We start from the raw sequence: 56,079 nt of genomic DNA on the forward strand, positions 1-56,079 counted from the left end.
GTTCAGTCGGTTAGAATACCGGCCTGTCACGCCGGGGGTCGCGGGTTCGAGTCCCGTCCGCTCCGCCACTAATTTGAAAGGCCTTCCCTCACGGGAAGGCCTTTCTGCTATGCACTTTCAGCATCTGAGTCCAGGAAGCCCAATCTGTCAATTGGGCTTCTTTCGTTATGCTTTGTCACTGTGGCGCGGGGATTCCTCTAGTAGTAGACGCAGAGCCAGACGGTGATATCGGTCGGGTGGGTCCACTCCACCCTGTGCTGAAGGTGCGCGGGAATATTGATGTAATCTCCCGGTCCCAGATGTACGCGCTCTTGTACCCCGGTATCCGGGGTGATGAAGACCAGAATGGCTTCCCCCTGCACCAGCAATACCCATTCATGTTCATCCTGATCGAACCACTCTCCGGTGGGGGTCTGTTGCCCCTGGGAGAGGATGCGCTCGATGCGAAAGTGATTGGTGCTGACCAGGTCGGTGAACACCTCATTGGGCAGGGGGGAGGGGATCTGGCCAAGCAGGTTGCCTGTGTGCATGGGCTTCTCTCCGGCTGATGGGGCTAGTAAGAGTGTAGAAGCTGAAGGGGAGCTTCCCATCTGGAATCACAGGCCTCCAATGAAGCTTTAAATGGAAAAGTTCGGTAAGATGCGCCCTAACTCGCTGCAATTTCGCCAAATTCTTGCTATTTTGCGCGCCAGCAAGCAAACGATTTCCTTCACACATTCAGGATGAACTATGGCAACGCAAGAAATGACGGCCCGCGCCGGCAATGGCGGGTTTTTGGATTCCTATTTCTCCATCAGCCAGCGTGGCAGCACGGTGCGCCAGGAGTTGCTGGCCGGTCTGACCACCTTCCTGGCCATGGTCTACAGCATCATAGTGGTGCCGAACATGCTGGGTGCCGCCGGTTTTGAGCAGGGTCCCGTCTTCGTGGCGACCTGCTTGATCGCCGCCTTCGGCTCCCTGCTGATGGGCCTGTGGGCCAAGCTGCCGATGGCTATCGGTTGCGCCATCTCCCTCACCGCCTTTACCGCCTTCAGTCTGGTACTGGGTCAGGGGCTGAGCATTCCGGTCGCCCTGGGCGCCATCTTCCTGATGGGTGTGCTGTTTACCCTGATCAGCGTCACCGGCGTGCGCCAGTGGATCCTGGACAACCTCCCCTCCGGCATCGCCCACGGCACCGGCATCGGTATCGGTTTGTTCCTGCTGCTGATCGCCACCAACGGCGTCGGCATGGTGATCAAGAACGAAGGGGCCGGTCTGCCGGTTCAACTGGGTGAAGTGACCTCCTTCCCGGTCATCATGACGGTGCTGGGTCTGGCCGCCATCTTCGGTCTGGAGCGTCGCAAGGTGCCGGGCGGCATCCTGATGGTGATCATCGCCATCTCCATCCTCGGCCTCATCTTCGATCCGAAAGTGACCTGGCAGGGCTTCTTCGCCATGCCGAGCCTGACCGGTGAGAAGGGCTCCCTGGTAGGGAGCATGGATCTGCTGGGCGCCCTCAATCCGGTGGTGATCCCGACCGTGCTGGCGCTGGTGATGACCGCCGTGTTTGATGCCACCGGCACCATACGTGCCGTGGCCGGTCAGGCGGGCCTCATCAACGAACGCGGCCACATCATCAGCGGCGGCAAGGCCCTGACGGCCGACTCCGTCAGCAGCATGGTGGCAGGCGCCGTCGGTGGTGCTCCGGCTGCCGTCTACATCGAATCCGCCGCAGGTACCGCCGCCGGTGGCAAGACAGGTCTGACCGCTGCGCTGGTCGGCGTGCTCTTCCTGCTGATGATCTTCCTCTCCCCGCTGAGCTATCTGGTGCCGGCCTACGCCACCGCACCGGCCCTGATGTACGTCGGTCTGCTGATGCTGGGCAACGTCACCAAGCTGGACTTCAGCGATTCGGTCGATGCCCTCGCCGGCATGCTGTGCGCCGTCTTCATAGTGCTGACCTGCAACATCGTCACCGGCATCATGCTGGGCTTCGTGGCGCTGGTCATCGGTCGCCTGTTTGCCGCCGAGTGGAAGAAGCTGAACGTCGGCACCGTCATCATCGCCCTGGCGCTGGTCGTCTTCTACGCCGGTGGCTGGGCCATCTAACCCGGCAGGTTATTGCGGTTGTAACGAAGGGCCCTGCGGGGCCCTTTTCATGGCTGTGAGGCCGCTTACAGTTTCCCGCCCGTTTGCCCTGCAGTGTTTCATATTGAAACGCCGACCACCTTTCTGCTGTTTCAAATCCGAACCAAATCACCCGTCATTTTTCTCCCTGTTTATCCCGTTAGACTGACTCCATCAACCATTTGCCCACCCGTGCGGTGGCAAGCCAAGGAGTGAGCCATGAAGAAACTGATCAATGCCGTCGATGCCGTGGTCCGTGAACAACTGATGGGGATGGCAGCCGCCCACCCCGAGCTCAAGGTACGTATCGAACCCCACTACATCACTCGCGCCGACTCCCCCGTGATGGGCAAGGTGGCGCTGGTCTCCGGCGGTGGCAGCGGCCACGAGCCGATGCACGGCGGTCTGGTGGGCAAGGGGATGCTGGATGGCGCCTGCCCCGGCGAGATTTTTACCTCCCCGACCCCTGATCAGATGTACGAGTGCGGTCAGGCCGTTGATGGCGGCGCGGGCGTGTTGTTTCTGGTGAAGAACTACACAGGCGACGTACTCAACTTCGAGACCGCGGTCGAGCTGCTGCACGGTGACGGGGTCAAGGTCGGCTTCTCGCTGATCGATGACGACGTGGCGGTCAAAGACAGCCTCTACACCGCCGGCCGCCGTGGCGTCGCCACGACAGTGCTGTGCGAAAAACTGGTGGGGGCCGCAGCCGAAGCTGGCTATGACCTGACCCGCTGCGAGGCGCTGGCCCGTCGCATCAACAATCAGAGCCGCACCATAGGCGTCGCCATGCACGCCTGCACAGTACCTGCCGCTGGCAAGCCCTCCTTCACCCTGGCCGACAACGAGATGGAGTTCGGCGTGGGCATTCACGGCGAGCCGGGCATCGCGCGTCGCCCCTTCACCGACCTCAATACCCTGGTGGACGACATGTTCAGCGAGCTTGCTGACAACACCCCCTACGGCCGCACCCTGCGCCACTGGGACAGAGCCTCCGGCAGCTGGCAGGAGGAGCACACCTTTATCGAACCGCTGAATGCGGGCGATCGTGTCATCGCGCTGGTCAACAGCCTGGGTGGCACCCCCATTTCCGAGCTCTATGGCGTCTATGGCCGCCTCGCCACCCTGTGCGAAGAGGCAGGCATCCATCTGGTGCGCAACCTGATCGGCCCCTACTGCACCTCCCTCGACATGACCGGCATCTCCATCACCCTGCTCAAGGTGGACGACGAGCTGATGACCCTGTGGGATGCCCCCGTTCATACCCCCGCCCTGCGTCGCGGCTGCTAAGGAGCCTTTATTCTCATGTTAAGCAAACATCAAATCGTCAACTGGCTGCTCGACTGCGAACAGATCTTTACCGAGCAGCGCGACTACCTCACCGCGCTGGATACCGACATCGGCGACGGCGACCACGGCCTCAATATGCAACGCGGCTTCGCCAAGGTAGCCGAGAAACTGCCCGCAGTGGCGGACAAGGATATCGGTCAGGTACTGAAAACCACCGGCATGACCCTTCTCTCCTCGGTCGGCGGCGCCAGCGGACCCCTCTACGGCACCTTCTTTATCCGGGCCGCGGCCAGTACTGACGCCTGCCAGAGCCTCGGCCTCAGTCAGCTGTGCAAAATGCTGAGCGATGGCGTCGAGGGGATCGTCTCTCGCGGCCGCGCCGAGCCAGGCGACAAGACCATGTGCGATGCCTGGTGGCCGGCGCTGGCCGCCCTGCAACAGGCGCAGCAGCAAGAGTTGCCGCTCAACGAAGCGCTGGACAAGGCAGTGGCAGCCGCCGCCGCCGGTACCGAGGCCACCATCCAGATGCAGGCCCGCAAGGGGCGCGCCAGCTATCTTGGCGAGCGCAGCATCGGCCATCAGGATGCCGGGGCCACCTCGACCCTGTTGCTGCTGACCGCACTGCGTGACAGAGCGAGGTTGTGACATGATCGGAATCGTAGTTGTCTCTCACAGCGCCCAGCTTGCGGCCGGATTGAAAGCGCTGGCCGACCAGCTCGGCAGCCCGGCCAAGTTGCTACTGGCGGCCGGTGTGGATGACCCCGACCACCCCATAGGCACAGATGCCATCGCGGTGATGAGTGCGATTGAAGAGGCGGACGACGGCAGCGGCGTGCTGGTGTTGATGGATTTGGGCAGTGCCCTGCTCAGCGCCGAAACCGCCCTCGAACTGTTGCCCCCCGAGCTGAGCGCGAGGGTGCGTCTCTGCCCAGCCCCGCTGGTTGAGGGCACCCTGGCCGCCGTGGTAGCGGCAGGTTCAGGCCTGACGCTGGATGAGGTGGCGGCCGAGGCGCTCGGTGCGCTTGGCCCGAAACAGGCGATGCTGCCTGCCAGCGCGGCGCAGGCCGCCACTGAGACAGCCCCCGTTGCCGACGACGGCTGGCTGCGCTGCGAAGTGGTGGTGGATAACCCCCACGGCCTGCATGTGCGCCCCGCCGCCCGACTGGTGGCCGCCCTCAAGCCCTTTGCCGCTGAACTCAAGCTGCAAAAGGGGGATAAAGAGGCAAATCCCCGCAGCCTGACCCGGCTCGCCATGCTCAACGTGCGTCAGGGCGACACGCTCACCCTGCTGGCGCGCGGGGAGGATGCCACCGCCGCCTTGGCCTGCTTCCAGCAGCTGGCCGCCGAGCGTTTCGGCGACTGACGCCGCACGCCACTGTTTCAAGGGGCTGCTCTCGCTCGCTGAGCCTGTGCAGCGCCACTGTCGCGCAAGTCAAAGACGAAGGACTCCCCGGCACTGCCGCCCCTTCGCCCCTGTTAGTTTCAAAAGAAGTCTTATGAACTAGAGAGAGGGAAAGAATATGGACCGCATTATCATCAGCCCCAGCAAATACGTGCAAGGCAACGGGGCCCTCGCCAATATCGGCAACTACGTCAAGGCGCTCGGCAGCAAGCCGCTGATCCTGGCCGACGCCTTCGTCACCAAGCTGGTAGGCGATACCGTGGCCACCAGCTTCCACGGCGCGGGGATCAAGCCAGAGTTCGACTGTTTCAACGGCGAGTGCTCCCGCCCCGAGATCGACCGCCTGCTGGCTCGCTGCAAGCAGACCCCGTTTGACGTCATCATCGGCATCGGCGGCGGCAAGACGCTGGATACCGCCAAGTCGGTCGCCTTCTACCAGAAGGTGCCTGTGGTCATAGTGCCGACCATCGCCTCCACCGATGCCCCCACCAGCGCGCTGGCGGTCATCTACACCCCACAAGGGCAGTTCAGCGAATACCTGATGATCCCGACCAATCCCGACATGGTCATCATGGATACCGGTGTGGTCTCCCGCGCCCCGGTGCGGCTGCTGGTCTCCGGCATGGGGGATGCGCTCTCCACCTACTTCGAGGCGCGGGCCAACAAGGTCTCCGGTTGCCAGACCATGGCCGGTGGCGCCTCCACCCTGGCGGCCCAGGCCATCGCTGAGCTCTGCTACCAGACCCTGCTGGCCGATGGCTACAAGGCCAAGCTGGCGGTGGAGCAGGGGCTCTGCACCAAAGCGGTGGAGAACATCATCGAGGCCAACACCTATCTGAGCGGTATCGGCTTCGAGAGCAGCGGGCTGGCCGCCGCCCACGCCATCCACAACGGCCTGACCCAGCTCGCCGAGTGTCACCACCTCTATCACGGTGAGAAGGTGGCGTTCGGTACTCTGGTGCAGCTGGTGCTGGAGAACGCACCGATGGCGGAAATCGAAACCGTGCTGGGTTTCTGCCGCTCGGTAGGCCTGCCGACCAACCTGCATATGATGGGGGTCAAGGAGCTGGATATGGCGCGCCTGATGGAGGTCGCCAAAGCCTCTACCGCCGAGGGCGAGACCATCCACAATATGCCGTTCAAGGTCACCGCCGAGGATGTGCTGGCGGCCATGGTCACCGCCCACCAGCTGGGGCTGTAACCGCGCCACGGCTGACCCTGCCATATAATACGGCCCCGCATCTGCGGGGCCTTTTCGTTTTCTACGGGCCGGTTCGTGACGGCTCTGCGTCAGCCGTGATAATCGGCGGGATCGATCTCGAGCAATTTCAGCCGTCGCCACAGGGTGGTGCGGCTGATACCCAGATGTTGGGCCATCTGGCTCACCTGCCCTTTGCAGGCGTGGGCGCAGCGCAAGATGGCTTGCCGCTCCAGCTCCGCCAGGGTGAGCAGCGGTTGCCCCACCACCTCATCCGTCAGCAACTGATAACCGTGCCGAATGGCGGCGGGCAGCGCCTCCGGCGGGATCAACCCCTGACCGGCGTGAAGCAGGGCATGCTCGACGGCGCTGCGCAGCTCCCCCAGATTGCCGGGCCAGGGATAGGCGAGCAGACAATCGAGGGCCGCCGGACTGAACTGGCGCACCGGTTCGCGCCCCTGCGCCCCTAGCTGCTGGCTGATAAGGCCGGGCAGATCGGCCGCGCGCTCCCGCAGCCCCGGCAGCCACAGCTCGCACGCCTGCAAGGCATAGAGCAGCTGGCGGCCAAACAGCCCCTCCTGCACCAGCTGCTCCAGCGGGGCGCTGCTGGTGGCGATGATCCGCACCTTGAGCGGCAGGATGCGGGCCGAATCGAAGCGCTGGATGCGGCCGGTCTTGAGCAGTTGCAACAGCGCCGCCTGCATGGGGGCACAGAGGCACTCCACCTGCTCCAGCACCAGGGTGCCGCCGTGGGCCAGCTCGAACTTGCCCGCCCGTTCCTGCCCCGCTTCGTCGGAGCCCATCAGCTCCAGCGCCATCCGCTCGCTCGGCAGCGCCTTGCAGTTGAGGGTAATGAGCGGCCCGGCGGCCCGTTCGCTGCCAAAGTGGATCGCCTCCGCCAGCTGGGCCTTGCCCACCTCTTCTTCACCGCGCAGCAGGATGGGTCCCTGACTCTGGGCCGCCTGCCGGGCGTAGCGCAGCAGCTTGCGCATGGCGCTCGATTCCCCCACCAGCGCCGACAGCTCGGGCACCGTCTGACGCAGCTGGTGAATGGCCCACAGCCGATCGACCGGGTGCAGCAGGGCGATAAAGCTGACCCCCTCCGGCCCCGGCAGCGGCTTGAGGCTCACCAGCGCATTGATGAACTCCCCCTCCTGAGCGCCGAGCCGCTCCAGCGTCACCTCCACATGACTGAGCGGCGTCTGCCCCCTGATGGCCAGCTGCAAACGCTGGGGCAGCAGCAGGTGCTGCTCCAGGGGCTGGCCGAGACAGAGTGCCGGATCGAGCCGCAGACGGTGCGCCGCCAGGGCGTTGAGGTAACGCAGTCGACCCTGGGGATCCCAGGCCAGCACGCCGTCATCCATGCCGTCGAGCAGGGCGTAAAGTTCGCTCAGGTGGTGCTGGGACTCCTGCATCAGGGTTTCCATCTGCAGCAGATGGGCCAGCTCGCGCCCGGCGCTGACGGTGAGCGCCAGATCCCCGACCGTTGCCTCCTCCACCTTGCAGATCAGGGCCATGATGGCGACCTGACGGCCATTGCTGTTGTAGACCGGGCTGGCGCAACTGTGCCAGGGGTGCAGGGTCTGGTTGAAGTGCTGGGGGCCGCTGACGCAGAGCGGCACTCCCTCCAGCGCCGCCAGATTGATGGCATTGGTGCCGATGCGCCCCTCGCTGAAAAAGGCACCGGGGCCAAACCCCAGCACCGCCAGCTCGCGCAGGGTGTCTGGGTGGCCGGTCTGGGCCAGCAGGCAGCCGCTCTCGTCGGTGAGCAGCAGGGCGCAGGGGCGCCCCTCCATAAATTCGTAGAGATCCTCGAGGGCCATCTCGCCGGTGGTGAGCAGGTCGCGCTTGCGCTGGCGCAGGCTCTGCAAGGTCTGCCCCTTGGCGCAGTGGGGCGGATGCCAGAGGGTGGCGCTGGTCTGGTGGGCGCAGCGCAGCCAGGAGGCCCGCAAGTAGTCAGGCCAGGGCTGCAATGGCTGAAGGTCAGATGGCATGGTCACAGCAATATCCGGCAAGATGTGAGCCGACCATTTAACCACTCTTGCCGGCCCGATTCAGTGACCTGCCTCAGAGGGTGGCAAACCATCCTCGGCGGGAGCGGGGCTGGCAAACTGCAACTCAAGCCAGCGACAGAAGGCGCGGTACTACTCCTTCGCTCTCTTGATATATCGTCCCGCTCACACTAATGGTTCATTTGTTAAAAGAAGGCGAGATGGTGCTTTCCATTGCCGATCCTTAAGTGTATTTTTGCTCAAGAGTACAAATCAGAGCCAAAGGAAAATATTGAGTTGAATGTATTCAGCACCATAGGCAGATCGGTAATGCTGTGATTTGAAAACGTACTTTCTTGGCCGGCGAACAGGGCAAACCGAAGTTATATGAAAGTCTCTGTTAACGGATTAGAACCGCCTTCCATTTAATCACTGTTAGGCTTCTGGAAGAACATATAAAATGTTTAGTCAAAATTATAGATTGCTTACCCAAGAAGGACATTTGACAATGTCTAGCCTTTTGGGTGGCCTAAATTCATTAAGAAACGCCAATATTGATGAGAATCATCGAGGCTTGTTTTACTCAGGTTTGTTCGAGCTTGCTACAGGTTTTGAGCGTTTGATGAAAATAGTGCTTATCCTTGATCACCAACTAAAAAATAATCTAAAAAACCCAACAAACAAAGAATTGAGGGCTTTTGGTCACAATATAAAAGATCTTTTCGAAAACTGTTCAGTACTCCCCCAAGAGTATGGATTACGACAACAGCCGAGCCTTAATGATAAGCAAACAAAAATAGTTTCTACTCTTACAGAGTTTGCGAAAGGTTCGCGATACTACAATCTTGATGTGTTAACTAATCACAATGAAAATGATGATCCTATCGGACTTTGGTTATCTGTAATTGACGATCATATTTGGAGCCTACGTAGTGATGTGCATACAAAGTTACGAAATGACGCAGCAGAAGTAATTGAACGCTCAGGTATGGCGAGTAGTTGGCAACAAAATGTAGATGGTGAGTGGGTTACTGTACTCGACTTTTACTATTTGATGTCTGCTACAGAAAAGGCTAATCCTCATATAATATGGTCGATTATTGAAATGCTGCGCCCATTTTATGGCCTGTTGCGTCATCAATGTTACGAGTTACACGAATTATATGCGCAACAGGGTAAGGAAAATGAAATACCCTATATGTACGAGTTTTTCCCTTTTTTCCTAACACCGAAAAACTCCGCGTTGAGAAAGAAACAGTGGATTTGGGGGAAGTAAGCCCGTAGGTTCCGATTAGCCGTAAGGCGTAATCGAACCTGCGTGGGACGGTAATAAGCCAAAGAGCCGCCCTTATGGGCGGCTCTTTGTATCAGCGATGGATGGCTGAATCGTCTTGTTACCAAATCGTCACTCGGCCTTGGGCGCTTCAACCGCAGCAGTCGCCGGTTGGTCACCTTCCTTGATCCAGGCATCCAGCAGGGTGTAGCCCACCGCCAGCATCACGGGGCCGATAAAGAGCCCTATGATCCCCATGGCCAGCAGGCCGCCGATGACCCCCACCAGGATCAGGATCAGGGGCAGGTCGGCGCCGCGCTTGATGAGGAAGGGGCGCAGGAAGTTGTCCATGGTGCCCGCCAGCAGGGACCAGATCAGCAGGAAGGTGCCCCAGGTGGTGTCGCCGCTCCAGTAGAGGTAGCCCACGCTGGCCAGCAGCACCGGGAAGGGACCTATCTGGGCGACGATCAGCAGGAACATCAGCACCACCAGCACCATGACGTAGGGGATGCCGGCGATGAGCAGGCCGATGCCGGCCACCGAGGATTGCACCAGGGCGGTCACCACCACCCCCAGGGCGACGGCGCGGATCGCCTGGGAGGCGAGCACCACCGCATTGTCACCACGTTCGCCCGCCAGGCGGTGGGCGAAGCGGCGGATGCCGTCGGCGGCCTTCTCCCCCGAGTGATAGAGCAGGCCGCAGATCCCCACGGTCAGCAGGAAGTGGACGAACAACAGGCCCAGATTGCCCGCCTGGGAGGCGAGCCAGCGGGCGGTCTGGCCGAAGTAGGGGGCCAGCTTGGCAAACAGCACCTGGCCACCGCTCGCCAGTATCTGCTGCCAGAACTCGAACAGCTTGTCCCCCACCAGGGGCACCTCTTGCAGCCAGAGCAGCTTGGGGGGCGGCGAGTGGCTGAGGTTGGTGCCGAACTCGATCAGCATGGGGGCCTTCTCCGCCACGTTGGCCAGGGCCATGAACAGCGGGATGACGAACATCAGCAGCAGCACCAGGGTCATGAAGAGGGCGGCCAGGGCGCGCTTGCCCCACAGCAGGCGCTGCATCATCCGCATCAGGGGCCAGGTGGCGATGGTGATCATGGTGGCCCACACCAGGGCGGGCAGGAAGGGGCGCAGCACCATGAAGCAGGAGATGATGAGAATGCTGAGAAACAGCACCCCCAGGGTGATCTTGGCCAGATCCGGTTTCTTGATGGTCATGATGTTCCTTGCGGTGGGGTCATGCCCCGGTTGTGGTCATCGGTCAGGGAGAGGAGCCACCAGAAGCCATGGCTCAACCAGAGCCCCCAAAGCCCATAGAGTATGCCTTGCCCGCTCAGGATCAACTGAGAACTGGTGATGAGCTGTGGCAAACGGGCGCCAAGCAGGCCCAACAACAGGCCGCCTGACAGGGCGATTACGCCGGTCAACCAGGAACGGCGACGAGCGCGGTCGACCCGGCTCCGGCTCCCGATCAACAGGGCCAGGCTGGCGAGGGCGATGGCGAGCAGGGATGGAGATTGCAAGGCGGCGGCACCAACACCGGCGAGGCCGGCGAGCAGCAGCCAGGGGCGCGGTCGACTGGCCAGGGGCAGCAGCCAGGGGGACAGGGCGAACAGGGTCAGCCCCAGCAGCAGGCCGGCCACCACGTCCGAGATGAAATGCACCCCGAGCCAGACGCGGCCCAGGCCGGTGGCGATCCCCAGTGACAGGGCGAGCGCCAGCGCCACGCCTTGTCGTCCCGGCCAGGCCCACTTGAGCAGCAGGCCCCAACAGAGCATGGCCATGGCCGAGTGGCCGCTCGGCATGCCGAAACCGGGTACGGCATGGAGGGCAAGGTCCGGCATGAAGTTGAAGGGTCTAGGCCAGGCCACGCCCTCCTTGGCGAGCTCAACCAGCAAGGAGAGCCACAGCATGGCGAACAGCAACTGCCGTGCCCTGGGCCAGCCCAGCAGGGGCAGCAAGAAGGAGATGAGCAGCAGCAGGATGGAGGGGGAGCCCGCGAGATTGGCCAGTTGCAGCCAGGGCGCCTGGGGCCCGATGAGGCTCTGTACCTGACGGATCAGGGAGAGCTCCCGGTCGTGGAGGGCACTGGCCCTGGAGCGGAAATCCACCACCCAGGTGACCTCGCTGTCAGGGAGCCCGGCGAGACGGGGGGCCAGCCAGTCGAGCTGCGCCGAAAAGCGGTGCCGCTCCCGGGGCAGGGCGCCGGGGGCGATCAGCAGGGCGCTGAGCACCTCCCCATTGCGGTGGGGGGCCTGGAGCAGGGAGACGGCTCCCGTGCCCGACTGTGTGACCATGGGGTCCTGGGTCTGGCAGGCAAACAGCTCGGCGGACTGCCAGCGGCCCAGGGGGGCGACGACCCTTCCTCTGAGTCCGGTCTCTTCGAACAGCTCCCGCAGCGCCGCCTGGGGTGGTGTCTCGCCCTGGTCGATATAGCCGCCGGTCAGGCCGTAGCGTAACGAGGCCCTGTCTTGCACCAGCAGGACCCTCTCCTGGTGTTTGATGACGCACACGGCCGAAGTGGGCGTCGATTGGGCCAAGGTCGGTACGGCGGCGAACAGGGCGAGTAACAGGCAGCAAGCGTATCTGAGCATGAGGGGCGAGTCCGGGAGCAATCGCGCAAGGGTCACAGAAATCAGTCGTTTGGGCAATGTTTTCCCTGTGCATGACCCCGCTTGCCCAGGTCTGGATTGCCCTTGCCCGCCCCTGTGCCTACTATTGGCAGCTATCGTCACCCTTCATGCAGCAAACCGTGGGACTCCTCATGAAACAGTTAGGTTTTTATCTCGGCATCGGCCTCGGCGTCATCCTGATATTGTTTGGCAGTATCGTCATCTGCCAGGCCCTGCCTGCCGCACTGGACGTGCTGGAAATGCCGAGCCGCATCCCCTTCGTGCGCGAGGTCTACACCTGGCTGATGAGCAGTGCCAATGGCCTGACCGGCCAGCTGGAGCAGAACTTCCTGGAGGCGTTCCAGACCGTGCTCAAGCTGATCCTGCTCATTACCTTTATGTGGGTCTGCGTCAAGCTGGTCAACATGGGGGTGCTGATCATCCGGGCCGGGGTGGATCTCATCCGCACCGCCATCGAGCACAGTGAGCCGGCCGCCAGCAAGGACAATGAGCAGGACAACCTCTACAAATAGCAGCCTGCCCCCTCGCCGGATGAAGAAGAGGTCACCCCAGAGTGACCTCTTTGCTTGGCGCCTTTGCCTGGCACAGAGGCGCCCGGCCTCACTCCAAGGACAACGAGCAGGACAACCTCTACAAATAGCTGCCTGCCCCCTCGCCGGATGAAGAAGAGGTCACTCCAGGGTGACCTCTTTGCTTGGCGTCTTGGCCTGGCGCCTTTGTCTGGCGTAGAGGCACCCGGCCTTACTCTATCTCGGGCAGGAGGGCATTGTTGCCCGGTGCGAATTCGTCTCGATAGCGGGCCTGCAGGGCGCGAAACGCGGGGCCTTGGCGCACCTTGTCTAGGGCTTGCTGCAGCCTGGCCACCTCGGCCGGATCCACGGCGGCATTGAAGGCGAAGCAGTTGTCCTGCCGGGCCAGCACGGCCACGGTGACGAACTGTTCCTCCGGGTAACCGAGCTGGCGGATCTGGTGTCGCAATATCACCTCGTTGCCCGCCACCAGATCGGTGCGGGCCAGCAGCAACAGGCGTGCCACCCGATCCATGCTGGGCACCGTCATCAGCTGACTCGGGGGAACGCCGCGATTGAGCAGCAGCTGCTCACCCACATCGGCCTGCATGACCCCGATCCTCAGGGCGAGCAGATCGGCCCCGCGCTGGATTGTCGGCAACGCGTCGGCCCTGGCCATCAGCACGATCCGGGCGCTGCTGATGGGGCAGACCCATTGCAGCTGAGAGGCGCGAGATGGTGTGCGCGCCGTGCTGATCAGCACGGCGTCCGGTTGCTGAGTCAGCAGATACCAGCCCCGGGCCCAGGGCTGGAACTGGATGGGGGCCTCTTCCTGACCCAGTTCCTGCCACATCAGACGCAGCACCTCTATGCTGAACCCTGTGCCGCGCCCCTCCTGGTCCTGGCCGCTGAAGGGCAGATCCTGCTCCGCGTAGTAGGTCAGGGCCGCCAGCGGCGGACTGAGCAGGGTAGCCAGCAGGCCGATGAGGGCCAGGGGGCGAGCCATGATCGCCATCCTCATCCTCTTAGTCTCCGGGCAGGAAAGGGTTGGGGCCGAGTCACGGCGCTGCACGTCCTCACTTCAGCAGTGCCTCCAGCTCGGCCTCGGCGCTGGCGCGGGCGGCGGCCTGAGGATCCTGAACCGGTGAGGCCTGGCTGCCCGCCTCGTCGGCCGTTTGGGTCAAGGCCTGGGTTGCTGCTTGAGCTGCGGCTTGAGTGGTGACTTGAGTTGCCGCTGCGCTGGCACTCTGGGTGGCCTGCTTGCCGGCCTCGTCGGCCGTTTGGGTCACGGCCTGGGTTGCTGCTTGAGTTGCGGCTTGAGTGGTGACTTGAGCTGCCGCTGCGCTGACGCTTTGGGCAGCCTGGCTGCCAGCCTCGTTGGCCGCCTTGGCCACGGCCTGGGTTGCTGCTTGAGTCGTGGCTTGAGTGGCGGCTTGAGCTGCCGCTGCGCTGGCACTTTGGGCGGCCTGCTTGCCCGCCTCGTCAACCGCCTTGGTCACGGCCTGAGTCGTGGCTTGAGTGGCCGTTTGAGTTGCCGCTGCGCTGGCGCCCTCGGCTGCCTGGCTGGCCTGGTTGCTGACCGCCTTGGCGGCCTGCTGGCTCGCCCCGTTGAGCAGCTCGCTGGCCGACCCTGTCATGGCTCCCTTGGCGGCCTCGCTGGCCGGGGTCTGCCAGCCGCTCATCTCGCTCGGCCAGCTCGGGGTCACCTGACCCAACTGCTCGCCAAACACCTCGACGGCATCCCCCTTGAGCAGCTTGACCGCCATCTGGTTGGTATCCGAGTTCCACACCAGGCCCGCCTTCTGGGCGAGGTCGGGCACCGGGGTATAGCGGGAGACCACATAGAAGAGGGGCCCTTCCTGTTGCAGCTCACCGGCCGTCTTGAGCAGGGCGACCGTGGTGTCATAGTTGGGGCCGAGCAGGGCCGTCATCCTGTCCTTGATGAGGGGTTGTTCGAACAGATTGACCTCGTTGGGGTCGAAACCGACCAGCGGCTTGAGCAGGGCCCACATCAACTGGCTGGAGGGGCCCATCATCAGCAGGGGAGCGACGCAGGCGGACAACATCAGGCTCAGGCAGGTCGCCTTGAGCAAGGGCATGATACGCATTGGGGGAAAATCCAAATAACGATTTGATAATTAAGGTAATCTCGGTCTCGTTCAGACCAGGTTACTGGGGTTGTGGCGGCCAATTCCTGTACAGGCTGGCGCGGCGCTCGCAGGCTACCATATTGGTTCCGGAATGCCAGATGGTGTGTCACTTATTAATCAAGTTTTCCCTCGGTCTGGTCGCCTGAAAGAGGTAACCAAGGAGTCGCGATGAAATCAGTCGTTGTCATGCTGGCCCTGCTGGGGCTAACCCTGCCGGCCATGGCCGAGCCATCCCGTCATACCATCAGGGCCGGTACGGATCTGGTGCTGCCCCTGGGCGCCATGGCGGAGCGGATCTGCTGGTATGAGGGACAGCAATATTCTCTCGGCGCCCGGATCCCCCAGGGAGAGCACGGGCTGATCTGCGCCCCCATCAACCTGCAGGAGAGCAATGGCCCCCTGGCCTGGCGTCCATTGCAAGAGGAGAGGGAGGGAGCCGCCCCTCCGGCCGGGGTGGATCGCATCGAGACGCCCCGCTGAGCTTTTCTTGATCCAGCTAAAGACAGGAGCGGGAAGGCTATCGCATAATACGGCCTCGCTCACAATTGGCATGGGACCCAAGACTATGGCTCGTCGCTCTTCCATTACTCAACGTCGTCGCAATAGTTGGTGGTACAAACGCCTGCTGGTCAGGGAGCGGGCAGAGCGCGAAGCGCGGTCCGTCCGGGATTGATAGAGATTGATGAAAACGGGAGCCTCAGGGTTCCCGTTTTGCGTTTATCCCTGTCACCATGATGACAAGGGGGCCATCAGGCCCCCGTTTTGCTTTTGCAGATGTTGCCTGCTTGCGGATTAGCGTTGCAGGGCGGCCAGGGCCAGCTCCACCCGCTTGGCGTACTCGGGGTCGGCCTGCTCGAGATGGTGGAGCTGGGCCGCGACGATGGCGTCATCCTCCACGTTAATGAGGGAGCGTGCCATGTTGGCGGCGAGGCGGGCGCGCTGCCCCTCGTCCATCAGGCGGAACAGATCCCCCGGCTGGCTGTAGTAGTCATCGTCGTAGTCACGAAAATCATGGTGCAGGGCGGCCCCTTCCAGACTCAGGGCCGGTTCGTGCTGCTCGCTCGGCTGCTGGGTACCGAAGCGGTTCGGCTGGTAGTTGGGGCTGGTGCCGCCATTGCTGTCCGCTCGCATGGCGCCGTCGCGGTGGGCGCCGTGGTGGAACGGGCAGCGCGGGGCGTTGACCGGCAGCAGGCCGTGGTTGACGCCGAGACGATAGCGCTGGGTGTCACCGTAGGAGAAGAGCCGCCCCTGCAACATGCGATCCGGCGAGAAGCCGATGCCGGGCACCACGTTGGCCGGGGTGAACGCTGCCTGCTCCACGTGGGCGAAGTAGTTGTCCGGGTTCTGGTTGAGTTCCAGCACGCCGACTGGGATCAGCGGGTAGTCACTGTGCGGCCACACCTTGGTGAGGTCGAACGGGTGGATCTGGTAGCTCTGGGCCTCGGCCTCCGGCATCACCTGCACATAGACCTTCCAGCGCGGGAAGTCGCCCCGCTCGATGGCGTTGAACAGATCCGCCTGGCTGGTCTCTCTGTCCTGACCGACGGCGGTGGCGGCCTCTTCATCGGTGTAGAAGCTGTGGCCCTGCTCGGTCTTGAAGTGGAACTTGACCCAGAAGCGCTCGTTGGCCGAGTTGATGAAGCTGAAGGTGTGGCTGCCGTAGCCGTTCATCTGCCGCAGGCTTTTGGGGATGCCGCGATCGCTGAACAGTATGGTGACCTGGTGCAGGGATTCCGGGTGGCGGGACCAGAAGTCCCAGGCGGCGGTGGCGCTGCGCAGGTTGGTGCGCGGATCCCGCTTCTGGGTGTGGATGAAGTCGGGGAATTTCAGCGGATCGCGGATGAAGAACACCGGGGTATTGTTGCCCACCAGATCCCAGTTGCCCTGTTCGGTATAGAACTTGAGGGCGAAACCGCGTACGTCCCGTTCGGCGTCGGCGGCCCCCTTCTCGCCGGCCACTGTGGAGAAGCGCAGGAAGACCGGGGTCTGCTTGCCGACGGCATTGAACAGGTCGGCCTTGCTGAACGCGCTGATGTCATGGGTCACGGTGAAGGTGCCGTAGGCGCCCGAGCCCTTGGCGTGCACCACCCGCTCGGGAATGCGCTCGCGGTCGAAGTGGGCGAGTTTCTCCATCAACCAGACGTCTTGCATCAGCACGGGGCCGCGAGGGCCGGCGGTAAGGCTGTTGTTGTTGTCGACAACGGGGGCGCCGTTGGCGCTGCGCAGGGTCTTGTCAGTCATGAAATCTCTCCTTGTTGAGCTGGGGCCAGCCTAAGGATCCTGCTCCCTCAGGGCCAATGGCCCTTTCCTAGCTCTTTGATAGGTATCGCAAATGACTGTGGTGGGGGGATGACCCGCCCCCGGGGATGGGGCATGATGAGAGCTAGCCAGAGGAGACCCATATGCAGATCCACATCCGTCACGCCGAGCCCGGCGACGCCCCCGCCTTGCGGGATCTCTACGCCATGCCCCAGGCTCAGGCGGGCACACTGCAACTGCCTTATCCACCCCTGAGTGTTTGGCAGCAGCGGCTGGAGAACGGCGGCCTGGTGGCGCTAGTGGCTGAGGTGGAGGGGCAGCTGGTGGGTCAGATCTCGCTCCACGGAGAGGCCAATCCCAGGCGCAGGCATGTGGCCAGCATCGGTATGGGGGTGCGGGATGACTGGACTGGCAAGGGGGTAGGTTCCGCCCTGCTGGCGGCCGTGTTGGAGATGGCGGACAACTGGCTCAACCTGCGGCGGATCGAGCTGACCGTCTACGGCGACAATCAGGGGGCCCTGGCACTCTATCGCAAGTTCGGATTCGAGCAGGAGGGGCTGGCCCGTGGTTACGCCTTCCGTGGTGGTGAGTATGTGGACGCCCTCTATATGGCCAGGATCAAGCGGTGATCGACTATCGCGAGCGCCTGACTCCGGTGCTGCGGGCGCTGGAGCAGGATCCGGATCTCTCCATCGAGGCGCTGGCGAGCCGCGCCTGCCTCTCCCTCTACCACTTCCACCGGGTGTTTACCGCCGTGGTGGGGGAGTCCCCCGGCGAGATGTGTCGGCGGCTGCGGATGCAGCGGGCGGCCTGGCAGCTCTGCTACACCGATGCCAGCATCACCGCCATCGCCCTGGGGGCGGGTCTGGCCAGCTCCCAGGCCTTCGCCAAGGCGTTTCGTCGTCACTATGGCTGCACGCCAGGGGCGTTTCGCCGCGACAAGGGCAAGAACGGACACCTGGATCGCAAGGAAGGACACGCATGGCAAGGGGCGCTCCCTTATGCTGAAGACCTGTCATCAGCAAGGAGCAACAATATGAAAACTGTCGAGATGGACGCCCGCACCCTGGCCTATATCCGGGTCACCGGCCCCTATGGCGAAGGCTATGACGCCGTCTGCCATCGTCTTCACCAGTGGGCCGCGCCCCGTGGCCTGGAAGGGGGAGAGTGGATCTTCATCTACCACGACAACCCGCAAGTCACGCCGCCGGCCCAGTGCCGCACCGACATCGGCATCAGCGTGCCGGCGGGCACCCAGGGGACGGGGGAGGTGGAAACGCAACTCATCCCCGCCGGGCGCTACGCCCAGTCCCGCTACCTCATCACGGATCGCAGCCAGTACGGGCCGCGCTGGCAGGAGCATGTCGGCGATATCGTCTCCGCCGGGCTCGCCTTTGGCGACGGCCCCTGCTTCGAGCTCTACCACAGCGTGAGCAATGACCCCCTGCGCGACGACGTGAGCTTCTGCTCCAGCGTGCGTTAGACCTGGGGCCATAAGACGAGGCGCCTGTGGGCGCCTCGTTTTTATTGGGGGATGGAGACCGGCCACTTGCGTAGTCGGCCGCGACCGCATCAGGACTGGCTGGGCACCTTGTCCCGGCGGGATTTCCACCACCAGCGCAGGCGGATCTGGGAGATGAGCATCCCCGCCAGCATCAGGGCGCAGCCTACGATGGCCCGTTCGTCCAGATGTTCCCCCAGCAGCAGAACACCGCCGATGGCGGCGAATACCGTCTCCAGGCTGAGGATGATGGCGGCGTGGGCCGGGTGGGCGCCGCGCTGGCCCACCACCTGCAGGGTGTAACCGATGCCGACCGACACCAGCCCCGCATAGAGCAGCGCCTGCCAGCCCGCCACGGCGCCACCGAGGGTCGGGGTCTCGATGGCAAACGCCGTGACCAGGCTGAGCAGGCCGCACACCAGGAACTGCACCCCGGCCAGGCGAATGGGGGCGACCCGGCTCGAGTAGTGATCCAGCACCAGCAGGTGAATGGCCCAGAACAGGGCGCCGATCACCTGCAACAGGTCGCCGTAGCCCATGGTGAAATCCTCGGTCACGCTGAGGTAATAGAGCCCGGCCATGGCGATGAGGGCGCCGACCCAGGTGTTGACCCCCGTCTTGTGGCGCAGAGCCAGTCCCAGCACGGGCACCAGTATGATGTAGAGCCCCGTGATGAAGCCCGCCTTGGCGGCCGTGGTATAGAGCAGCCCCACCTGTTGCAGGGAGGCGGCGGAGAAGAGCACAGTGCCGGCGATGAGACCCCCGGTCAGCAGCAGGCGCGGGTTGTCCTCCTTGTCTGGCCGGGTCGGCTGGCGGGACTTGAGCCACCACAAGAGCGGCAGCAGGGAGGCGGCCCCGAGCAGGAAGCGCAGGCCGTTGAAGGTGTAAGGCCCCATGTGATCCATCCCCAGCCGCTGGGCGACGAAACCCAGCCCCCAGATGGCGGCCGCCATCAGCAACATCATGTTAGAACGCATACGGTTTCATCCCTGAAATCAAAAAGTTGAGGCACCCTCTCCACCATACCGCCTGGGATGGGCTTTGTCTTGGTCCGCCGAGCGCCGGGTCAGGGGAGGGAGGTGTGGGCGAGCAGGGGGATCAGCATCAGCAGCAGCAGGTCGATGCGCAGGATCCAGATCACCCACAGTTGCTGCTGGGTCGAGACCATGGGGGCTTGTCCCCGGCGCAGGGATCGGCGCCAGCGGTAGAAGAGGCGGCTCGGGTAGCCAAAGCTCAGGGCCATCAGCACGAAGAGCAGCAACTTGAGCCGGTAGCCAGACAGTTGCAGCAATTCGCCCGGCCCCTGGGGGCTGTCATAGAGCCGCATCATGCCGCTCAGAAACAGCAACAGCAGGGCCAGCGCCGCCAGACCGTCGGCCATGAGCAACTTGCGCACCTGCTCGATGGACATGCCGCGGCGAAACAGGAAGTACTCCGAGGTGAGGGCGCCGGTCAGCATGATGAGGGCGCAAAAGTGCACGGATATCCAGTAGTCGTGGGTCAGCATGGGCGGCCTGGCTGTGGAACATCGAACATTTTTCTTCCTTTTGGGCGCAGGAGATCGTCGCCGGTAATCTGCGTCGACAACCCAGCGATGCGAAGCCATCCTTGCGCGATGCCCTGGTTGCCAACAGTCTTGCTTCCAGGTCAGCCCAGGCGGTTGGGGTTGTTCATGCCGGTGCCGAGCCTGGGCTGCATCTACTGGCGGCCCATGTCTTGCAACCTGCAACAGGCGCTGGGACAAGGTCTTGGCGCCAGTCATGCCCCGCTGCGCGAGAGCCTGGTCGAACCCTCTCTGGCGCAACTGGGGCGACAGTTTACCCTGATCTACGGCCAAGTGAAGGCCGAGGATGTGAGAGGGGAGCCGTGACCCATCCCCCGGCTTATCTGCACGATGGGTGATGCGACCAGGATTGGGTGTCCGATCGGGTCGCCATTCGGCTGGGCACGGAGCGGCGGCGAAGGTTTGGTTATCCGCAGAGGGAGACGGCGGGTGCCGAGGCCTGTCGCGCCAAGCAGGCGGGCAAGAACCGCTGCGATCAGGCGGGGGAGGCGTTGCCGGCACCCTTGCTGCGTCAGGTGTGACGCCGTGCCTGAAACGACACAGAGGAGACCATGGCCCCCTCTGTGTCGTTTCATCGGATCGCTGTGGCGCTACTGCGCCTGCCCCTCGGCCCGTTGCCAGTCGAGGATGGGCCAGCCCAGCGCCTCGGCCTGCTGGCGCAGGGCGGGGGCCGGATTGACCCCGTGCGGGTGGCTCACCGCCCGCAGCATGGGAAGATCGTTGTGGGAGTCGCTGTAGCCAAAGCTCCCCTGCCAGAGGTTGTCCCTGCCGGTAAAGAGCTGGTTGATGCGGGCCACCTTGCCCTCCCTAAAACTGAGGGTGCCCCGGGTCTGACCGGTCAGCCTGCCGGCTTCCTCGTCGAGCAGGATGGCGACGCAGTGATCCATCCCCAGCATCCTGGCCATGGGGGTCACCAGGTGTTCGCCGGAGGCGGAGATGAGCACCAGCTCGTCCCCCCGCTGGCGGTGCCACTCGATGCGGGCCAATCCCTCGGGGTAGAGGCGCTCGCGCAGAATCTGCTCGGCGAAGTGATGGCACTGCTGCTCCAGCCACTGGCGCGACCTGCCCGCCAGGGGCTGCAGGGTGAAGGCCATGTACTGGTGCATGTCCATCTTGCCCTGGTGGTAGAGGGACATCATGGCCTGCTCCTCGGCCACCATGCCCGCCGGGGCCAGCTCCCCGGCCACCATGTACTCCAGCCAGAGGCTGGCACTATCCCCGGATATCAGGGTGTCGTCCAGATCAAACAGTGCCAGTGCCATGAGGGCTCCTTGCAGTCGCAACGAAAATGAAACGAGGCGTCATGCTACCTCACAGAGTTGATCCCGGGCCACCGCCAGGGTCACGGCACGGCCCACCGGCAGGAGGTCATCGGCCGAGCGGTTGAGGCAATCCACCGTCAACAGCCCCGCCTCGCACTCCACCTGGTAGCGAATGACGTTGCCGAGCAGCTGCTGGTGGACGATGACGCCGGGCAGGCTGGGGTCGTCGCACTGGGTACCTGGGGGCAGCAGGGTGATGGACTCGGGGCGCAGGGCCAGCTTGCTGCGATGGCGAGGACCGAACAGGGACTTGCCCTGCTCGGCGCCCAGCAGGTTGTAGTGGCCGATGAAGCTCGCCACAAACTCGCTGGCGGGGCGGGTGTAGATCTGCTCCGGGGTGCCGCTCTGGACGATGGATCCCTTGTTCATCAGGAAGACGCGATCCGACAGGGTGAGCGCCTCCTCCTGATCGTGGGTCACGAAGATGGTGGTGAGCTCGAGGCGCCGCTGGATCTCGCGGATCTGCTGGCGCAGGCTGCGGCGGATGCGGGCATCCAGCGCCGAGAGGGGCTCGTCCAGCAAGAGGATCCGCGGCTGCACCACCAGGGCCCGGGCCAGGGCCACCCGCTGGCGCTGGCCGCCGGAGAGTTCGGCCGGATAGCGGCGCTCGAAGCCGGTCAGCTCCACCAGCGCCAGCGCCTCTTTCACGCTGGCCGAGAGCTCGCGCCCCGGCTGGGGCTTCATCTTGAGGCCGAAGGCGACGTTGTCCCACACCGTCATGTTGGGAAACAGCGCATAGCTCTGGAATACCATGCCGATGCCCCGCTTCTGGGGCGCCTGCCAGGTGATGTCCTCACCGGCCACCCGCACCTGACCGCCATCCACCGGGGTGAGCCCGGCCAGGGCTCGCAGCAGGGTGGACTTGCCGCAGCCGGAGGGGCCGAGCAGGGTCACCAGCTCCCCCTTGCGGATGCCGAATTCGATCCCCTCGAACACCTTGGTGTCGCCGTAGGATTTATGCAACTGATTGACTTCTAAATGAAACATCTTGGATCACCGATGAAATCTGTTGGCCGCCCAGGTGAGCAGCAGGGTCAGCAGGAAGTAGCTCATCACCAGCGCACTGGTGAAGTGGCCCGAGGTGGACCTCATGTTGTAGAGGTAGACCTGCAGGGTCTCGTAACGGGTGCCCACCAGCATGTTGGCAAACACGAACTCACCGAGCAGGAAGGAGAGGGAGAGAAACAGCGCCGCCAAGAGCCCCTTGCGCAGGCAGGGGACAACCACCAGCAGGAAGGCGCGGCCGCTGCTGGCCCCCAGCAGGTGGGCGGCATCCATCAGATCTTTCAGCGGCACCCCTTGCAGGCTGTTGGCCAGCGCCCGGTACATGAAGGGGAGCACCACGGTGAACCAGGTGCCGATCAGGATCCAGGGCGTGCCGATGATGGGCAGGACGCCGTCGGCGTAGATCTGCAGCAGCCCCACCGACGAGACCACCGGTGGCACCGCGAAGGGGAGCAGGATCAGCAAGTTCATCCAGGGATCCAGCCTGGGGAAGTAATAAGCCACCACCAGCACGGTCGGCACCAGCACCAGGGTCCCCAGCAGCAGGGTGGCGAAGCAGACCAGGAGGCTGCGGCCAAAGGCCGCGAGAAAGCGCGGATCGCCCCAGAGCTTGAGATACCAGTCGAGGGTGAAGCCGTCCGGCAGCAGGGTCGCCCCCCAGCGGGTGGAGATGGAGTAGAGGAAGGTGGCCAGCAGCGGCAGCAGCAGGGTGGCCACCAGGGCCCCCAGCACCCAGCGCGGCCAGCGCGGCGTCAGGTCATGCATCTTGTCGTCTCCCGCCATGATGTGGGCCAACTGCACCCAGCTTGTTCGATCCAGAACACGGTGTCAGGTCATGCATGGGATTGCCCCTTGTTCACATAGCTCTTTTTCAGCAGCCACTGGTTGGCGGCCGTCACCACCCCCAGCAGCACCATCAGGATCACCGCCAGCGCCGCCGCCAGGTTGGGCTCGAGGAAGATGTCGCCCGAGACCAGGCTCGCCACCCGTATGGTCACCAGGTTGAAGTTGCCGGTGGTGAGGGCGTAGGCGGAGGCATAGGCCCCCACCGCATTGGCAAACAGGATGATCAGGGTGCCAAGCAGGGCGGGGGTGAGCACCGGCAGCGCCACGTGCCACACATACTGCCCCTTGCTGGCGCCGAGCAGGGCGGCCGCTTGCGGCCACTCATCCTGCAGCGCATCGAACGCCGGGTAGAGCAGCAGCAGGGCCAGCGGGATCTGGAAGTAGGTGTAAATCAGGATAAGACCGCTGCCGGAGTAGAGGTTGAAGCCGTCGATGAGGCCCCAGGATTTGAGCAGCAGGGTCACCGCGCCATTGATGCCGAGCACGATGATGAAGGCGAACGCCAGCGGCACCCCGCTGAAGTTGCCTGTCATGGTGACGAAGGCCAGCAGCAGCCGCTTGACCCGCTCGCCGCTGTGGCGCAGCGCCGCCGCCCCGAGGGTGCCGATGGCGAGCCCCGCCAGGCTACTGATGCCGGCGATGCGCAAGGAGTTGGTGAAGGATTGCAGATAGAAGGGGGAGCTCAAAATCTCCCGGTAATGGTCGAGACCCCAGCCATCGGTTGTCTGGACGCTGCCCACCAGCACCCACACCATGGGGGCGAGCTGGAACAGGATCATCAAGAGGACAAAGGGCAGCAGCACCAGGGCCGGCAGCCAGTGACGGCGCACCTTGCGCCGGGTTGTTGCGGGTTGATCCGTGCAGATCTCGGTGGTGGCAGGCATCATGGGTGCACCTCGCGCATAAAGGCAGCCTTGAGCAGCGGCGGGCCGCTCGGCTTGTCGTGGGGAACCCCCAGCAGGTCGGCCATCAGGGCGCAGAGCTGGGTCTGGTGGATCAGGGCGCCATCCGGCCAGCGCGCGACGAAGGCATCGCCAAACAGCCAGAGCGGCACGGTGCGCTCCTCGGCCAGGGTGCCGCCGTGGCTGAGATCCTTGTTCATGCCGTGATCCGAGGTGATCACCACCTGGTACCCCTGTGCCAGCCACAGTGGCAGCAGGTCGGCCAGCAGGCTGTCCATGCGGCGCGCCTGGTTGCGGTACTGGCGGGAATCGAGGCCGAACCTGTGGCCTGCATCGTCCACCCCCATGGGGTGGATCAGCAGAAAATCGGGGTCGTACTGGCTGCGCAGCCACTCCCCATCCATCAGCAGATGGCTGTCGGGGTAGGCGTCATCCCAGTAGAAGCAGCCGTGCTGGATGGGCAGTTGCTCATCGTGAGTAAAGCGATCCCGGGCCGCCAGCCAGGGACTCTGGTTGTAAAGCTCGCTCACCCAGTAATAGGCCGCCGCTGCGGTGCGCTTGCCCGCGGCGCGGGCCAGATGGAAGATGGAGTCGTGTTGGCTGAGGCGCGTCACCCCGTTGTGGGTGATGCCGCTCGCCACCGGCGGCACGCCGGTCAGGATGCACTCGTAGAGGGGCCGGGAGAGAGACGGCAGGGCGCAGCTCAGGGTCGTATGCAGGCCGCGCCCCGCCTCCACCATGCCGAAAAGGTAGCCCATGGTGTGGGCTACCTCGGCTGCCAGGCCATCCACAAGTACCACTATCACCTTGTGTCGCACTGGATCCCCTTACTGCATGTTAATCATGACGGTTTCTTGCCACTGGCGCGGCAGGGCCTTGGAGCTCTGCTCCCAGGCGGCGTGATCCTGCACCGGCTTGGCATTGGCATACTGCTCGGCTGGCAGCAGCTTGGCCTTGACGTCATCGGGCAGGGTCACGTTGCTGCGGATGGGGCGGGCGTAGCCACGGGCCAGGTTGACTTGACCGGCATCGGAGAGGATGTATTCCCGCGCCAGCTTGGCGGCGTTGGGGTGCTTGGCCCATTTGTTGATGATGGTGGTGTAACCGGCGATGACGGAGCCGTCGCTCGGGATCACCACCTCAAACTTCTTGGGGTCTATCTGGTCGCGGTAGTTGAGGGCGTTGAAGTCCCACAGCACACCCACTTCCACTTCGCCCTTCTCGATGTTGGCGATGGTGGGGTCGTTCAGCGACAGGCGACCCTGCTTGGCCAGCTGGCCGAACAGATCCAGCGCGGGCTTGAGGTTCTTCTCGCTGCCGCCGGTGGCATAGGCCGCCGCCAGCACGCCGTTGTTGGCCTGGGAGGCCACGCCCACGTCACCCAGGGTCACCTTGTAGTCGCCACCCAGCAGGGATTGCCAGCTGGTGGGGGCGGCCTTGACCAGATCCTTGTTGATCAGGAAGGCGATGGTGCCGGTATAGGCCAGCATCCAGTGGCCGTCCGCATCCTTGGCCCAGTTGGGAATGTCGGCCCAGGTGGAGGGTTTGTAGGGCTGGGTGACCCCCTGCTTGACCGCGACCGGGCCGAAGGCGCCGCCCACGTCGCCGATATCGGCGGTGGCATTGGCCTTCTCGGCGGCGAACTTGGCGATCTCCTGGGCCGAGCTCATGTCGGTATCCTGATGCCTGATGCCGTAGATGCTGCCCAGCTGCTGCCAGGTATCCTTCCAGTTGGCCCAGCTGTCGGGCATGCCGATGCTGTGGAGCTGGCCTTCGCCGCGGGCGGCTTTTTCGAGATCCGCGATATTTTCGGCGGCGTAGCTATTCGTTGCAAAAAACGGTTGGCTGATGGCTGCCAGGGCCAGTGCACTTGCGATCACGCTTTTCATCATCCCATCCCTCTGGACTAGGTCAGTTAAGGTTCGAGCATGATGCTAGAGGGGGAATATGACGGTGGCGGGGCGGTTTTATGGCGATTGGATGACATCTTCTTGCCCGAATCGCTGTCATGGCAGTTTCATCTGGGCGGGATATAAGCATGGCATTCGAATCATTGGACTATGCCAGGACAGGCGCGTGAGCAGACCCCTTTCCAAGAGTGAACAGATACGTCAGACACTGCACAGCTATATCGACAGCGGCCAGCTGGCGGCGGGGCAGCAGCTGCCCGCCGAGCGGGCCCTGAGCGAGCGTTTCGCCACCACCCGCATCACGGTCAAGGAGGCGCTCTCGGCCCTGGAGGCGGAAGGGCTCATCTACCGGGCCGAGCGGCGCGGCTGGTTCGTGGCGCCCCCCAGGCTCATCTATGATCCCGCCCGCCACACCCACTTCCACCAGTGGATCGCCGAGCAGCAACGCAGCGCCGAGACCCGGCTGCTGGGCCAGGGCGGCGAGCTGGCCAGCAGCGAGCTGTGCCGCTGGATGGACATAGATCCCTTCACCCCCCTCTACCAGATCCGGCGCCAGCGGCTGATCGACGGCCGCCCCGTGCTGCACGTCTGCCACCATCTGCTGGCGAGCCGCTTCCCCCGCATCCAGGGTCAGCCACTGGCGGGGTCGCTCACCGAGCTCTATCTCAATGAATACGGCATAGGGCAGGGGGGCGCCCGGCTGGAGATGACGCCGGTGGCGGCCCGTGGCGAGGTGGCCAGCGTGCTCAACCTGGCCCAGGGTAGCCCGGTGCTGCGGCTGGTGCGGGTCAATTATGACGAGGGGGGCGGGCTCATCGACTGCGACATAGAGCACTGGCGCCATGACGCCATCCGCATCTGCCTGGACACCCGCCCCCAGGGGCTGGCGCCCCTTCAGCCATCTATGTTGGGGATGAGGTCGTCGAAGCTCTGGTAGCCGCAGTCCGCCAGTTGCAGGGACATGGTGTAGGTCTTGGTGTCCTCCCGCTGGCCGATGGCGGGGCGATTGAGCTTGAGCTCCTGGTGCCAGTACTCCTTCATCCGCTCGATCAGCGCCATGGCCTCTCCCTCGCCCAGATGGAGCTGGCACAGCGCCATGTAGTTGTTGGACTTGTGCATGTTCTCCACCAGATAGTCCCCCAGCACCGACATGGCCTGGCGCGCCTGCTGGCGGGCGAAGCGGCTGTGCTGCTCGAAGCTGATGCGCTCGCTGATGAGGAAGTGGAAGCTGTTGTCTATGCCGAGCTGGAGTATGCCTAGCCTCTCCAGCTTGCGCAGGTAGAGGTAGCAGGAGGCGTCGGTCAGGCCGTATTCCCGCTTGAGATCGATTAACGTCTTGTCGCGCCAGAAGATGTTGGCGAGGAAGGCGTAGAGGCCGGGCTCCTGGTGAAACGCCTCGTCCTGCTCCTGGGTGAAGACGGCGCGGCGGCTCTGGGCCTCCTGGGTCCTGTCCAGCAGCTCCTCGAACGAGAGCCCCACCAGATGGCAGATCTCCAGCAAGGTATCGAACGGCAGTGAGGGCTTGTTCATCATCCGCTTGATGGTGGCGATGGAGACCCCCATGGCCTCCGCCAGGGTCTGATAGCGGATCCCCTTGTCGGTCAGGGTCTTCTTCAGGGTGTCGAGAATATGGGTGGCCAGGGTCTGGCTGTAGGTCATGCGTCATTCCTTTATGTGCATAGTGCGAACCGCTAAAAAGAGTACTTTTTCCATGGTTCGGGCTCAGATTTTGACACTTTAAAAAAGCAGGAGGAAGCAAGGGGCCGAAATAGGCGGGATGATCGGACCAGTTTGGTGCAATGGTTGCAGAAATTGACACCGGATGGTGCACATCCTTCAACCCTGCAACTTAGTGCTGGCGAGGAACATTGGTTCACGCATAATCGAACACGTCGAATTCGAGACTTTCCTGGTTGCGAAATCGATTGTTTGCTTCCAATTTAAGGGTTTTTTTAAACCGAAAGGTTTTTATTCTTTCCTGGCAAATTGAGCGGATCCCGACAGGGCTCCGCTTTTTTCTTTTCCCTCAATTCTCGCCCCGCGTCAAGCCGCTCCCGGGTTTGTGCCCGCAAACAGCTTGGGGATCTCCCGTACCAGCCAGCTCTTGGCCTTGCCCATGGTGTCTCGCCGCCACGCCAGCACGACCTGCACCTGGTGGCGATACTCGGGGCTGATCACCTTGAGACGCCCCGCCTTGATGTCCTCTTCTATCCAGCTCAGGGGCATGGTGCCGACGCCAATGCCCGCCAGCAGGGCATCGCGCTTCTCCCCCATGGTGCTGACGGTCAGACGGGGCTGCTTGTCCAGCAGGCGATAGGTGAGGGCGGGTTTGCGCCGCGCCGTGTCGGCGATGGCGATGGCGCGGTAGCGACGCAATGTCTCGTCCGCCAAAGGCTCAGGCTCCAGATGCAAGGGGTGATCCGGGTGAGCGACATAGAGCATCTCCTCCTCCTGCAAGAGCTGATGCTTGATGCCCGTCATCATGATGTCGGGGTTGAGGGAGGAGATGAGCAGATCGGCGCGGCCATCCTCCAGACACTCCCAGCTGCCCGCCAGCACCTCGGCCCGCAGTCGCAGCCGGGTATCCGTCAGCTCGGCCAGCCGCTCCACCAGAGGGTAGAGGGCCTGCGGCGGCACCAGGGCATCGACGGCGATGGTGATATCGGTCTCCCAGCCCCGGGCCAGGGCCCGGGTCTCCCCCACCAGATGCTCGGCCGCTTCCAGCAGCAGCCGACCCTGCTCCAGCAGCATGCGCCCGGCCGGGGTGAACTTGGTTCTGTGGCCGCTGCGGTCAAACAGCATGGCGTCCAACTCGTCTTCCAGCTTCTGCACCGTGTAGCTCAGTGCCGAGGGCACCTTGCCCAGCTCGTCGGCGGCGGCGGCGAAGCTGCCCCGCCTCTCTATGGCATCCAGCACCCGGATCGCCTCCAGGGTCAACGCGCGTTCTTTGCTCATGGTTAGCCTTCAATTTTTTTGAATATGATCGCCAGATTAACTCGCTAACAACTTAGGGCAAGTCCCTTTAATATTCAATCAACGCTTAGGCAGGAAGGCAAAGCGGCCAAATAAACCGTTATTCCTGGCTGTGACATCGTAAATTACCCTGTCAGACGTCAGCGAAAGAACAACATAATATTTGAATGGTCTCTCGCAAGGATGCATTGGCCCAGGCCGAATGGCCTATCAATGACATGACAACTCAAGAGAGAAACGAACATGAAAAACGTAATCAAGATGCTGGCCGTCGCAGGCCTGATGACCGCCGGGGTTGCCCAGGCTTCCGTTCCCGCCGACTTCAATGCCGCCCCAGGTGTGCTGTTCGTGAACTGGCAGGCCAGCGCCGCCATCGATGGCAAGGCCAACCCCATGCTGGAGGTGCGCGATGAGTTCGGCGATCTGCTGGCTTCCGTCCACGCCAACCTGGTGGGCACCCAGCATGTGCAACTGCCAAGCCGGACCCAGGGCACGCTGACCGTCAGCCTGGGCAGTGAATCCAGCGAGTACCGCATCCCCTTCGGTTTGGGTACGGGTCGCCAATAGTCCCCTCATTTTGTCGAGCAAGTTGTAGCGTAAGGAGCACACCATGATGCAATTGAGAGCCGCCGCGGATCGAGGTCATGCCAACTTTGGCTGGCTCGATACCCACCACAGTTTTTCCTTCGGTCACTACTACGACCCGAAGTGGATGGGGCACTCGGCCCTGCGGGTCATCAATGACGACCTGGTGGCGCCGGGTGGCGGATTTGCCACCCACCCTCACGCCAACATGGAGATCCTCACCTGCGTGCTGAACGGCACCATAGAGCACAGGGACAGCCTCGGCCATGCCGAGCAGATCCCGGCAGGGGATTTTCAGCTGATGAGCGCAGGGTCCGGCATTCGCCACAGCGAATACAACCCGTCCCAGGACGAGCCCCTGCGACTGTTGCAGATCTGGATCGAGCCGAACGAGTTCGGCACGCCCCCCGGTTATCAGCAAAAACAGATAGTGAACCAGCCTGGCATGACGCTGGTTGCATCCCCCACCGGGGAGGCGGGATCCTTCAGCATCCGTCAGCAGGCGCGGGTATGGCGACTGCAACTGGCCGCGGGTGAAAGCCTCGAATGGGCATTGCAGGGGCGCCATGGTTACCTGCACATGATTTCCGGGGAGCTGACCGCCAACGGTCTGGCCGCCCGACCCGGCGACGGGGTACTTAGTCGCGATGAACAGAGCTGGACAATGAGTGCCGCCATGGCGAGCGAAGCCCTGCTGTTCGATCTGCCCTGAAATTAAAATCTCTGTTGAAATGAAACAGTTAGTCATTTAGTCGTACACTGTTAACTTCCGTATATGGGTATTAAAAGGAACCTTGAGATGGACAAGATGAAAGATGTGGCACTGCTGGTTGGTCGTATTCTGCTGGCGCTGATGTTTGTGGCGGCGGGCTGGGGCAAGATCGGTGGTTACGCCGGTACCCAGGGTTATATGGAAGCCATGGGCGTGCCGGGTGCCCTGTTGCCCCTGGTGATCCTGCTGGAGCTGGGTGGCGGCCTCGCCATCGTGCTGGGCCTGTTTACCCGCAGCCTCTCGGTGCTGCTGGCCGGTTTCACCCTGATGGCCGCCTTCCTGTTCCACTATCAGCCTGCCGAACAGATGCAGATGCTGATGTTCATGAAGAACCTGTCTGTGGCCGGTGGTTTCCTGGCCCTGGCGGCGGCCGGACCTGGTGCCTTCAGCCTGGATGCCCGCCTCGGCAAGTGCTGGTAATCCCCTGATAGTTCAAGTTTTCCAAGCCTTTGGCCGGTGCAGCAGCACCGGCTTTTTTGTGCCCGCCAGGGGTCAATGCCGGTACTGTGACGAGACCCCCCTGGCGGCGGCAAGCGCCTTTTGCATCTTCCCCCCCGATCCCCGACAATCCCATTTCGTGTGAAGTGACGGAAATGGCTCGCCTTTTCCGGAGCGCACCCCTCTTCATGAAATTGGCGGGAGTCGTCCATGTTTACCCTCTACCACTCCAATCAGCTGGATCTGCTCAAGGAGCTGCTGGTGAGCCGCATCCGGCAGGCGCCCCTCTCTCACCCCTTCGAGCACGAGCAGATCCTGGTGCAGAGTCCGGGCATGGCCCAGTGGCTCAAGCTGGAGCTGGCCAAGGCCTTCGGCATCGCCGCCAATATCGACTTTCCCCTGCCCGCCAGCTTCATCTGGGAGATGTTCACCCAGGTGCTGGCGGACGTGCCCCGCATAAGCCCCTACAACAAGGGCGCCATGAGCTGGCAGCTGATGACCATTCTGCCCGCCCTGCTCGGCAGGCCCGCCTTCGCGCCGCTGGCCGCCTATCTGGGCGGGGGAGATGAAGAAGATCCAGCCCAGGATCCGGAGCAAGTCAGGCTGTGGCAGCTCTGCCAGAAGGTGGCGGACTTGTTCGACCAGTATCTGGTCTACCGGCCGGACTGGATCGCCCGCTGGGAACAGGGGGAGGGGCTGGTGGGCACAGGCTGTCAGGAGCTGGCCGGGGTGAGCGGTCAGGATTGGCAGCCCGAGCTGTGGCGCGAGCTGGTGGCCCGCACGTTGGCGCTCTCACCCAGCGGCTACCACAGAGCCAACCTCTACGAGGAGTTTATCCACGAGCTGGCGCGCACCCGGGATCTGCCGGGCAAGCTGCCGCAACGGGTGTTCGTGTTCGGCATCTCGGCGCTGCCGCCGCGCTATGTGGAGGCGCTGCTGGCGCTGGGCAGCCGACCCGAGGTGGAGGTACACCTGTTTGTCACCAACCCCTGCCGCTACTACTGGGGAGATCTGCTCGATCGCAAAACCCTGGCCCGGCTGGAGAGCAAGCTCAAGCCCGGCACCGACATCGAGACCCTGCAAGGGCCCGCCAACCCGCTGCTCGCCTCCATGGGCAAGCTGGGGCGCGACTACCTGCACCAGCTGATGGAGCTGGAGGTGCCGCAGATCGAGGCCTTCGTCGACATCGACGAGCGCGATGAGCAGGGCAATGTCAGCCTGCTGCGGGCCATCCAGAAGGATGTGCTGGAACTGGCCGAACGGGGCGCCGGTCAGTTCAGTCTCGATGCCAGCCACCACAAGAGCCCCATCAGCCCGGCGGACGGATCCCTGCAGATCCACGCCTGCCACAGCCCGATGCGGGAACTGGAGGTGCTGCACGATCGCCTGCTGGCGCTGTTCGAGGCGGATCCCTCCCTCACCCCGAAAGACGTGGTGGTGATGATGCCGGACGTGAACAGCTACGGCCCCTACATTCAGGCGGTCTTTGGTAAAGAGAAGAGTGGGGCCCGCGGCCAGATCCCCTTCGCGGTCTCGGATCGGGCGGCGAGCCAGGAGAGCCCGCTGCTGCAAAGCTTCCTCGCCCTGCTGAAATTGCCCAATGCCCGCCTCGGGGCCGGCGAGCTGCTGGCCATCCTGGAAGTGCCCGCCGTGCTGCGCCGCTTCGAGCTGGATGACGACGAGTTCAACCAGCTGCGGGTCTGGGTGCAGGAGACCGGCATCCGCTGGGGGCTGGACGACGGCTACCCCGTCCGTTTCGATCTGCCGCCCCTGTCCGGCAACAGCTGGCTGTTCGGCCTGCGCCGCATGCTGCTCGGCTTTGCCATGGGGGATGGGGAGCCGGTGGCTGGCATCCTGCCCTGTGCCGATAACATGGGGGGTCAGCAAGGCCCCTTGGCCAGCATCTTGCCCTACGCCGAGATCGAGGGTCAGCAGGGGCTGGCGCTTGGCAAGCTGGCCTGGTTTATCGATTCGCTCGCCGAATTTCTGCCCCGCTTGCAACAGGCGCAGCCGCTGCCCGAGTGGCACGCCTGCCTCAATGAACTGCTGGAGCGTTTCTATCTGGGAGACGAGGAGGAAGAGCGTCAGCTGCAGCTCATTCGCAGCCAGCTCACCGACTGGCAGACCCAGCTCGGCGAGGCTCGCTTCGATCAGCCCATCTCTGCCTCCCTGCTGCAGGATTACCTCGGCAGCGTGCTGGGGGAGTCCCGCTCCAGCCAGCGCTTCCTCGCCGGTCAGGTCAACTTCTGCACCCTGATGCCGATGCGCTCCATCCCCTTCAGGCAGGTCTGCCTGCTCGGCATGAACGACGGCGTCTACCCGCGCACTTTGGCCCCCATGGGCTTCGATCTGATGGCGGTGGCGGCGCGGCGCGGGGACAGATCCCGGCGCGATGATGACCGCTACCTCTTCCTCGAGGCGCTGCTCAGCGCCCAGCAGGGGCTCTACATCAGCTATCAGGGCTTCAGCGCCCAGGACAACAGCGACAAGGTGCCCTCGGTGCTGCTGGCGGAGCTCATCGACTATGTGCGCCAGGGCTTCGTGCTGGCGGGGGATGAGGCGCTCGACGACGAAACCTCGGGCGAGCGGCTGCTCAAGCATCTGGTGGTCGAGCACCCACTCACCCCCTACAGCCGCCACTACTTCTACCCGGAAGCAGAGTCCCGCCTCTTTACCTATGGCGCCGACTGGCTGCCCGCCCTCAATCCGGTGCGCGGTGCCGCCAACTTCCAGAGTGGCGAGCTGCCATTGCCGCCCGAATGGGGGAGAGAGCAGGGGTTGGAGCTGGCGGAGCTGCTGCGCTTCTATCGCCAGCCCGCCAAGTATTTCCTCAACCGCCGCCTCAAGGTGTGGTTTGAACTCAACGAAGCCAATATCGAGGACAGCGAGCCATTCGAGCTGGATGGCCTGCAACATTATCAGCTCAAGGCCCTGCTGCTCGATTCCCATCTGGCCGAGGGGGACAGTGAAATACGGCGCGAGCGGTTGCAGCTCAGCGGCCTGCTGCCCCAAGGGTGGTTCGGCAGCCTGCTGCTGGAGGATCTCGACGCCGAGATGGGCAAGCTGGCGGAGCGACTGAGACCCTGGGTCAGTGAAAGGCAGGCGGTGGAGATCGATATCTCCCTGGCACAGGGCCAGCTGCAAGGGTGGATAGACACCCAGAAGGGGCGCTTGCTGGTGGTCAAACCCGGCAGCTTCAACGGCAAGGATCTGCTGCTGGGCTGGGTTCAGCACCTCTGCCTCTGTCTGAGCAGCGCCCCCGGCGACACCCTGCTGTTCGATGCCAAACAGAGTCTGCGGTTAGCCAAGCTCGCTGCCGACGAGGCGCGGCCCAAGCTGGCGGCGCTGGTGGCGTGCTGGGCCCAGGGGATGAAGCGGCCGCTGCCGTTTTTCCCGAGCACAGCCTGGGAGTGGCTCAAGGCGATGGAGAAGGATCCCGACAAGCCGGAGGCGGCCGACAAGGCGGCCCTCACCCGCTTCAACGGTGGCTACATGGTGACGGGGGAGGGGCAAGACCCTTATGTTGCCCGCTGCTTCCCCGAACTGGATGACGCCGTGCTGGGCCAGTTGCAGGCCCTGGCCCGTGAACACCTGACGCCGCTATTCAACACCCTGGAGGAGCTGAAATAATGGCCAACCCGCTCAATACCCTGCGTTTTCCCCTCCACGGTGAACGATTGATCGAGGCCTCCGCCGGTACCGGCAAGACCTACACCATCGCTGGCCTCTACCTGCGTCTGCTGCTGGGCCATGGACCGCTGATTGAAGAAGGCGCCGATGTGGGTCAATCCAGCGCCCACGAACGGCCGCTGTCGGTGACCGAGATCCTGGTGGTGACCTTTACCGAGGCGGCCACCGCCGAGCTGCGGGGGCGGATCCGAGCCCGCATCCACGAGGCGCGGCTCGCCTTTATGCGGGGTGAGAGCAAGGATGACTTGCTGGCCCAGTTGCTGATCGAGGTGGAGGATCACGAGCTTGCGGCCCGCCGCCTGCTGGCCGCCGAGCGGCAGATGGACGAGGCGGCGGTCTTCACCATCCACGGCTTCTGCCAGCGGATGCTCAAGCAAAACGCCTTCGAGTCGGGTGCCCTGTTTGAAACCGAATTTTTGACCGACGACAGCCAGCTCAGGTTGCAGGCGGTGAGCGACTACTGGCGCGCCGAGTTCTATCCGGTGGACAAGCCCCTGGCCAGCGCCGTGCGCGCGCTCTGGCCCAGCCCCGCCGCCCTGCTGCGGGAGATGAACGGCTGGCTCGACAACAGCGAGCTGGAGATCCACCCCGCCCTGGGGGGCGAGACCCTCGCCGCCCGCCATCAGGCGGCCATGGCCCGCATCGGGGCGGTGAAAGATGCCTGGCTGGCGCAGATGGACGAGATCCGCCGCCAGACAGAGGGGCAAATCAAGCTCTATACCGGTAAAAATTATGAAGGCTGGCTCGCCAAGATAGGCGACTGGGCACAGGATCCGACCAGCGGTTACACCCTGCCCAAGGATCTCGAACGTTTCGGCCAGACAATGCTGGAGGCCAAGCTGAGCAAGGGCAAGGCGGTGCCCACCCTGCCGCTGTTTGGCCAGATAGACCAGCTGCTGGAAAGTCGTCCCGGTATTCGGGATCTCATCTTGCAACGGGCGGCCAAGGTGGTGCGCAGCCGGATGCAGGCGAGCAAGCGCCAGGCCCATCAGCTCTCCTTCGATGACCTGCTCAAGGATCTCGACGGGGCGCTCGGCTCCAGTCTGGGCGAGCGACTCTGCGAGCGCATTCGCGCCACCTACCGGGTGGCGATGATCGATGAATTTCAGGATACCGACCCCCAGCAGTACCGCATCTTCCACCGCCTCTATGGTTCACAAGAGAGTGGCGGCCACACAGACACGGCGCTGCTGATGATCGGCGACCCCAAGCAGGCCATCTACGGCTTTCGCGGCGCCGACATCTTTACCTACATCCAGGCGCGGCGAAATGTGAGCGCCCACTACACCCTGGGGCGCAACTGGCGCTCCAGCAGTGCCCTGGTGGGAGCGGTCAACGGCCTGTTCGAGCGGGCGAAAGATCCCTTTATCTACGAATCTGACATCCCCTTCCTGCCGGTGGAGGCCCAGGGCAAGAGCAAGGCGCTGCTGCTGGAGGGCACCACCGCCCCCGTGCTGCACTGCTGGCAGCTGAGCGGTCAGCCCACCTTCAATCGGGGGGATTACCAGAGCAAGATGGCGCGCGCCACCGCCGCCGAGATCCACCGCCTGCTGACCCTGGCCCGGGAGGGCAAGGCGCTGATCGGCAGTGAGCCGGTCAAGGCCGGGGGTATCGCCGTGCTGGTGCGCACCGGCGCCGAGGGCAAGCTGGTGCAGCAGGAGCTGGCGCGCCTCGCCATCGCCTCCGTCTATCTGTCGAATCGCGAGAGCGTGCTGGAGCAGGTGGAGGCGCGGGAGATACTGCTGATTTTGCACGCCTGCCAGAATCCGAGCGAGGAGCGAAGCCTGAGGGCGGCGCTCGCCACCGGCCTGTTCGATCTGGATGCCAGGGCGCTCGATGGGCTGGCCAGCGACGAGCGGGCGTGGGAGAGCGCGGTGCAGGAGTTTATGGAGTACCGCCAGATCTGGCATCGCCGCGGTGTGCTGGCCATGCTGCGGGCCCTGCTGCATAGGCGCAATCTCGCCGCCTCCCTGCTGGCGAGCCCCTACGGCGAGCGGCGGCTGACCAACTTCCTGCACCTCGGCGAGCTGCTGCAACAGGCGAGCGGCGAGCTGGACGGGGAATATGCCCTGCTGCGCTGGCTGGGGGAGGCGGTGAGCCGCCCGGGCGGCCAGGATGCCGAGCAGGTACTGCGGCTCGAATCCGAGCGCAAATTGGTGCAGATCGTCACCATCCACAAATCCAAGGGGCTGGAGTACCCCCTGGTGTTCCTGCCCTTTATCTGCAGCCACAGAGCCGCCGAGACCCCCCTCTATCACGAGGCGGATGAGGCGGGCAATCGCACCATTCTCGATCTGACCGGCGCCGAGGGATCCTTGGCCGAGGCCGACCGCGAGCGCCTCGCCGAAGACCTGCGACTGCTCTACGTGGCGCTGACCCGAGGCGTCTACGCCACCTGGCTCGGGCTGGCCCCGGTGCGCTCGGGCAATGGCAAGTCGGAGAAGACCGACCTGCACCACACCGCCATCGGCTACCTGCTGCAAAAGGGGGAAGAGGGGGACGCCACTACCTTGGCGAGCGCCCTCAGTTCGCTTGCCCAGGCCCTGCCCGGGGTGGTGGTCGGTGAGCCCTCGCTCACCCGTCCGGCCCCGCTGCCGCCAGAGGAGGAGCAGCTGGGGGAGCCGCAGGTGCGCCACTTTACCGGTCGGCTGGAGCGGGACTGGTGGATCAGCTCCTACTCCGGTCTGGCGGCCCAGGGCCACGGTCACGGCAAGGGGGTCTTGGCGAACCCCGGCTTCGATGACGAAGTGGTGACCGAATCCGCCAGCGTCGAGGTGGAGGAGGTGCCAGTCCCCTCCATCTTCACCTTCCCGAAAGGGGCCCGCCCCGGCACCCTGCTGCACAGCCTGTTCGAGACCATCGATTTTCAGAGCGCCGCGGGCGAGCCGCTGGCGCAGCATATCGCCGCCCTGCTGGCCCAGGATGGCTTCGACGAGAGCTGGGCCCCGGTGCTGCAACAGCAGGTGGAGGCGGTGCTCGATACCGAATTGCCAGTCGAAGATGGCGAGCCGGTGCGGCTGCGGGACTTGAGCGCGGATCGCAAACAGGTAGAGCTGGAGTTCTTCCTGCCCATGGGGCGGGTGACGGCACCGGCGTTCACCGCCCTCTGCCAGCGGCACGACCCCCTGTCGCGGGGCAACAAGCCCCTGGGCTTTGCTACCGTGCAGGGGATGCTCAAGGGCTTTATCGATCTGGTGTTCGAGTGGCAGGGGCGCTGGTATCTGCTCGATTACAAATCCAACCACCTCGGCATGAGTCCGGCTAATTACAATCAGGCAGCGTTAGAGTCTGCAATGAGGGAGCACAGATACGATCTGCAATACCAGCTCTATTCCCTGGCGCTGCACCGTCTGCTCAGCCTGCGCCTGCCGGGCTACGACTTCGAGCAGCACTTTGGCGGCGTGTTTTATCTCTTCCTGCGCGGCATGCCTCAAGGGGGTGTGTTTCATACCCGGCCGAGCCGCGAGCTGGTGCTGGGGCTGGATCGGCTGTTTAGCGAGGGGGCAAGCGCCACCGCAGAGGTTTCGGAAAACGGGGTAGAAGCATGAAGAGCGCAATGATGATCGAACGGCTCAAAGCCCTGGCCCTGGCTGGCCGCATCCGCCAGCTGGATCTGCAATTTGCCAAACTGGTGGCCGATCTGGGCGGCGGCCCCGAGCTGGTGCTGGGGGCGGCGCTGGCCTGCTATGAGCTTGGGCGCGGCCATGTCTGCCTGCCGCTGGCGATGCTGGCCCATGGCGGTCACGACAAGGGATCCCTGCGCCCCTTCGGGCTGGATGCGGATCAGAGCCGGGATCTGCTGGCCGATCTGGCGGATCCGGCGAGCTGGCCCGCCCTCTTTGCGAAGAGCCCCCTGGTGGGTACCGAGCAGGATGACGGGCTCGCCCCCCGCTGGCCGCTGCGGCTGTGGCGCGATCGCCTCTACCTCACCCGCTACCACGACTTCGAACTGGGGGTGGCCCGCCATCTGCGTGCGTTAAGTGAACGCGCCGAATGGCCGGAGATCGCCCCGGCCCTGTCGCGCCTCTTTGCCCGCGACTACGGCCTGGTGTTCGGAGCCCTGCTGAAAGCCCGTCTCGCACCGGACTTCTCCGCCCGCCACTTCGTCGAGAAGTATCTGGACCTGGTGTTCCCGCACGACGTGGACTGGCCCGCCATAGAGGCGCTGCTGGCCAGCGCCCAGGCGGCGAGCGATCTTGGCAAGCTCGATACCCTGGTGCCCGAGGCGCTCTGCTGCAACGGCCAGAAGCTGGCGGCGGCCACGGCGGCGGCGCGCCCCTTCGCGGTGATCTCCGGCGGCCCCGGCACCGGCAAGACCACCACTGTCGCCAAACTGCTCGCCATCCTGGTGGAGACTGGTCTGCAATCGGGCAAGGCCCCGGCGATCCGGCTGGTGGCCCCCACCGGCAAGGCGGCGGCGCGCCTGACCGAGAGTATCGGCTCTGCCCTCCAGGCCCTGGACTTGCCCCCTGAGTGGGTCCAGGCCATCCCCACCGAGGCGGGCACATTGCACCGGCTGCTCGGGGTGATCCCGGGGCGCAGCCAGTTCCGCCACCACAGAGGCAACCCGCTGCACCTGGACGTGCTGGTGGTGGACGAGGCCTCCATGGTGGACCTGCCCATGATGGCGCGCCTGCTGGACGCCCTGCCCGCCCACGCCCGCCTGATCCTGCTCGGCGACAAGGATCAGCTCGCCTCGGTGGAGGCGGGGGCCGTGCTCGGGGATATCTGCAGCTTTACCTCGCAGGGGATCAGCCCCGCGCAGGCGGACTGGCTCTCCCGCCAGACCGGCTACCGCCTGCAGGGTTCGCCCGCCGGTGCACCGGTGCGCGACAGCCTCTGTTTGCTTTCCAAGAGCTGGCGCTTCGATCAGCATTCCGGCATAGGCCAGCTGGCGCGGGCCTGCAACGACGGCGATACCGCTGCGGTGGAAGCTGTCTGGGGCGCGGGATTTGGCGACATCAGCCTGCACCCCTGGGCGGGGGAGGCCTATGACGCCCTGATTGCAGAGGGGGTGGCCGGTTACGGCAGCTACCTGAAGGCGGCCCGGGCCGGGGAAGATCCCGCCGCCGTGTTCAAGGCATTCAACGGCTTCCAGATCCTCTGCGCCCTGCGCGGCGGCCCCTTCGGGGTCGAGGGGCTTAACGAGCGGCTCGAATTGGCCCTGTCTCGGGCCGGGCTGATCGCCCGGGATGGCGACTGGTATGCCGGTCGCCCCGTGATGGTGGTGCGCAACGACCACGGCATCGGCCTCTATAACGGCGACATGGGGCTCTGCCTGCCCGATGAAACTGGCCGCCTCAAGGTCTGGTTCGAGCAGCCGGACGGCAGCCTGCGGGCCCTGCTGCCAAGCCGATTGCCACCCCACGAGACTGTCTACGCCATGACCATCCACAAATCCCAGGGCTCGGAGTTTACCCATACCGTGCTGGTGCTGCCGGACAGCCCCAGCCCGCTGCTGACCCGCGAGCTGGTCTATACCGGCATCACCCGCGCCAAGGCGCGGCTCGATCTCTACGGCGATCGCGCCCTGCTGGCCCAGGCGGTACGGAAAAAGACCGAGCGTTATTCCGGATTGGCGGATAGGTTGGGGGAATGATTAAAAACCCTTACTAATTAAAATCATATCAATATTAAAGAGGGATTTATGGAAGAAATTAAGAAGATGCTTATATCTCATTTTGATAGTGCAGGGTCAGCACCATTTTTATTCATAGGTTCTGGTTTTTCTCGACGCTATCTTAACTTAGAAGACTGGGATAGTCTTTTGAGGAGGTTCACAGACGGAATAAAACCATATGAGTACTATTTTACTACAGCAGATGGTGACCTATCTAAGGTTGCATCACTAATAGCTGAAGACTTTCATAATAAGTGGTGGGCAGACAAAAAATATGATGTCAGTAGAGAAAAGAACAAAGGAAAACTTAAAGATAAAACTTCTGCCTTAAGAATTGAAATATGTAACTATCTTAATGAGATGGCAACTGCTGGGTTTGTGGAAACAGCATACCCAGAGGAGATTTCTGCGTTATCAAGACTTAATGTGGATGGAATAATAACAACCAACTGGGATCTGTTTTTAGAAAAATTGTTTCCAGATTATAGGGTCTATGTTGGACAGAGTGAACTATTATTTTCAAACCCACAGTCTATAGGTGAAATATATAAAATTCATGGTTCTTCTTCTCGTCCTGCATCCTTAGTTCTTACACGTGAAGACTATGACTTATTCGAAGATAGAAACCCATATTTAGCTGCAAAAATAATCACTTTATTTGTAGAGCATCCAATCGTTTTCATTGGATATTCACTTTCCGACAAGAATATAGCCAACATATTGAAGGCAATAGTTTCTTGTCTGGGGAGTGAAAATGTCAATAAGCTAAGAGATAATTTGATTTTCATTCAAAGGGCTAATGACCAGTCTCCAAGTTATAGCAAAACAGTAATTGCAATTGATTCAGTTCAATTGCCTATAACAATTGTTAAATCAGACGATTTCTTACCAATATATGAAGCGCTAGAAGCTACAAAACGTAAAATACCAGCCAGGATATTACGTTTTTGTAAAGAACAGCTATATACACTTGTTCAATCTGCATCACCAGAACATAAAATGTGTGTTGTTGATATTGATAATATAGAAAGTGCAAAAGATGTAGAATTCGTTGTTGGGGTTGGAATTGCTGGTACGGGTACTTCCGGAATCGGTTATCAAGGTTTGACTGCGATAGATCTTTTTAAAGACCTCATATTAGAGGGGGAAATAAAATTAGATTCAGAAAAATTGTTGTCCTCAACAATACCTTCAATATCAAAAAATTGTAAGTATCTCCCGGTTTACAAATATTTGAACGATTTGGGGATATTGGCTGATGACAAAGAGCGGTTGGCGGAATTTGACATTGCGAGGCATATAGAGAAAACACCTTCTGAATTCAGTAGTACTATCTATGCTAGGCCTTTTGTTCAAACGGAGAGGAATAAATCTGCACAAGAAATCATAGAAACGAACCCACCTGAAAAAGCAGCAATATTCTTATCCTTTATCTCAAGGGAAAAATTCGATGCTGATGTAATCAGGGAATTTTTAGCAGAAAATATAGATAAATTAGAAACAGCAAACTCTAATTACGCAACATATTTTAGAAAGTTAGCCTGTTTATATGATTTTTATGCTTACGGTTGGAAGTAGTTAAATAGTTTTAGTGTATTGCCTACTGGTTTGTAGGTTATGGCGGGGATCCTGTGAAACTCAATTTTACTGCGAAATCACTTTCCTCCCCCATCCCTTCTCCCGCAAGGGGAGAAGGGAGTAATAAAGTGACTTCTGTCCGATTACGTTTCACCAATCGAATCTGTGTGGCTGGCGATCATATTTTCGGGGCCGCTTTATCCCCTCTCTTGTTGGGAGAGGGCCAGGGTGAGGGGGATCACTCAGGCATTAGATGGTGAGCCCCAGCCGATTGCCTTCGGGATCCAGAAAGGTGCTCTCGTCATAGCCGCCGCCGGTCCAGCAGGGCTGGGCCGATTCCCTTCAAGCCCTCCCGTCTTTCTGCCGCCGCAATATGTCGCGTATGGCGCCACTTTTCCTCGGCTTCACCCAAGGAGGACGCTCCCGGGCTGGCGGGGGGCCCGGGTTCTGGTACAACTTCTGATACAACCAAGAAACGGCTGGTCACAAGACACCATCTGACGGGGAGTTTGTTATGGAACAGAGCGTGAAATCGTCCCTCGCCCTCGGCAGCCTGCTGCTGGTCGGGCTGCTGGGCATGGCCTGGATTGGCGGTAACAGCCTGCTCAAGGCCAAGGAGTATGAGCGGCGGGTGTCGGTGAAGGGGTTGTCTGAGAAGGAGGTGCAGGCCGATGTCGTGGTCTGGCCCATCCGTTTTTCCGGCGCCAGCAACGAGCTGCCCGCCCTCTATGGCGAGATGGGCAGGAGCGCGGCCGCCGTGCTGGCCTATCTCAAGCTCAACGGCGTGGCAGAGGAGGAGATCCTGATAGCGCCGCCCGCCGTCACCGACAAGCTGGCCCAGCCCTATGGCGGCGCCGAGACGGGCACCTTCCGCTACACGGCGGCCCAGACCATCACGGTGCGCTCCGGCCAGGTGGACAGGGTGCGCCAGCTGATGAACGGCATCGCCGAGCTGGGCCAGCAGGGGATCGCCTTCGCCGGTCAGGATTATCAGCAGACCGAGTTTATCTTCACCAAACTCAACGAGCTCAAGCCGCTGATGGTGGAGGAGGCGACCCGCTCGGCGCGGGAGGTGGCCGACAAGTTCGCCAAGGATTCCGCCAGTCGGCTCGGCAAGATCCGCACCGCGAACCAGGGCCAGTTCACGGTGGAGAATCGCGACTCCAGCACCCCCTATATCAAGAAGGTGCGGGTGGTCTCCACGGTGGAATACTATCTCTCCGACTGACCTCTGCCACGGGGCCTGACCGGGCCCCCGCCTCGCCCCCCGAGTGGCCCCCCGATCCTCTGGATCCCCCGCGAGACTTGAGATTCAAGCGCGTCACAACCTGATGCCGGCTGCGCAATATGCGAGCTGGCCCCCCTCTTTTTCTGGCGTCAGCCCCTACACTTGATACCAGCAAATAGCCCCATGAATGTAAGCAAGGATGGCATCATGAATGAGGAGAGCTATCGACAGAGGGAGCCGCTGCTGCCCGACCTCTGTGACGAGGTGGTGCAAACCATCATAGAGCTGGTCAGCGACGGTATCTGGGATTGGCACGTCGATTCGGGTTACGTCTATCGCAACGCCGGTTGGTATCGCATGTTGGGGTATGAGCCCCACAGTCTGGACAACGACGTGCTCACCTGGGAGTCCCTCATCCACCCGGAAGATCTGGGCCGGGTCATGACCCACTTCGACGATTACCTGGCCGGCCGCAGCCCCCATTACCGCATCGAGTATCGTTGCCGCACCAGCGGCGCCGACTATCTGTGGATCGAGGACAGCGGCCATATCGTGGCTCGCCATCGTGATGGCAGCGTGGCTCGCATGATAGGGGCCCATCGCAACATCCATGACAAGCGGCTCTATTTCGAAACCCTGGAGTCCACCAACAAGTCCCTCTCCCTGCTGGTGGAGGAGTGTACCCAGGAGCTGCGCCATGCCAACGAGGCGCTGCTGCATCAGGTGGAGGAGAATCGCCGCCTGGCGGAGACGGATGCCCTGACCCAGGTCGCCAATCGCTATCGGTTGGAGCAGACCCTGCGCCACGAGTGCGAGCGGGCAAAGCGCTTCAACCAGCCCCTGAGCATAGTGACCCTCGACATAGATGAGTTCAAACAGATCAACGATTTGTATGGTCATGGCGCCGGGGATCTGACCCTGATCGCCCTGGCGAACCAGGTCAAGGGGCAGCTGAGGGAGATAGACACCCTGGCCCGCTGGGGTGGCGACGAGTTCATCCTGATCCTGCCCGGCACCAACCTGGCGGAGGCGCGCCGGGTGGCGGAGAAGATCCGGGGCCACATCGCCGAGGTGGGGCTCGGCTCGCCCCTGCCCATCACCCTGAGCCTGGGGCTGGCGGAGTATCTGGCGGGGGAGGCTTCCCATCAGCTGCTCAACCGGGGCGATGGCGCCCTCTATCGCGCCAAGGGGCTCGGCAAGAACCTCATCTGCGAGTGAGCGCCAGGCCCCGCTGGCGCGCATCGCCTCTGCCGCCACGGCCGTCTTGGTCGTGGGGGGCGAATGGATCAGGCTCCTCTTCTTCGCCTTGAGCGGGTGCTGGGTCAGGACACCGTTCAGCGGCTGGCCGAGCAGCAGAAGCAGGAGCGGGCAGAACAGCCCGAGGGAAATCCATCACGGCGTCTGTCTTGATAGGGGGAAGCCTTCCGTTGGGAATCGATGTGACTCGATTGAGATTTAACCATCATAAAGATTAGCTGTATCAATTTGAACGCCCCTGATCGTGTTTTAGACACAATGCAATAACCTTTTGATAAACAGTAATTTTTGTTGAGGGTTAGTGCGAGATTCAATCGCTGACCTGTCAGAAATGACAATTGTCCAGCTTATCTGAACTCGGTAGAGTAGCCGTGCGGTTTGACTCACCGTGTGTTCAATACTCCTGTATCTGTATGTTTTGTCAGTAGCACAGAGTGTTAGTTTTGATATGAGTGTTTCGGTCCCCTCTGCGGGACCATTTTTCTTTGTGTCTTCCCCCCCATCCGGTCATCCCCAATCGCCTTGGTATTCCCACCGCGATTGATTATGCTCGCGCCCTTAATCTCAGCAGTGGGATCCTTGTCCATAGGCGGCCATGGGTCCGGCTGTTACCATGAGTCAACACGGACGTTGGTGCATACGGAAGGCCCATGAAACTCACCACACAACTCGTCTCCTTCATCACCTTGTGCGTGATCGCGGCCATGGCCATGGTGCTGCTGGGGGGGGTATTCAGTTTTCGCCAGCTCGGCTTCGAGTTGCAGCAGAACAAGGTCAGCTCCCTAGTGGAGGTGCTCGACAAGCAGCTGGAGGTGGCCGATGACCAGAGGGATCTCACCCGCTGGCTGCCGACCCTGCTGCGCTCGGCCCGGGTGGTCGAGCTGGAGGTGCATCAGGGCAAGCAGCGCATCTACTGGTTTCGCGACGTCCAGTATCAGGAGGACGAGAGCCTGCTGATCCCCTATCAGCGCCAGCTCTCCCGTCAGCCCGGCCTGGTGGCCGAGTTCAAGCTCGAACGCCCCTTCAAGGAGTTCGAGTATTCGATCCAGGCCATGTCCGGCATCTCCCTTGGCATCCTCATCGTGGTGTTCGGGCTCTGGTACTCCATTCGCTGGCTGCGGTTGCAGCTGCGGGGCGCCGAGCTGCTGGCCCTGCGCGGCCAGCTCATTCTGGATGGCAAGCTGGCCAAGCTCGCCCACGATCCGGCCGAGGAGTGGCCCGTCTCCGCCAGCAGCGCCCTCGACAAGCTGATTGCCGAACTGGCCGATGCCCGCAAGGAGCGCAGCCGCTTCGACAACTTCATCCGCAGCAATGCCTTTGTCGACAAGGACATAGGCATAGGCAACCGCCTCTTCTTCGACAACAGGCTGGAGAGCGCCATCATGGAGGCGAACGTGATGAGCGGCGGTGTGCTGCTCATCGAGCTGGCCTGCCTGGAGGAGTTCGACGCCGAGGAGGATGCCCGCCAGGTGCAGGAGCTGCTGCAGGAGGCGAGCGCTTCCATCGGCACCTTCGTGCGCAAGCACAACGGCGCCCTGCAGGCCCGCTACGGCGGTCAGGCCTTTGCCGTGCTGCTGCCCAACATGGTCGAGAGCGAGATGGTGGACGGGGCCGGTCAGCTGCTCAAGAGCCTGCAACGGCTGCACTGGCCCCAGGGGGTCAACCCGGAGACGGCCGTGTTCATCGGCGCCGTCTGCTATCAGGCCAACGACAGCCTGCTCAAGGTGCAGGAGGAGGCCGAACTGGCCCTCAAGAGCGCCCGTTTGCAGGGCCACAGCGGCTGGTTCCTCTACGAGAAACGCCTCAGCCTGGAGCCGAGCAGCAAGGGCACGGTGCGCTGGCGCAGCCTGCTCAGCCGCCGGCTGGAGGAGCGGGGCATCGACTTCTACCGCCAGGGGGTGCAGCAGGATCAGGGGGCGCCCGTCATCCAGCAGGACATAGTGACCCGGATCCTGGACGAGCAGGGGCGGCCCCTGCAGGCGGGGGTCTACATTCCCATGGCCGAGAAGACGGGGCTGCTGCTGCCCCTGGATCGGCTGGTGACGGAGCAGACCCTGCTGCTGCTGCGGGGGAGCGACGAGACGAGTCCCCCCATCACCCTCAACCTGTGCGCCCAGAGCCTGCTCAATCGCGAGTTCCAGCGCTGGCTCTTCTTCGCCCTGTTCCAGTTGCCGCGCAGGACCAACGAGCGCCTGGTGCTGCAGCTCTCCGAGGCCCAGGTCACCCGCCACTACGAGGCCCTCAAGCGGCCGCTGCGCTCGCTGCGCATGCTGGGCTGCCAGTTGGCCATCGACCATGCGGGTCAGGACGTGGTCAGCACCCAGTACATCAAGGAGTTCGAGATCAACTTCCTGCGGCTGCACCCCAGCCTGGTGCGGGAGATCCAGAGCCGCCAGGTCAACCAGATGGCGGTGCGCAGCCTGGTGGGGGGCTGCGCCAATACCCAGGCCAGGGTGATCGCCGTGGGGGTGGAGAGTCAGGAGGAGTGGAAGATGCTGCGCCACCTGGGGGTCTATGGCGGTCAGGGGCCCTGGTTCAGCGAGCCCGAGCCCATGGCCCGCCCTGAGGCGCTCAGATCCGCCCCTGCTCCCTGAGCCCGGCCAACCCTTGCAGGCCGCCGGTGTGGAGGAAGACGATGCGGCTGCCCCTGGGGATGCGCCCGGCAGCCAGTTCGCGAAACAGGCCCCACATCGCCTTGCCGCTGTAGATGGGTTCCAGCGGCAGGCCGGTTTCGGCGCTGAACTGTTGCACCCAGTGCCAGAGCGCCGGGCTGAACTTGGCGTAGCCGCCATCATGGTGGTCGAGGGCGATGCGCCAGTGAGGATCAAGGGCGGCGGCCGGATAGAGGCGGCACACCTCGTCACGGATGAAACCGGCTCCCTTGAGCACGGCGATGGCGAGGATCCGCTGGCCCTCCCGCCTGCCCGAGATGAGCCCCGCCAGGGTGCCGCCGCTGGCGCAGGGCAGCACCCAGAGGTCCGGTGAGAAGGGTATCTCGTCCACCAGTTCGGCGACCCCGGGCAGAGCCAGGGGGGCACTGCCCCCCTCGGGAATGATCAGGGTATCCGGTGCCTGGAACTGGGCCAGCCAGTTAGGATCCTGGCGGCGACGGTAGCTCTGTCGATCCACAAAAATGAGATCCATACCCCATTTTTGGGTATTTTTCAGTGTTGAATTACTGACGGCGGAGGGTTCACTGCGTATAATGCCCGCCGTACGCAGACCGGTTTGAAACCCGGCTGCTGCCAGGGCATGAATATGATTTGAATAGGCCCCTCCAAATGAGAGGAGGCGTGTCTTGCCCTGCTCCTTGGCATCCAGCAACTGGTATTTGAGCTTGCGCCACTTGTTGCCCGATATCTGCGGGTGGATCAAGTCGTCGCGTTTGCACCAGAGGCTGACCCCGAATTTTATTAGCAAAGGATGGCTGATGGCGTGCAGAGGTGAGGAGACCCTGCCTTGTGCGTTCGTCATTTATCTAGAGGCTAACCCGCTGTTCATGTTAAAACTAATTTCCTTTCTTGCGGTCAGGTATCGATGGCTATGACGTCCTTTTTTTCCGCAAAGCCCAAGGGGCGTCTGGTCGGTCTGTTGCTGTCTCAGGACAGCGTCATGCTGGCCGCGCTCATGGATCCCCCCATTTTCGCCAGTCGCCGCATCAATAGCCAGCAGGAGTGGCCGAGCGCCATTGCCGAGCTGTTCGCGCGCCATGGCCTCGCCAAGTCCCGGGTGCGGGTTGCCCTGGCCGCCAATCTCTGCCAGCAGGTACAGATAGACAAACCTGCCGTGCCCGAGGCCGAGATGGCCGGGGCCTTGCCCTGGGCGGTCAAAGATTACGTCAGCGAGCCGGTAATGCAACTGGCAATGGATTATGTGGACCTGCCGACCCCCCCTGCCGGTCAGGCGCGCATCAATGTGGTCTGCGTGCCCAAGAGCCGGATCAAGCTGGTGGCGGAGGCCATCAATGCCGTGGCGAGGCTGGAGGCGATCCAGAACGACGAGCTGGCGCTGATCCCCCTCCAGGAGGCTGACAGCCGGGTGCGCATGCTGCTGTGGCAAGCCAAGGGGCAGGATCTGCAACTGCTGGTGTTCCACCGGGGCGGACTCTGCTTCTCTCGCCAGCTGCGCGGTTTCGCTGCCCTGACCGGCGAGCATGAGCCAGATCCCCAGCAGCTCGACAGCCTGATGCTGGAGATCCAGCGCTCCCTCGATTACCTGAGCGGCCAGCTCAAGCTGCCGGAGATCGGGGCTCTGCAACTGGCCATCGCCTCCCCCTTCATCGGCACCCTGGTGCGTCACATGGAACAGACCTTCTCCCTGCCCGTTTCCGCCATGGCCAACAAGGCTGTGCTGGCCGGGGTCGAATATCTCCCTGCTTATGGCGCCGCCCTGGGAGGTCAGCAATGAGCCAGGCCGTGATGAAACGCACCCTCAACCTCTACGGCGCCGAATTCCACCCGCGCCGCCAGTGGGCCAGCCTGCCCCAGATGCTGCTGGTCTGGGGTCTGCTCGCCCTGTTGCTGGTCGGGCTGGGGGGCTGGACGCTCTGGCAACAGCAGGGGGTCAGCCGTGAGCTGGCCCAGGTGAGGCTGGCCCTGGATGTGCAGCGCGGCGAGGCCAAGCGCCTCGATGCCGCCCTGGCCCGTCATCAGGCCGACGAGGCGCTGCAACGCCAACTGGCGGAAAAGCGTGACGAATTGAACGCCAAGCGGGCACTGATGCGTCAGCTCGGCAGCCTCTCTTTGCAAAAATCCCAGGGTTATGCCGGGCTCATGTCGGATCTGGCTCGTCTGGCCAGCGACAGGCTCGCCCTGGAGCGTATCGAGATCAACGAGGGTCACATCAACCTGGCCGGGGTGGCGCGCAGCAGTCAGGACGTGCCGGCCTGGGTCAACCGGTTCAAGCAGATGCCGACCCTGGCGGGAAAAGAGTTTGGTGAGCTGACCCTGAGCCGTGATCCGGCGGGACGGCTGCAATTTCAATTGAGCGGTATTGCGCGGGAGACCCCTTGATGAGAGCCCATTGGCAACAATATGGCGATCGGGTCGCCGCCCTGAGTCCGCGCGAGCGGATACTGATCCTGCTGACCGGCCTCGCCCTGGTGTTCGCCGTCCTCTATTACGGCTGGCTGGAAGGGGCCCAGGCCCGCTTGCTGCAAGACAGACAGGCCCTGGTCACCGCCCAGCGGGATCTGGAGATCATGGGGCTCGAGAACCAGGGCAAGCAGGCCAGGCTCAACCGGGATCCCAACCTGGGGGTACGTAATCAGCTCGTCGACGTCGATCGGCAGCTGACCCGCCTCGATGGGGATCTCAAGGCCCAGATGGTGGATCTGATCCCGGCCGACGAGATGGCTGCCGTGCTGGAGACCCTGCTGGCGGGCTCTTCCCGTCTGCACATGGTGGCCCTGACCAGCATAGCGCCCACCCCCTTGATGGCGGGGGAGCAGAGTAATAACTTGTTCAAGCACGGCATCCGCCTTCAGCTGGAGGGGAGCTATTTCGATGTGTACCAGTATCTCAAGGCGCTGGAGGCCTTGCCGCGTCACTTCTACTGGCGGCTGTTCGATTACCGGGTGCAGACTCACCCCGGCGCACAGGTGGAGATGGAGATATACACCTTGAGTACGAGCAGGGAGTTTATCCGTGGTTAAGTTATTGATGTTTATCTTTTTATTATCGCCGCTCGCCCAGGCTGAGGTGTTGCGGGATCCGACCCTGCCCCTGGAAGGGGTGGCGGGCAGCGCCAAGGCTCCCCAGGAACGGGGCCTGCCCAAGTTGCAGAGCATCATGCTGGGCAATGGCCCGGCGCGGGCCGTGCTGAACGGACAGAGCTACCGGATAGGCGAGCGGGTCAACGGCTACCAGCTGGTCGGCATAGACGCCGATGCCGTGCTGCTCGACAAGGGCGGCAAGCGCCTGCGGTTACCACTGTTTGCCGGCGGCATAGTGCAGTGACGCGCGCCATCACCATGTCGGCGCCGTGCGCCACCTCGCATCGAATCATATTCCAGGGCACCATCATTTCATGAAAACACATCGACTCTGTTTACTCTCCCTCGCCTTGTTGGCCGCAGGTTGTACCAGCTATCGCCACCCTGAGCCCACCTCGGCCAAGGACGCGCTGCTCGATGCGCGCCTCGAACAACAGCGCAACGCTCAGGCCCAGGCGCTGGCGGTGCCAAGCTCGGTGCAAAACGAGCTGCTGGCGCTCAATCGCCCGCTCGCGCCCAGCGCCATGCCGGAGAAGCGGCTGCGCATCGCCGCCCATGACGTGGAGGCAGTCGACTTCTTCGGCTCCCTGTTCAAGGGATCCCGCTACAGCGTGGCGGTCCATCCCGGGGTGGCCGGCCTCATCTCGCTGGAGCTCAAGGATGTGACCCTGCCCGAGGTGCTGTCGGTGGCGGCCGAGATGTACGGCTTCGACGTGCAGCGCAAGGGGCCTGTCTATCACATCTACCCGGCCGGGCTGCGCACCGAGACCATTCCGGTCAATTACCTGATGATGGCGCGCCGTGGCCAGTCCCGTACCGCCATCAGCACCGGGGGGGTAACCGCCAATGACCCCAACAGCAACAACAATTTCAGCAACAACAGCCAGAACGGCTCGAGCAACAACGGCAGCTCATCCTCCATCAACAGCCAGAACGGCACCCAGATAGAGACGGACACCGACACCGACTACTGGACCGATCTCAAGGAGTCCCTGCAGACCCTGATCGGCAAGGGGGAAGGTCGCGCCGTGATCACCAGTCCCCAGGCGGGCCTGGTCACCCTGCGCGCCTATCCCAAGGAGCTCAAGGCGGTACGGGAATTCCTCAACCAATCCGAATCGCACCTCAAGCGCCAGGTGGTGCTGGAGGCCCGCATCCTGGAGGTCTCCCTGAATGAAGGCTACGAGCAGGGGGTGGACTGGAATGGTCTCTCCGCGACCTGGGATGGCGGCGGCAAGGGGGTCACCGGCATCGGCAGCCTGGTCAGCAACACGGTCGCCGCCAGCACCAACACCATCTTCAAGGCCCTGGGCGGCGGCGCCGGTTTCACCATGTCCGACGGCAACTTCGATGTGGCGGTCAATCTGCTCAAGACCCAGGGGGACGTGAATACCCTGTCGAGCCCCAGGGTGACGGCCACCAACAACCAGAAGGCGGTGATCAAGGTCGGCACGGACGAATACTTCGTCACCGATGCCTCCACCACCATCACCAGCAGCAGCAACCAGGATCAGGTCTACCCGAACGTGGAGCTGACCCCCTTCTTCTCGGGCATCGCCCTGGACGTGACGCCGCAGATCGACGAGCAGGACAGGGTCTTGCTGCACATACACCCCTCGGTCATCGATACAGAGGAGCAGCAGAAGACCATCAGCGTCGGCACCGCCAATCCGCTGGTGCTGCCCCTGGCCAAGAGCTCGATCCGCGAGTCCGATACTGTGGTGCAGGCCGATGACGGCGACATCATCGTCATCGGCGGCCTGATGGAAACCAAGCAGCAGGAGATAGTGAGCAAGGTGCCCCTGCTCGGCGACATCCCCTGGGTCGGCGAGGCCTTCACCAACCGCAGCGAAAGCAACCGCAAGGTGGAGCTGGTGATCCTGCTCAAGCCGACCGTGGTGAACAAGGATACCTGGCAAAAAGAGCTGCAACGCTCCTCCGAGTTGCTGGATAAATGGTACCCGTCCCAGGATCGGTGAGGCGTGATGCCGAGCGTTCAGCCGCCGTCACGACCCAGAGGGGAGGCACCATGTACCTGAACCATTTCGGTTTGCGGGAGCCTCCCTTCGCCCTCACCCCGAACACCGGCTTCTACTATGGCCTGCCGCCCCACGAGGAGGCGCTCCAGGTGCTGCATTGGGCGCTGGCCCAGGGGGAGGGCTTCATCAAGGTGACCGGCGAGGTGGGCACGGGCAAGACCCTGCTCTGCCGCAAGCTGCTCGCCGAGCTCGGCTCCGAACAGCAGCCGGTGCGACTCGCCTGGCTGCCCAACCCCCATCTCACTCCGGCGGAGCTGCGCATCGCCCTGGCCCTGGAGCTGGGGCTGGCGGTGGCGCAGGGCAGCGAGCTGGACATCACGGACCGGATCCATCGCCACCTCATCGGCCTGCACCAGCAGGGCTTTCGAGTGGTGGTGCTGATCGACGAGGCCCAGGCCCTGCCGGATGAGACCCTGGAGGCGATCCGGTTGTTTGGCAACCTGGAGACGGAGGCAAGCAAGCTGCTGCAGGTGGTGCTGTTCGGCCAGCCGGAACTGGATGTGCGCCTAGGAAAGTCTCATCTGCGGCAGCTGCGTCAGCGCATCGGTTTCTCCTATGCCCTGCGTCCCCTGCGGCTGGACGAGGCGCGGGCCTATCTGGAGCACAGGCTGCACGTCTCCGGCTATCGCGGTGCCCCCCTCTTGTCGAGGGCGGCCCAGCGCCTGCTGTGGCGCGCCTCCCGCGGCATTCCTCGCCTGCTCAACGTGCTGGCTCAGAAGAGCCTCATGGTGGGCTACGGCGAGGGGGGACGGCGGATCCTGCCCGCCCAGGTGTGGCTCGCCATCCGGGATACCGAGGATGCCAGCCGTCCCTGGCGAGGGCGCTGGTGGCCGCTGCTCCTGATGCTGGCCGCGGCCCTGCTCTATGGGCTCTGGCCATGAACAGGATGCGAGATACCCTCTTTTTCATGCAACGGGCAGGAGTCAGGTTGTGAGTGTGATCAACAAGATGCTGACCGATCTCGAACGTCGTCAGGGCAGTGGCGAGCCCGCCGCCGTCTATGTGCCCCCCCCCAGGGGACAGGGCTGGTGGATGCTGCTGCTCACCCTGATCTGCGGCCTGGCCCTCGGCATCCTGAGCTGGCGCAGCTGGCTCTATTGGCAACAGCAGCAGGAGAGGGCCCAGGTGACGACGGCCGCCCTGTCCCCTGCGCCATCGCCCGGTGGCGAACCCGTGCAGGCGCAGCCAGCCGCACTCCCGCCAGCAGAGGCGGCAGAGGCTGCGCCAGCGCCGGGCCCGTCGGCTGATGCCTCGGCCCAGGCTGCGGCGGTGCCCTCGGTGCGGGCGGCCAGTCCAGCCCCCCTGGCGCAGACACAGACAGACGAGGCGGCGGATCGCGAAGAGATGGATGAGCCGCAGTGGCAGGAGCGAGAGCCGAGCGATGCCGAACTGCAACCGGATCTCTATGCCGAGCTCGCCGCCGAGCAGGAGGCCACCGTGCCCGAGCCGGTCGCCGCGCCGCGCCGGCGGGCCTCCCTCAAGATCGAGACGGTAGAACTGAGTCCGGCCGAGCTCGCCGTCCTGAGCGAGCGCAAGGCCAACGCGGCCCTGGTCAAGGGCGAGCTGCACGAGGCCGAGGCCCAGTACACGGCCCTGCTTCGCCAGACGCCGGACAACGAGCAGGCCCGGCAGCAACTGGCAGGGCTGCTCTATGGTCAGGGGCGCCTCGCCGAGGCGAGTGCCCTGCTGGAGGAGGGTATTCGCCGCCAGCCGACCCAGGCGGATTTTCGCCTGCTGCGGGCCCGTCTGGCCCTGGCCGAGGAGGACAAGCAGGGGGCCCTCGCCTGGCTCGGTGGCGCCCAGCCCCCCCTGGCCAGCAACCTCGACTATTACGCGACCTGGGCCGGTTTGAGCCAGGAGCTGGGGCACAACGCCGAGGCGGCCGAGCTCTATGTCCGGCTGCTGCGGGTGCAGCCGGATCAGGGCCGCTGGTGGCTCGGCCTTGGCATCGCGGAAGATGGCCAGGGCCATGGCCAGCGCGCCAAGGATGCCTATCGCAACGCCCTGCTGCACGGCAACCTTGGCGACGCCTCCCAGGAGTGGCTCGGCCAGCGCATGGCGCAACTGGGTCCCTGAACCTGAGCAAGGCGCCGAGGCTGCACCGGGCATCTCTCGGCGATGCCTCCCAGGAGTGGCTCGGCCAGCGTATGGCGCAACTGGGTCCCTGAACCTGAGCCCTGTCCCTGAGCAAGGCGCCGAGGCTGCACCGGGCATCTCTTGGCGACGCCTCCCAGGAGTGGCTCGGCCAGCGTATGGCGCAACTGGGTCCCTGACCGCGGTCCTGTGGGGCCGCGACAACTGATTCGATCGGGACGACGCCACGGCGTCGACCCCATAACACGGAGTTTCCATGGCACAACCGAGATTGAAGATGCGCCTCGGCGATCTGCTGGTGCAAGAGCAGATCGTCTCGGACGATCAGCTGCAACTCGCCCTGCAACAGCAGCGCCAGACCGGCCACAAGCTGGGTACCACCCTCATCGATCTGGGCTTCATCAGCGAGGTGCAGCTGCTGCAATTCCTGGCGCGCCAGCTCGGGGTGCCCTTCTTCGATCTCAACAACCTCACCATAGACGGCAAGGCGGTGGCCCTTCTGCCCGAGGTGCAGGCCCGTCGCTATCGCGCCCTGGCGGTCAACCAGAACGAGCACGAGGTGACGGTGGCCATGTCGGATCCCGCCGATCTCAGCGCCCTGGATGCCATCGCCAATCTGCTGCGCCCCCGGGAGATGCGCCTCGCCGTGGCCCGGGAGGGGCAGTTGCTCGACTATTTCGATCGCCTCTATCGCCGTACCCGCGAGATAGAGAGCTTCGCCGAGCAGCTGCACGAGGAGTATCAGGACGCTGGCTTCGAGCTGGGATCCAGCAACCTGGCGACCGAAAGCGAAGGGGAGGCGACCGTGGCCAAGCTGCTGCGCTCCCTGTTCGAGGACGCGGTGCAGGTGGGGGCCTCGGATATCCACATAGAGCCCGACGAGAAGGTGCTGCGCATCCGCCAGCGCATCGACGGCGTGCTGCACGAGAACATATTGAACGAGGTGCGCATCGCCCAGGCCCTGGTGCTGCGCCTGAAACTGGTGGCGGGGCTCGACATCTCCGAGAAGCGGCTGCCCCAGGATGGGCGCTTCGCCATGAAGGTGCGTGGCCGGGACGTGGACGTGCGACTGTCGACCATGCCGGTGCAGCACGGGGAGTCCGTGGTGATGCGTCTGCTGGATCAGAGCGGCGGCATCCTCACCCTCGAGGAGACGGGGATGCCCCCCGAGATCCTCGCGCGCTTTCGCCGTCAGCTCCATCGGCCCCACGGCATGATACTGGTGACGGGCCCGACCGGCAGCGGCAAGACCACCACCCTCTACGGGGCGCTGTCGGAGCTGAACGAGGCGAGCCAGAAGATCATCACGGTAGAAGACCCGGTAGAGTACCGACTGCCCCGCATCAACCAGGTGCAGGTCAACCCCAAGATAGGGCTCACCTTCTCCCAGGTGCTGAGAACCACCCTGCGTCAGGATCCGGATATCCTGCTGGTGGGGGAGATGCGTGACAACGAGACGGTGGAGATAGGCCTGCGCGGCGCCATCACGGGTCACCTGGTGCTGACCACGCTGCATACCAACGACGCCATCACCAGTGCCTTGCGCCTCATCGACATGGGGGCCCCCGGCTATCTGGTGGCCAGTGCCCTGCGCGCCGTGGTGGCCCAGCGTCTGGTGCGCCGGGTGTGCGAACACTGCAGCGAGCCCAAGGCCCCGGACGAGGGACAGACGAGCTGGCTTACCGCCCTCTCCGGCGAGGCGCCGGGTCAGCACGGCTATCACAAGGGGCGCGGTTGCCAGAGCTGCAACTTCACCGGCTACCGTGGCCGGCTCGGGGTCTACGAACTGCTGGAGCTGGATCAGCCCATGATGGATGCCCTGCGTCGCAACGATGCCGAAGGCTTCGCCAGGGCGGCGCGTCAGCATCCCCACTACCGACCCCTGGCCCTGGCTGCCCTCGACTATGCCCGCCGCGGCATCACCTCGGTGGATGAGGTGCTGCGTCTGGCCGAGGATCTGGGTTAAACCATGGCGAATTTTGCATACAAGGGCCGCGACAAGCTCGGCAAGGCGGTCAGCGGCGTGCTGGAGGCGGCGAGCGAGCTGGCCGCCGCCGACAGCCTGATGCGACGCGGCATCATGCCCACCGAATTGCGGGAGCGGCGTGCCGGCGGGGGGGAGATCAATCTCTCCCAGCTGTTCGAGCCCAAGGTACAGCTGGAGGAGCTGGTGGTGTTCAGCCGCCAGATGTATGCCCTGACCCGGGCCGGTGTGCCCATACTGCGCGCCA

50 protein-coding genes and 1 pseudogene (1 of these 51 only partly in view) are annotated in these 56,079 nt (G+C 63.1%); 32 read left to right on the forward strand and 19 right to left on the reverse strand.

Annotated features, from left to right (window positions below):
* Positions 1–197 precede the first annotated feature (197 nt).
* The gene (locus tag ACW5W4_RS13150; protein WP_456689673.1) at positions 198–530 is read right to left on the reverse strand and encodes a cupin domain-containing protein; all 333 of its coding nucleotides are present in this window, start codon (positions 528–530) and stop codon (positions 198–200) included.
* A 199-nt stretch (positions 531–729) separates the two neighbouring features.
* Between ACW5W4_RS13150 and ACW5W4_RS13155 the strand changes: the two genes are divergently transcribed.
* The 5 genes from ACW5W4_RS13155 to ACW5W4_RS13175 all read left to right on the forward strand — a co-directional run bounded on the left by ACW5W4_RS13155 (position 730) and on the right by ACW5W4_RS13175 (position 5,999).
* Positions 730–2,088, forward strand: coding sequence for an NCS2 family permease (locus ACW5W4_RS13155; RefSeq protein WP_456689674.1), 1,359 nt, complete (start codon positions 730–732; stop codon positions 2,086–2,088).
* A gap of 237 nt (positions 2,089–2,325) precedes the next feature.
* Positions 2,326–3,396 (forward strand): dihydroxyacetone kinase subunit DhaK, encoded by a 1,071-nt coding sequence (gene dhaK / locus ACW5W4_RS13160; protein ID WP_139746148.1) that lies wholly within the window; start codon positions 2,326–2,328, stop codon positions 3,394–3,396.
* Between the two features lie 15 nt (positions 3,397–3,411).
* Positions 3,412–4,041, forward strand: a complete 630-nt coding sequence (dhaL, locus tag ACW5W4_RS13165) for a dihydroxyacetone kinase subunit DhaL (protein WP_456689675.1) — start codon at positions 3,412–3,414, stop codon at positions 4,039–4,041.
* A gap of 1 nt (position 4,042) precedes the next feature.
* On the forward strand, positions 4,043–4,759 hold the full coding sequence (dhaM, locus tag ACW5W4_RS13170) for a dihydroxyacetone kinase phosphoryl donor subunit DhaM (protein ID WP_456689676.1): 717 nt from the start codon (positions 4,043–4,045) through the stop codon (positions 4,757–4,759).
* A 157-nt stretch (positions 4,760–4,916) separates the two neighbouring features.
* Positions 4,917–5,999 (forward strand): glycerol dehydrogenase, encoded by a 1,083-nt coding sequence (locus ACW5W4_RS13175; protein WP_456689677.1) that lies wholly within the window; start codon positions 4,917–4,919, stop codon positions 5,997–5,999.
* Positions 6,000–6,088: 89 nt separating this feature from the next.
* On the opposite strand, the gene dhaR is transcribed toward ACW5W4_RS13175, so the two are convergent.
* The gene (dhaR, locus tag ACW5W4_RS13180) at positions 6,089–7,990 is read right to left on the reverse strand and encodes a dihydroxyacetone kinase operon transcriptional regulator DhaR (protein ID WP_456689678.1); all 1,902 of its coding nucleotides are present in this window, start codon (positions 7,988–7,990) and stop codon (positions 6,089–6,091) included.
* A 505-nt stretch (positions 7,991–8,495) separates the two neighbouring features.
* On the opposite strand from dhaR, the gene ACW5W4_RS13185 reads away from it, so the two are divergent.
* Positions 8,496–9,263, forward strand: a complete 768-nt coding sequence (locus ACW5W4_RS13185) for a hypothetical protein (RefSeq protein ID WP_456689679.1) — start codon at positions 8,496–8,498, stop codon at positions 9,261–9,263.
* 129 nt (positions 9,264–9,392) lie between these two features.
* Here the strand turns inward: ACW5W4_RS13185 and ydiK are convergent, their stop codons facing one another.
* A complete protein-coding gene (gene ydiK / locus ACW5W4_RS13190; protein WP_456689680.1) occupies positions 9,393–10,478 on the reverse strand; it encodes an AI-2E family transporter YdiK in 1,086 nt (361 codons plus the stop codon).
* Positions 10,475–11,854 carry a bifunctional NUDIX hydrolase/phosphatase PAP2 family protein gene (locus tag ACW5W4_RS13195; protein ID WP_456689681.1) on the reverse strand — a complete coding sequence of 460 codons (1,380 nt, stop codon included), beginning with the start codon at positions 11,852–11,854 and terminating at the stop codon, positions 10,475–10,477. Before ACW5W4_RS13195 ends, ydiK begins: the two co-directional genes overlap by 4 nt.
* Positions 11,855–12,024: 170 nt before the next feature.
* On the opposite strand from ACW5W4_RS13195, the gene ACW5W4_RS13200 reads away from it, so the two are divergent.
* The gene (locus ACW5W4_RS13200; protein WP_408797144.1) at positions 12,025–12,405 is read left to right on the forward strand and encodes a hypothetical protein; all 381 of its coding nucleotides are present in this window, start codon (positions 12,025–12,027) and stop codon (positions 12,403–12,405) included.
* Positions 12,406–12,634: 229 nt separating this feature from the next.
* Here the strand turns inward: ACW5W4_RS13200 and ACW5W4_RS13205 are convergent, their stop codons facing one another.
* Both ACW5W4_RS13205 and ACW5W4_RS13210 read right to left on the reverse strand, forming a co-directional pair.
* Positions 12,635–13,408, reverse strand: a complete 774-nt coding sequence (locus tag ACW5W4_RS13205; RefSeq protein WP_427263262.1) for a substrate-binding periplasmic protein — start codon at positions 13,406–13,408, stop codon at positions 12,635–12,637.
* 70 nt (positions 13,409–13,478) lie between these two features.
* Entirely contained in the window at positions 13,479–14,510 is a 1,032-nt protein-coding gene (locus tag ACW5W4_RS13210) for a hypothetical protein (RefSeq protein ID WP_456689682.1), read from the reverse strand.
* A gap of 210 nt (positions 14,511–14,720) precedes the next feature.
* Between ACW5W4_RS13210 and ACW5W4_RS13215 the strand changes: the two genes are divergently transcribed.
* On the forward strand, positions 14,721–15,032 hold the full coding sequence (locus ACW5W4_RS13215; protein WP_456689683.1) for a DUF1496 domain-containing protein: 312 nt from the start codon (positions 14,721–14,723) through the stop codon (positions 15,030–15,032).
* A gap of 312 nt (positions 15,033–15,344) precedes the next feature.
* Here the strand turns inward: ACW5W4_RS13215 and ACW5W4_RS13220 are convergent, their stop codons facing one another.
* The gene (locus ACW5W4_RS13220; protein WP_456689684.1) at positions 15,345–16,793 is read right to left on the reverse strand and encodes a catalase; all 1,449 of its coding nucleotides are present in this window, start codon (positions 16,791–16,793) and stop codon (positions 15,345–15,347) included.
* 161 nt (positions 16,794–16,954) lie between these two features.
* On the opposite strand from ACW5W4_RS13220, the gene ACW5W4_RS13225 reads away from it, so the two are divergent.
* The gene (locus ACW5W4_RS13225; RefSeq protein ID WP_456689685.1) at positions 16,955–17,440 is read left to right on the forward strand and encodes a GNAT family N-acetyltransferase; all 486 of its coding nucleotides are present in this window, start codon (positions 16,955–16,957) and stop codon (positions 17,438–17,440) included.
* Positions 17,437–18,294 (forward strand): AraC family transcriptional regulator, encoded by an 858-nt coding sequence (locus tag ACW5W4_RS13230; RefSeq protein WP_456689686.1) that lies wholly within the window; start codon positions 17,437–17,439, stop codon positions 18,292–18,294. Before ACW5W4_RS13225 ends, ACW5W4_RS13230 begins: the two co-directional genes overlap by 4 nt.
* 89 nt (positions 18,295–18,383) lie before the next feature.
* Here the strand turns inward: ACW5W4_RS13230 and ACW5W4_RS13235 are convergent, their stop codons facing one another.
* The gene (locus tag ACW5W4_RS13235; protein ID WP_456689687.1) at positions 18,384–19,289 is read right to left on the reverse strand and encodes a DMT family transporter; all 906 of its coding nucleotides are present in this window, start codon (positions 19,287–19,289) and stop codon (positions 18,384–18,386) included.
* 89 nt (positions 19,290–19,378) lie between these two features.
* A complete protein-coding gene (locus tag ACW5W4_RS13240) occupies positions 19,379–19,819 on the reverse strand; it encodes a DUF2214 family protein (RefSeq protein WP_427263268.1) in 441 nt (146 codons plus the stop codon).
* 165 nt (positions 19,820–19,984) lie between these two features.
* Here ACW5W4_RS13240 and ACW5W4_RS13245 point away from each other — a divergent pair, with 165 nt between their 5' ends.
* Both ACW5W4_RS13245 and ACW5W4_RS13250 read left to right on the forward strand, forming a co-directional pair.
* On the forward strand, positions 19,985–20,182 hold the full coding sequence (locus tag ACW5W4_RS13245) for a hypothetical protein (RefSeq protein WP_456689688.1): 198 nt from the start codon (positions 19,985–19,987) through the stop codon (positions 20,180–20,182).
* 47 nt (positions 20,183–20,229) lie between these two features.
* On the forward strand, positions 20,230–20,397 hold the full coding sequence (locus tag ACW5W4_RS13250) for a hypothetical protein (RefSeq protein WP_456689689.1): 168 nt from the start codon (positions 20,230–20,232) through the stop codon (positions 20,395–20,397).
* Positions 20,398–20,466: 69 nt separating this feature from the next.
* Here the strand turns inward: ACW5W4_RS13250 and ACW5W4_RS13255 are convergent, their stop codons facing one another.
* From ACW5W4_RS13255 to ACW5W4_RS13280, 6 genes are all read right to left on the reverse strand, one after another.
* The gene (locus ACW5W4_RS13255; RefSeq protein WP_456689690.1) at positions 20,467–21,138 is read right to left on the reverse strand and encodes an HAD family hydrolase; all 672 of its coding nucleotides are present in this window, start codon (positions 21,136–21,138) and stop codon (positions 20,467–20,469) included.
* 39 nt (positions 21,139–21,177) lie between these two features.
* Positions 21,178–22,185: an ABC transporter ATP-binding protein gene (locus ACW5W4_RS13260; RefSeq protein WP_456689691.1), complete on the reverse strand. Its 1,008-nt coding sequence runs from the start codon at positions 22,183–22,185 to the stop codon at positions 21,178–21,180.
* 6 nt (positions 22,186–22,191) lie between these two features.
* Complete coding sequence (locus ACW5W4_RS13265; RefSeq protein WP_456689692.1) at positions 22,192–22,968, reverse strand: ABC transporter permease; 777 nt, start codon at positions 22,966–22,968, stop codon at positions 22,192–22,194.
* 68 nt (positions 22,969–23,036) lie between these two features.
* Positions 23,037–23,936, reverse strand: a complete 900-nt coding sequence (locus ACW5W4_RS13270) for an ABC transporter permease (RefSeq protein ID WP_456689693.1) — start codon at positions 23,934–23,936, stop codon at positions 23,037–23,039.
* Entirely contained in the window at positions 23,933–24,769 is an 837-nt protein-coding gene (locus tag ACW5W4_RS13275; RefSeq protein WP_456689694.1) for an alkaline phosphatase family protein, read from the reverse strand. The genes ACW5W4_RS13270 and ACW5W4_RS13275 overlap by 4 nt, the downstream gene beginning before the upstream one ends.
* 9 nt (positions 24,770–24,778) lie before the next feature.
* Positions 24,779–25,840, reverse strand: a complete 1,062-nt coding sequence (locus ACW5W4_RS13280; protein WP_456689695.1) for an ABC transporter substrate-binding protein — start codon at positions 25,838–25,840, stop codon at positions 24,779–24,781.
* A 187-nt stretch (positions 25,841–26,027) separates the two neighbouring features.
* Between ACW5W4_RS13280 and ACW5W4_RS13285 the strand changes: the two genes are divergently transcribed.
* Complete coding sequence (locus ACW5W4_RS13285; RefSeq protein WP_456689696.1) at positions 26,028–26,798, forward strand: UTRA domain-containing protein; 771 nt, start codon at positions 26,028–26,030, stop codon at positions 26,796–26,798.
* Here ACW5W4_RS13285 and ACW5W4_RS13290 read toward each other — a convergent pair.
* The gene (locus ACW5W4_RS13290; protein ID WP_427263277.1) at positions 26,756–27,520 is read right to left on the reverse strand and encodes a helix-turn-helix domain-containing protein; all 765 of its coding nucleotides are present in this window, start codon (positions 27,518–27,520) and stop codon (positions 26,756–26,758) included. The two genes, ACW5W4_RS13285 and ACW5W4_RS13290, sit on opposite strands and share 43 nt — an antisense overlap.
* Positions 27,521–27,904: 384 nt before the next feature.
* Positions 27,905–28,816: a LysR family transcriptional regulator gene (locus tag ACW5W4_RS13295; protein ID WP_456689697.1), complete on the reverse strand. Its 912-nt coding sequence runs from the start codon at positions 28,814–28,816 to the stop codon at positions 27,905–27,907.
* Positions 28,817–29,077: 261 nt separating this feature from the next.
* Here ACW5W4_RS13295 and ACW5W4_RS13300 point away from each other — a divergent pair, with 261 nt between their 5' ends.
* From ACW5W4_RS13300 to ACW5W4_RS13330, 7 genes are all read left to right on the forward strand, one after another.
* Positions 29,078–29,401: a hypothetical protein gene (locus tag ACW5W4_RS13300; RefSeq protein ID WP_456689698.1), complete on the forward strand. Its 324-nt coding sequence runs from the start codon at positions 29,078–29,080 to the stop codon at positions 29,399–29,401.
* 43 nt (positions 29,402–29,444) lie between these two features.
* Complete coding sequence (locus tag ACW5W4_RS13305) at positions 29,445–30,131, forward strand: pirin family protein (protein ID WP_427262421.1); 687 nt, start codon at positions 29,445–29,447, stop codon at positions 30,129–30,131.
* A 63-nt stretch (positions 30,132–30,194) separates the two neighbouring features.
* Positions 30,195–30,611 (forward strand): DoxX family protein, encoded by a 417-nt coding sequence (locus tag ACW5W4_RS13310; protein WP_427262422.1) that lies wholly within the window; start codon positions 30,195–30,197, stop codon positions 30,609–30,611.
* Positions 30,612–30,839: 228 nt separating this feature from the next.
* Positions 30,840–34,259 carry an exodeoxyribonuclease V subunit gamma gene (gene recC / locus ACW5W4_RS13315; RefSeq protein ID WP_456689699.1) on the forward strand — a complete coding sequence of 1,140 codons (3,420 nt, stop codon included), beginning with the start codon at positions 30,840–30,842 and terminating at the stop codon, positions 34,257–34,259.
* Positions 34,259–37,867 (forward strand): exodeoxyribonuclease V subunit beta, encoded by a 3,609-nt coding sequence (recB, locus tag ACW5W4_RS13320; RefSeq protein WP_456689700.1) that lies wholly within the window; start codon positions 34,259–34,261, stop codon positions 37,865–37,867. The genes recC and recB overlap by 1 nt, the downstream gene beginning before the upstream one ends.
* A complete protein-coding gene (recD, locus tag ACW5W4_RS13325; RefSeq protein ID WP_456689701.1) occupies positions 37,864–39,918 on the forward strand; it encodes an exodeoxyribonuclease V subunit alpha in 2,055 nt (684 codons plus the stop codon). The genes recB and recD overlap by 4 nt, the downstream gene beginning before the upstream one ends.
* Positions 39,919–39,966: 48 nt before the next feature.
* On the forward strand, positions 39,967–41,517 hold the full coding sequence (locus ACW5W4_RS13330; RefSeq protein ID WP_456689702.1) for an SIR2 family protein: 1,551 nt from the start codon (positions 39,967–39,969) through the stop codon (positions 41,515–41,517).
* 249 nt (positions 41,518–41,766) lie between these two features.
* On the opposite strand, the pseudogene ACW5W4_RS13335 reads toward ACW5W4_RS13330, so the two are convergent.
* Positions 41,767–41,844 (reverse strand): annotated as a pseudogene (locus ACW5W4_RS13335) (VOC family protein); the annotation flags it as partial.
* Positions 41,845–42,031: 187 nt separating this feature from the next.
* Between ACW5W4_RS13335 and ACW5W4_RS13340 the strand changes: the two are divergent.
* The 3 genes from ACW5W4_RS13340 to ACW5W4_RS13350 all read left to right on the forward strand — a co-directional run bounded on the left by ACW5W4_RS13340 (position 42,032) and on the right by ACW5W4_RS13350 (position 46,596).
* Positions 42,032–42,745: an SIMPL domain-containing protein gene (locus ACW5W4_RS13340; RefSeq protein ID WP_456689703.1), complete on the forward strand. Its 714-nt coding sequence runs from the start codon at positions 42,032–42,034 to the stop codon at positions 42,743–42,745.
* Positions 42,746–42,952: 207 nt separating this feature from the next.
* Positions 42,953–43,963 carry a sensor domain-containing diguanylate cyclase gene (locus tag ACW5W4_RS13345; protein WP_456689704.1) on the forward strand — a complete coding sequence of 337 codons (1,011 nt, stop codon included), beginning with the start codon at positions 42,953–42,955 and terminating at the stop codon, positions 43,961–43,963.
* Between the two features lie 689 nt (positions 43,964–44,652).
* Positions 44,653–46,596, forward strand: coding sequence for an EAL domain-containing protein (locus ACW5W4_RS13350; protein WP_456689705.1), 1,944 nt, complete (start codon positions 44,653–44,655; stop codon positions 46,594–46,596).
* Here ACW5W4_RS13350 and ACW5W4_RS13355 read toward each other — a convergent pair.
* Positions 46,574–47,476 carry a 1-aminocyclopropane-1-carboxylate deaminase/D-cysteine desulfhydrase gene (locus ACW5W4_RS13355; protein WP_456689706.1) on the reverse strand — a complete coding sequence of 301 codons (903 nt, stop codon included), beginning with the start codon at positions 47,474–47,476 and terminating at the stop codon, positions 46,574–46,576. The genes ACW5W4_RS13350 and ACW5W4_RS13355 overlap by 23 nt on opposite strands.
* Positions 47,477–47,545: 69 nt before the next feature.
* Here ACW5W4_RS13355 and ACW5W4_RS13360 point away from each other — a divergent pair, with 69 nt between their 5' ends.
* The 9 genes from ACW5W4_RS13360 to ACW5W4_RS13400 all read left to right on the forward strand — a co-directional run.
* A complete protein-coding gene (locus ACW5W4_RS13360; protein WP_427262430.1) occupies positions 47,546–48,409 on the forward strand; it encodes an MSHA biogenesis protein MshI in 864 nt (287 codons plus the stop codon).
* A gap of 11 nt (positions 48,410–48,420) precedes the next feature.
* On the forward strand, positions 48,421–49,014 hold the full coding sequence (locus ACW5W4_RS13365) for a PilN domain-containing protein (RefSeq protein WP_427262477.1): 594 nt from the start codon (positions 48,421–48,423) through the stop codon (positions 49,012–49,014).
* Entirely contained in the window at positions 49,014–49,655 is a 642-nt protein-coding gene (locus ACW5W4_RS13370; RefSeq protein WP_456689738.1) for an MSHA biogenesis protein MshJ, read from the forward strand. Before ACW5W4_RS13365 ends, ACW5W4_RS13370 begins: the two co-directional genes overlap by 1 nt.
* 7 nt (positions 49,656–49,662) lie before the next feature.
* Positions 49,663–49,959, forward strand: coding sequence for a SctD/MshK family protein (locus ACW5W4_RS13375; RefSeq protein WP_427262479.1), 297 nt, complete (start codon positions 49,663–49,665; stop codon positions 49,957–49,959).
* 70 nt (positions 49,960–50,029) lie between these two features.
* Entirely contained in the window at positions 50,030–51,694 is a 1,665-nt protein-coding gene (gene mshL, locus ACW5W4_RS13380) for a pilus (MSHA type) biogenesis protein MshL (protein ID WP_456689707.1), read from the forward strand.
* Positions 51,695–51,744: 50 nt separating this feature from the next.
* Positions 51,745–52,635: an ExeA family protein gene (locus ACW5W4_RS13385; RefSeq protein ID WP_456689708.1), complete on the forward strand. Its 891-nt coding sequence runs from the start codon at positions 51,745–51,747 to the stop codon at positions 52,633–52,635.
* Positions 52,636–52,684: 49 nt separating this feature from the next.
* Positions 52,685–53,830, forward strand: coding sequence for a tetratricopeptide repeat protein (locus ACW5W4_RS13390; protein ID WP_456689709.1), 1,146 nt, complete (start codon positions 52,685–52,687; stop codon positions 53,828–53,830).
* A 274-nt stretch (positions 53,831–54,104) separates the two neighbouring features.
* Positions 54,105–55,814 carry an MSHA fimbrial ATPase MshE gene (mshE, locus tag ACW5W4_RS13395; RefSeq protein ID WP_456689710.1) on the forward strand — a complete coding sequence of 570 codons (1,710 nt, stop codon included), beginning with the start codon at positions 54,105–54,107 and terminating at the stop codon, positions 55,812–55,814.
* Positions 55,815–55,817: 3 nt separating this feature from the next.
* A protein-coding gene (locus ACW5W4_RS13400) for a type II secretion system F family protein (protein ID WP_456689711.1) crosses the window boundary here: on the forward strand, positions 55,818–56,079 show its beginning. 962 nt of this gene lie beyond the right edge of the window; the window shows 262 of its 1,224 coding nt (coding positions 1–262); it begins with the start codon at positions 55,818–55,820; its stop codon lies beyond the right edge, outside the window.

This window comes from Aeromonas crassostreae (assembly GCF_054052445.1).

Excerpts from the sequence above, each read along its gene's own strand:
- ACW5W4_RS13245 (WP_456689688.1), top strand. The coding sequence starts at position 19,985 with ATGCCGGTGCCGAGCCTGGGCTGCATCTACTGGCGGCCCATGTCTTGC.
- ACW5W4_RS13205 (WP_427263262.1), bottom strand. The coding sequence starts at position 13,408 with ATGGCTCGCCCCCTGGCCCTCATCGGCCTGCTGGCTACCCTGCTCAGT.
- ACW5W4_RS13330 (WP_456689702.1), top strand. The coding sequence starts at position 39,967 with ATGGAAGAAATTAAGAAGATGCTTATATCTCATTTTGATAGTGCAGGG.
- recC (WP_456689699.1), top strand. The coding sequence starts at position 30,840 with ATGTTTACCCTCTACCACTCCAATCAGCTGGATCTGCTCAAGGAGCTG.
- ACW5W4_RS13255 (WP_456689690.1), bottom strand. The coding sequence starts at position 21,138 with ATGGCACTGGCACTGTTTGATCTGGACGACACCCTGATATCCGGGGAT.
- ACW5W4_RS13280 (WP_456689695.1), bottom strand. The coding sequence starts at position 25,840 with ATGAAAAGCGTGATCGCAAGTGCACTGGCCCTGGCAGCCATCAGCCAA.
- ydiK (WP_456689680.1), bottom strand. The coding sequence starts at position 10,478 with ATGACCATCAAGAAACCGGATCTGGCCAAGATCACCCTGGGGGTGCTG.
- ACW5W4_RS13305 (WP_427262421.1), top strand. The coding sequence starts at position 29,445 with ATGATGCAATTGAGAGCCGCCGCGGATCGAGGTCATGCCAACTTTGGC.
- ACW5W4_RS13260 (WP_456689691.1), bottom strand. The coding sequence starts at position 22,185 with ATGTTTCATTTAGAAGTCAATCAGTTGCATAAATCCTACGGCGACACC.
- ACW5W4_RS13220 (WP_456689684.1), bottom strand. The coding sequence starts at position 16,793 with ATGACTGACAAGACCCTGCGCAGCGCCAACGGCGCCCCCGTTGTCGAC.
- ACW5W4_RS13365 (WP_427262477.1), top strand. The coding sequence starts at position 48,421 with ATGAAACGCACCCTCAACCTCTACGGCGCCGAATTCCACCCGCGCCGC.
- dhaL (WP_456689675.1), top strand. The coding sequence starts at position 3,412 with ATGTTAAGCAAACATCAAATCGTCAACTGGCTGCTCGACTGCGAACAG.
- ACW5W4_RS13195 (WP_456689681.1), bottom strand. The coding sequence starts at position 11,854 with ATGCTCAGATACGCTTGCTGCCTGTTACTCGCCCTGTTCGCCGCCGTA.
- dhaM (WP_456689676.1), top strand. The coding sequence starts at position 4,043 with ATGATCGGAATCGTAGTTGTCTCTCACAGCGCCCAGCTTGCGGCCGGA.
- ACW5W4_RS13375 (WP_427262479.1), top strand. The coding sequence starts at position 49,663 with ATGTTTATCTTTTTATTATCGCCGCTCGCCCAGGCTGAGGTGTTGCGG.
- ACW5W4_RS13370 (WP_456689738.1), top strand. The coding sequence starts at position 49,014 with ATGAGAGCCCATTGGCAACAATATGGCGATCGGGTCGCCGCCCTGAGT.
- ACW5W4_RS13235 (WP_456689687.1), bottom strand. The coding sequence starts at position 19,289 with ATGCGTTCTAACATGATGTTGCTGATGGCGGCCGCCATCTGGGGGCTG.
- ACW5W4_RS13345 (WP_456689704.1), top strand. The coding sequence starts at position 42,953 with ATGAATGAGGAGAGCTATCGACAGAGGGAGCCGCTGCTGCCCGACCTC.
- ACW5W4_RS13225 (WP_456689685.1), top strand. The coding sequence starts at position 16,955 with ATGCAGATCCACATCCGTCACGCCGAGCCCGGCGACGCCCCCGCCTTG.
- ACW5W4_RS13340 (WP_456689703.1), top strand. The coding sequence starts at position 42,032 with ATGGAACAGAGCGTGAAATCGTCCCTCGCCCTCGGCAGCCTGCTGCTG.
- recB (WP_456689700.1), top strand. The coding sequence starts at position 34,259 with ATGGCCAACCCGCTCAATACCCTGCGTTTTCCCCTCCACGGTGAACGA.
- ACW5W4_RS13200 (WP_408797144.1), top strand. The coding sequence starts at position 12,025 with ATGAAACAGTTAGGTTTTTATCTCGGCATCGGCCTCGGCGTCATCCTG.
- ACW5W4_RS13270 (WP_456689693.1), bottom strand. The coding sequence starts at position 23,936 with ATGATGCCTGCCACCACCGAGATCTGCACGGATCAACCCGCAACAACC.
- ACW5W4_RS13210 (WP_456689682.1), bottom strand. The coding sequence starts at position 14,510 with ATGCGTATCATGCCCTTGCTCAAGGCGACCTGCCTGAGCCTGATGTTG.
- ACW5W4_RS13355 (WP_456689706.1), bottom strand. The coding sequence starts at position 47,476 with ATGACGAACGCACAAGGCAGGGTCTCCTCACCTCTGCACGCCATCAGC.
- ACW5W4_RS13385 (WP_456689708.1), top strand. The coding sequence starts at position 51,745 with ATGTACCTGAACCATTTCGGTTTGCGGGAGCCTCCCTTCGCCCTCACC.
- ACW5W4_RS13150 (WP_456689673.1), bottom strand. The coding sequence starts at position 530 with ATGCACACAGGCAACCTGCTTGGCCAGATCCCCTCCCCCCTGCCCAAT.
- ACW5W4_RS13265 (WP_456689692.1), bottom strand. The coding sequence starts at position 22,968 with ATGCATGACCTGACGCCGCGCTGGCCGCGCTGGGTGCTGGGGGCCCTG.
- mshL (WP_456689707.1), top strand. The coding sequence starts at position 50,030 with ATGAAAACACATCGACTCTGTTTACTCTCCCTCGCCTTGTTGGCCGCA.
- ACW5W4_RS13240 (WP_427263268.1), bottom strand. The coding sequence starts at position 19,819 with ATGCTGACCCACGACTACTGGATATCCGTGCACTTTTGCGCCCTCATC.
- mshE (WP_456689710.1), top strand. The coding sequence starts at position 54,105 with ATGGCACAACCGAGATTGAAGATGCGCCTCGGCGATCTGCTGGTGCAA.
- recD (WP_456689701.1), top strand. The coding sequence starts at position 37,864 with ATGAAGAGCGCAATGATGATCGAACGGCTCAAAGCCCTGGCCCTGGCT.
- dhaK (WP_139746148.1), top strand. The coding sequence starts at position 2,326 with ATGAAGAAACTGATCAATGCCGTCGATGCCGTGGTCCGTGAACAACTG.
- ACW5W4_RS13310 (WP_427262422.1), top strand. The coding sequence starts at position 30,195 with ATGGGTATTAAAAGGAACCTTGAGATGGACAAGATGAAAGATGTGGCA.
- ACW5W4_RS13360 (WP_427262430.1), top strand. The coding sequence starts at position 47,546 with ATGACGTCCTTTTTTTCCGCAAAGCCCAAGGGGCGTCTGGTCGGTCTG.
- dhaR (WP_456689678.1), bottom strand. The coding sequence starts at position 7,990 with ATGCCATCTGACCTTCAGCCATTGCAGCCCTGGCCTGACTACTTGCGG.
- ACW5W4_RS13215 (WP_456689683.1), top strand. The coding sequence starts at position 14,721 with ATGAAATCAGTCGTTGTCATGCTGGCCCTGCTGGGGCTAACCCTGCCG.
- ACW5W4_RS13175 (WP_456689677.1), top strand. The coding sequence starts at position 4,917 with ATGGACCGCATTATCATCAGCCCCAGCAAATACGTGCAAGGCAACGGG.
- ACW5W4_RS13295 (WP_456689697.1), bottom strand. The coding sequence starts at position 28,816 with ATGAGCAAAGAACGCGCGTTGACCCTGGAGGCGATCCGGGTGCTGGAT.
- ACW5W4_RS13350 (WP_456689705.1), top strand. The coding sequence starts at position 44,653 with ATGAAACTCACCACACAACTCGTCTCCTTCATCACCTTGTGCGTGATC.
- ACW5W4_RS13290 (WP_427263277.1), bottom strand. The coding sequence starts at position 27,520 with ATGACCTACAGCCAGACCCTGGCCACCCATATTCTCGACACCCTGAAG.
- ACW5W4_RS13155 (WP_456689674.1), top strand. The coding sequence starts at position 730 with ATGGCAACGCAAGAAATGACGGCCCGCGCCGGCAATGGCGGGTTTTTG.
- ACW5W4_RS13300 (WP_456689698.1), top strand. The coding sequence starts at position 29,078 with ATGAAAAACGTAATCAAGATGCTGGCCGTCGCAGGCCTGATGACCGCC.
- ACW5W4_RS13185 (WP_456689679.1), top strand. The coding sequence starts at position 8,496 with ATGTCTAGCCTTTTGGGTGGCCTAAATTCATTAAGAAACGCCAATATT.